The organism is Micromonospora sp. NBC_00821, from assembly GCF_036347035.1.
In the GTDB taxonomy this organism is placed as follows: domain Bacteria; phylum Actinomycetota; class Actinomycetes; order Mycobacteriales; family Micromonosporaceae; genus Micromonospora; species Micromonospora hortensis.
Genome location: NZ_CP108880.1, coordinates 7,138,832 through 7,195,164, shown reverse-complemented (window position 1 = coordinate 7,195,164; position 56,333 = coordinate 7,138,832). Strand labels below are relative to the sequence as shown.

The 56,333-nt window shown below is 71.1% G+C and carries 51 protein-coding genes, 2 tRNA genes and 1 other RNA gene (2 of these 54 running past the window's edge); 32 read left to right on the top strand and 22 right to left on the bottom strand.

The window, feature by feature from the left end:
* Positions 1 to 868 carry the 3' portion of an NAD(+) diphosphatase gene (nudC, locus tag OHB44_RS33035; RefSeq protein WP_266304183.1) on the top strand. The gene continues 50 nt to the left of window position 1, outside the view, so only the last 868 of its 918 coding nucleotides appear in the window; the start codon falls outside the window, past its left edge; its stop codon occupies positions 866 to 868.
* Here the strand turns inward: nudC and OHB44_RS33030 are convergent.
* Together OHB44_RS33030 and OHB44_RS33025 are read right to left on the bottom strand one after the other, a co-directional pair.
* Positions 765 to 2,105, bottom strand: a complete 1,341-nt coding sequence (locus tag OHB44_RS33030; protein ID WP_442932642.1) for a lipopolysaccharide biosynthesis protein — start codon at positions 2,103 to 2,105, stop codon at positions 765 to 767. The genes nudC and OHB44_RS33030 overlap by 104 nt on opposite strands.
* Positions 2,102 to 6,550, bottom strand: a complete 4,449-nt coding sequence (locus OHB44_RS33025; protein ID WP_330439272.1) for an alpha-(1->3)-arabinofuranosyltransferase — start codon at positions 6,548 to 6,550, stop codon at positions 2,102 to 2,104. The genes OHB44_RS33030 and OHB44_RS33025 overlap by 4 nt, the downstream gene beginning before the upstream one ends.
* Positions 6,551 to 6,717: 167 nt before the next feature.
* Here OHB44_RS33025 and OHB44_RS33020 point away from each other — a divergent pair, with 167 nt between their 5' ends.
* From OHB44_RS33020 to OHB44_RS33010, 3 genes are read left to right on the top strand one after another with little or no spacing between them, the layout of a single operon-like run.
* A complete protein-coding gene (locus OHB44_RS33020) occupies positions 6,718 to 8,598 on the top strand; it encodes a hypothetical protein (protein ID WP_372488337.1) in 1,881 nt (626 codons plus the stop codon).
* The gene (locus tag OHB44_RS33015) at positions 8,599 to 10,344 is read left to right on the top strand and encodes a DUF3367 domain-containing protein (protein WP_238684868.1); all 1,746 of its coding nucleotides are present in this window, start codon (positions 8,599 to 8,601) and stop codon (positions 10,342 to 10,344) included.
* Positions 10,345 to 10,379: 35 nt separating this feature from the next.
* The gene (locus OHB44_RS33010) at positions 10,380 to 10,574 is read left to right on the top strand and encodes a hypothetical protein (protein WP_112589285.1); all 195 of its coding nucleotides are present in this window, start codon (positions 10,380 to 10,382) and stop codon (positions 10,572 to 10,574) included.
* Here OHB44_RS33010 and OHB44_RS33005 read toward each other — a convergent pair.
* Both OHB44_RS33005 and OHB44_RS33000 read right to left on the bottom strand, forming a co-directional pair.
* Positions 10,559 to 11,737 carry a glycosyltransferase family 4 protein gene (locus tag OHB44_RS33005; RefSeq protein WP_330441308.1) on the bottom strand — a complete coding sequence of 393 codons (1,179 nt, stop codon included), beginning with the start codon at positions 11,735 to 11,737 and terminating at the stop codon, positions 10,559 to 10,561. The genes OHB44_RS33010 and OHB44_RS33005 overlap by 16 nt on opposite strands.
* Before the next feature lie 109 nt (positions 11,738 to 11,846).
* The gene (locus OHB44_RS33000; RefSeq protein WP_330439269.1) at positions 11,847 to 13,112 is read right to left on the bottom strand and encodes an acyltransferase family protein; all 1,266 of its coding nucleotides are present in this window, start codon (positions 13,110 to 13,112) and stop codon (positions 11,847 to 11,849) included.
* Between the two features lie 111 nt (positions 13,113 to 13,223).
* Between OHB44_RS33000 and OHB44_RS32995 the strand changes: the two genes are divergently transcribed.
* The 3 genes from OHB44_RS32995 to OHB44_RS32985 all read left to right on the top strand — a co-directional run bounded on the left by OHB44_RS32995 (position 13,224) and on the right by OHB44_RS32985 (position 17,013).
* Entirely contained in the window at positions 13,224 to 14,420 is a 1,197-nt protein-coding gene (locus OHB44_RS32995; protein WP_238684866.1) for a DUF3068 domain-containing protein, read from the top strand.
* A gap of 395 nt (positions 14,421 to 14,815) precedes the next feature.
* Positions 14,816 to 15,439 carry a DUF6230 family protein gene (locus OHB44_RS32990; RefSeq protein WP_330439267.1) on the top strand — a complete coding sequence of 208 codons (624 nt, stop codon included), beginning with the start codon at positions 14,816 to 14,818 and terminating at the stop codon, positions 15,437 to 15,439.
* A 92-nt stretch (positions 15,440 to 15,531) separates the two neighbouring features.
* Complete coding sequence (locus tag OHB44_RS32985) at positions 15,532 to 17,013, top strand: DUF6114 domain-containing protein (protein ID WP_330439265.1); 1,482 nt, start codon at positions 15,532 to 15,534, stop codon at positions 17,011 to 17,013.
* A gap of 120 nt (positions 17,014 to 17,133) precedes the next feature.
* On the opposite strand, the gene OHB44_RS32980 is transcribed toward OHB44_RS32985, so the two are convergent.
* Positions 17,134 to 18,804, bottom strand: coding sequence for a DUF885 domain-containing protein (locus OHB44_RS32980; RefSeq protein ID WP_330439263.1), 1,671 nt, complete (start codon positions 18,802 to 18,804; stop codon positions 17,134 to 17,136).
* 130 nt (positions 18,805 to 18,934) lie between these two features.
* Here OHB44_RS32980 and OHB44_RS32975 point away from each other — a divergent pair, with 130 nt between their 5' ends.
* Positions 18,935 to 19,915, top strand: a complete 981-nt coding sequence (locus OHB44_RS32975) for a DMT family transporter (RefSeq protein WP_330439260.1) — start codon at positions 18,935 to 18,937, stop codon at positions 19,913 to 19,915.
* A gap of 30 nt (positions 19,916 to 19,945) precedes the next feature.
* On the opposite strand, the gene OHB44_RS32970 is transcribed toward OHB44_RS32975, so the two are convergent.
* Positions 19,946 to 21,019: a PHP domain-containing protein gene (locus OHB44_RS32970; protein WP_330439259.1), complete on the bottom strand. Its 1,074-nt coding sequence runs from the start codon at positions 21,017 to 21,019 to the stop codon at positions 19,946 to 19,948.
* A 1-nt stretch (position 21,020) separates the two neighbouring features.
* On the bottom strand, positions 21,021 to 21,782 hold the full coding sequence (locus OHB44_RS32965; protein ID WP_330439258.1) for a M23 family metallopeptidase: 762 nt from the start codon (positions 21,780 to 21,782) through the stop codon (positions 21,021 to 21,023).
* 115 nt (positions 21,783 to 21,897) lie between these two features.
* Here OHB44_RS32965 and OHB44_RS32960 point away from each other — a divergent pair, with 115 nt between their 5' ends.
* From OHB44_RS32960 to OHB44_RS32945, 4 genes are all read left to right on the top strand, one after another.
* Positions 21,898 to 22,236, top strand: coding sequence for a hypothetical protein (locus OHB44_RS32960; protein WP_238684876.1), 339 nt, complete (start codon positions 21,898 to 21,900; stop codon positions 22,234 to 22,236).
* A gap of 111 nt (positions 22,237 to 22,347) precedes the next feature.
* Positions 22,348 to 22,515, top strand: a complete 168-nt coding sequence (locus tag OHB44_RS32955) for a hypothetical protein (RefSeq protein WP_167362451.1) — start codon at positions 22,348 to 22,350, stop codon at positions 22,513 to 22,515.
* Positions 22,516 to 22,632: 117 nt separating this feature from the next.
* Complete coding sequence (locus tag OHB44_RS32950; protein ID WP_238684860.1) at positions 22,633 to 23,160, top strand: tRNA adenosine deaminase-associated protein; 528 nt, start codon at positions 22,633 to 22,635, stop codon at positions 23,158 to 23,160.
* Positions 23,161 to 23,305: 145 nt separating this feature from the next.
* Entirely contained in the window at positions 23,306 to 23,752 is a 447-nt protein-coding gene (locus tag OHB44_RS32945) for a nucleoside deaminase (RefSeq protein ID WP_330441307.1), read from the top strand.
* A gap of 14 nt (positions 23,753 to 23,766) precedes the next feature.
* Here OHB44_RS32945 and OHB44_RS32940 read toward each other — a convergent pair whose 3' ends face one another.
* The gene (locus OHB44_RS32940; RefSeq protein WP_238684859.1) at positions 23,767 to 24,921 is read right to left on the bottom strand and encodes a sensor histidine kinase; all 1,155 of its coding nucleotides are present in this window, start codon (positions 24,919 to 24,921) and stop codon (positions 23,767 to 23,769) included.
* Positions 24,918 to 25,574, bottom strand: a complete 657-nt coding sequence (locus OHB44_RS32935; RefSeq protein WP_181518658.1) for a response regulator transcription factor — start codon at positions 25,572 to 25,574, stop codon at positions 24,918 to 24,920. The genes OHB44_RS32940 and OHB44_RS32935 overlap by 4 nt, the downstream gene beginning before the upstream one ends.
* Before the next feature lie 141 nt (positions 25,575 to 25,715).
* Here OHB44_RS32935 and OHB44_RS32930 point away from each other — a divergent pair, with 141 nt between their 5' ends.
* From OHB44_RS32930 to OHB44_RS32915, 4 genes are read left to right on the top strand one after another with little or no spacing between them, the layout of a single operon-like run.
* Complete coding sequence (locus OHB44_RS32930) at positions 25,716 to 26,228, top strand: hypothetical protein (protein ID WP_266304194.1); 513 nt, start codon at positions 25,716 to 25,718, stop codon at positions 26,226 to 26,228.
* Positions 26,225 to 27,316 (top strand): peptidoglycan-binding domain-containing protein, encoded by a 1,092-nt coding sequence (locus tag OHB44_RS32925; protein WP_266304195.1) that lies wholly within the window; start codon positions 26,225 to 26,227, stop codon positions 27,314 to 27,316. Before OHB44_RS32930 ends, OHB44_RS32925 begins: the two co-directional genes overlap by 4 nt.
* An 8-nt stretch (positions 27,317 to 27,324) precedes the next feature.
* A complete protein-coding gene (locus OHB44_RS32920; protein WP_211326764.1) occupies positions 27,325 to 28,008 on the top strand; it encodes an ABC transporter ATP-binding protein in 684 nt (227 codons plus the stop codon).
* Positions 28,008 to 29,207, top strand: a complete 1,200-nt coding sequence (locus OHB44_RS32915) for an ABC transporter permease (protein ID WP_330439256.1) — start codon at positions 28,008 to 28,010, stop codon at positions 29,205 to 29,207. Before OHB44_RS32920 ends, OHB44_RS32915 begins: the two co-directional genes overlap by 1 nt.
* Before the next feature lie 169 nt (positions 29,208 to 29,376).
* Here OHB44_RS32915 and deoD read toward each other — a convergent pair whose 3' ends face one another.
* Entirely contained in the window at positions 29,377 to 30,084 is a 708-nt protein-coding gene (gene deoD / locus OHB44_RS32910; RefSeq protein WP_074315244.1) for a purine-nucleoside phosphorylase, read from the bottom strand.
* A gap of 75 nt (positions 30,085 to 30,159) precedes the next feature.
* On the opposite strand from deoD, the gene OHB44_RS32905 reads away from it, so the two are divergent.
* A tRNA-Ser gene (locus OHB44_RS32905) sits at positions 30,160 to 30,246 on the top strand.
* Between the two features lie 57 nt (positions 30,247 to 30,303).
* Here OHB44_RS32905 and OHB44_RS32900 read toward each other — a convergent pair.
* Positions 30,304 to 31,053, bottom strand: a complete 750-nt coding sequence (locus OHB44_RS32900; RefSeq protein WP_238684853.1) for an SDR family oxidoreductase — start codon at positions 31,051 to 31,053, stop codon at positions 30,304 to 30,306.
* Between the two features lie 167 nt (positions 31,054 to 31,220).
* Here OHB44_RS32900 and OHB44_RS32895 point away from each other — a divergent pair, with 167 nt between their 5' ends.
* Complete coding sequence (locus tag OHB44_RS32895; RefSeq protein WP_330439251.1) at positions 31,221 to 31,853, top strand: TetR/AcrR family transcriptional regulator; 633 nt, start codon at positions 31,221 to 31,223, stop codon at positions 31,851 to 31,853.
* Positions 31,854 to 31,857: 4 nt separating this feature from the next.
* Here OHB44_RS32895 and OHB44_RS32890 read toward each other — a convergent pair whose 3' ends face one another.
* Positions 31,858 to 32,793: a TetR/AcrR family transcriptional regulator C-terminal domain-containing protein gene (locus tag OHB44_RS32890; protein WP_330439249.1), complete on the bottom strand. Its 936-nt coding sequence runs from the start codon at positions 32,791 to 32,793 to the stop codon at positions 31,858 to 31,860.
* Between the two features lie 172 nt (positions 32,794 to 32,965).
* Between OHB44_RS32890 and OHB44_RS32885 the strand changes: the two genes are divergently transcribed.
* The gene (locus tag OHB44_RS32885; protein ID WP_330439248.1) at positions 32,966 to 34,579 is read left to right on the top strand and encodes a carboxylesterase/lipase family protein; all 1,614 of its coding nucleotides are present in this window, start codon (positions 32,966 to 32,968) and stop codon (positions 34,577 to 34,579) included.
* Between the two features lie 79 nt (positions 34,580 to 34,658).
* Here the strand turns inward: OHB44_RS32885 and OHB44_RS32880 are convergent, their stop codons facing one another.
* Entirely contained in the window at positions 34,659 to 35,153 is a 495-nt protein-coding gene (locus tag OHB44_RS32880) for a hypothetical protein (protein WP_238684849.1), read from the bottom strand.
* Positions 35,154 to 35,245: 92 nt separating this feature from the next.
* Positions 35,246 to 35,800: a hypothetical protein gene (locus OHB44_RS32875; protein ID WP_238684848.1), complete on the bottom strand. Its 555-nt coding sequence runs from the start codon at positions 35,798 to 35,800 to the stop codon at positions 35,246 to 35,248.
* Positions 35,801 to 35,957: 157 nt separating this feature from the next.
* Between OHB44_RS32875 and OHB44_RS32870 the strand changes: the two genes are divergently transcribed.
* Entirely contained in the window at positions 35,958 to 36,605 is a 648-nt protein-coding gene (locus OHB44_RS32870) for a DUF1349 domain-containing protein (protein ID WP_330439245.1), read from the top strand.
* Between the two features lie 24 nt (positions 36,606 to 36,629).
* Here the strand turns inward: OHB44_RS32870 and OHB44_RS32865 are convergent, their stop codons facing one another.
* Entirely contained in the window at positions 36,630 to 36,821 is a 192-nt protein-coding gene (locus OHB44_RS32865) for a DUF397 domain-containing protein (RefSeq protein WP_238684846.1), read from the bottom strand.
* The gene (locus OHB44_RS32860; RefSeq protein ID WP_330439243.1) at positions 36,812 to 37,561 is read right to left on the bottom strand and encodes a helix-turn-helix domain-containing protein; all 750 of its coding nucleotides are present in this window, start codon (positions 37,559 to 37,561) and stop codon (positions 36,812 to 36,814) included. Before OHB44_RS32860 ends, OHB44_RS32865 begins: the two co-directional genes overlap by 10 nt.
* Before the next feature lie 217 nt (positions 37,562 to 37,778).
* On the opposite strand from OHB44_RS32860, the gene OHB44_RS32855 reads away from it, so the two are divergent.
* Positions 37,779 to 38,021 (top strand): flavin reductase, encoded by a 243-nt coding sequence (locus OHB44_RS32855; protein WP_238684844.1) that lies wholly within the window; start codon positions 37,779 to 37,781, stop codon positions 38,019 to 38,021.
* A 138-nt stretch (positions 38,022 to 38,159) separates the two neighbouring features.
* Here OHB44_RS32855 and OHB44_RS32850 read toward each other — a convergent pair.
* Positions 38,160 to 38,244, bottom strand: a tRNA-Ser gene (locus tag OHB44_RS32850).
* Between the two features lie 82 nt (positions 38,245 to 38,326).
* Between OHB44_RS32850 and ffs the strand changes: the two genes are divergently transcribed.
* Both ffs and OHB44_RS32840 read left to right on the top strand, forming a co-directional pair.
* Positions 38,327 to 38,416, top strand: an RNA gene (gene ffs / locus OHB44_RS32845) — signal recognition particle sRNA small type.
* A gap of 202 nt (positions 38,417 to 38,618) precedes the next feature.
* On the top strand, positions 38,619 to 41,870 hold the full coding sequence (locus OHB44_RS32840) for a DNA polymerase III subunit gamma and tau (protein ID WP_330439242.1): 3,252 nt from the start codon (positions 38,619 to 38,621) through the stop codon (positions 41,868 to 41,870).
* A 58-nt stretch (positions 41,871 to 41,928) separates the two neighbouring features.
* Here the strand turns inward: OHB44_RS32840 and OHB44_RS32835 are convergent, their stop codons facing one another.
* A complete protein-coding gene (locus tag OHB44_RS32835; RefSeq protein ID WP_330439241.1) occupies positions 41,929 to 42,600 on the bottom strand; it encodes a DUF998 domain-containing protein in 672 nt (223 codons plus the stop codon).
* Between the two features lie 201 nt (positions 42,601 to 42,801).
* On the opposite strand from OHB44_RS32835, the gene OHB44_RS32830 reads away from it, so the two are divergent.
* The 7 genes from OHB44_RS32830 (at position 42,802) to OHB44_RS32800 (ending at position 49,916) form a co-directional block, all read left to right on the top strand.
* Positions 42,802 to 43,110, top strand: coding sequence for a YbaB/EbfC family nucleoid-associated protein (locus OHB44_RS32830; RefSeq protein ID WP_007466279.1), 309 nt, complete (start codon positions 42,802 to 42,804; stop codon positions 43,108 to 43,110).
* An 8-nt stretch (positions 43,111 to 43,118) separates the two neighbouring features.
* Positions 43,119 to 43,712, top strand: coding sequence for a recombination mediator RecR (recR, locus tag OHB44_RS32825; RefSeq protein WP_238684841.1), 594 nt, complete (start codon positions 43,119 to 43,121; stop codon positions 43,710 to 43,712).
* Between the two features lie 313 nt (positions 43,713 to 44,025).
* The gene (locus OHB44_RS32820) at positions 44,026 to 45,687 is read left to right on the top strand and encodes an ABC transporter substrate-binding protein (protein WP_238684840.1); all 1,662 of its coding nucleotides are present in this window, start codon (positions 44,026 to 44,028) and stop codon (positions 45,685 to 45,687) included.
* A gap of 85 nt (positions 45,688 to 45,772) precedes the next feature.
* Entirely contained in the window at positions 45,773 to 46,777 is a 1,005-nt protein-coding gene (locus OHB44_RS32815) for an ABC transporter permease (protein ID WP_238684839.1), read from the top strand.
* Positions 46,774 to 47,736: an ABC transporter permease gene (locus tag OHB44_RS32810; protein ID WP_330439239.1), complete on the top strand. Its 963-nt coding sequence runs from the start codon at positions 46,774 to 46,776 to the stop codon at positions 47,734 to 47,736. Before OHB44_RS32815 ends, OHB44_RS32810 begins: the two co-directional genes overlap by 4 nt.
* 66 nt (positions 47,737 to 47,802) lie before the next feature.
* Positions 47,803 to 48,816, top strand: a complete 1,014-nt coding sequence (locus OHB44_RS32805; RefSeq protein ID WP_238684837.1) for an ABC transporter ATP-binding protein — start codon at positions 47,803 to 47,805, stop codon at positions 48,814 to 48,816.
* A complete protein-coding gene (locus OHB44_RS32800) occupies positions 48,813 to 49,916 on the top strand; it encodes an ABC transporter ATP-binding protein (protein WP_238684836.1) in 1,104 nt (367 codons plus the stop codon). The genes OHB44_RS32805 and OHB44_RS32800 overlap by 4 nt, the downstream gene beginning before the upstream one ends.
* Positions 49,917 to 49,940: 24 nt before the next feature.
* On the opposite strand, the gene OHB44_RS32795 is transcribed toward OHB44_RS32800, so the two are convergent.
* Positions 49,941 to 50,330 (bottom strand): hypothetical protein, encoded by a 390-nt coding sequence (locus tag OHB44_RS32795; RefSeq protein ID WP_238684874.1) that lies wholly within the window; start codon positions 50,328 to 50,330, stop codon positions 49,941 to 49,943.
* On the bottom strand, positions 50,306 to 50,962 hold the full coding sequence (locus OHB44_RS32790; protein ID WP_210780751.1) for an HNH endonuclease family protein: 657 nt from the start codon (positions 50,960 to 50,962) through the stop codon (positions 50,306 to 50,308). The genes OHB44_RS32795 and OHB44_RS32790 overlap by 25 nt, the downstream gene beginning before the upstream one ends.
* A gap of 107 nt (positions 50,963 to 51,069) precedes the next feature.
* Here OHB44_RS32790 and OHB44_RS32785 point away from each other — a divergent pair, with 107 nt between their 5' ends.
* Positions 51,070 to 52,563, top strand: a complete 1,494-nt coding sequence (locus OHB44_RS32785; RefSeq protein ID WP_330439238.1) for an MFS transporter — start codon at positions 51,070 to 51,072, stop codon at positions 52,561 to 52,563.
* 29 nt (positions 52,564 to 52,592) lie between these two features.
* Here OHB44_RS32785 and leuA read toward each other — a convergent pair whose 3' ends face one another.
* Positions 52,593 to 54,344, bottom strand: a complete 1,752-nt coding sequence (leuA, locus tag OHB44_RS32780; RefSeq protein ID WP_266304221.1) for a 2-isopropylmalate synthase — start codon at positions 54,342 to 54,344, stop codon at positions 52,593 to 52,595.
* 237 nt (positions 54,345 to 54,581) lie between these two features.
* Complete coding sequence (locus tag OHB44_RS32775) at positions 54,582 to 55,853, bottom strand: MFS transporter (protein WP_238684833.1); 1,272 nt, start codon at positions 55,851 to 55,853, stop codon at positions 54,582 to 54,584.
* Between the two features lie 77 nt (positions 55,854 to 55,930).
* On the opposite strand from OHB44_RS32775, the gene OHB44_RS32770 reads away from it, so the two are divergent.
* Positions 55,931 to 56,333: the 5' portion of an ArsR/SmtB family transcription factor gene (locus OHB44_RS32770; RefSeq protein WP_266304222.1), read on the top strand. The gene runs 584 nt beyond the window's last position; 403 of the gene's 987 nt are visible here — the first part of the coding sequence; it begins with the start codon at positions 55,931 to 55,933; its stop codon lies beyond the right edge, outside the window.

The following is a 56,333-nucleotide window of genomic DNA, read 5'->3' as shown; positions in this document are numbered from 1 at the left end:
GGCGGGACCGTTGCGCACCGATCCGACGCGGTTGGATGCGCTGCTCACCGAGTCGACCACAGTGCTGTTGCCGCTGTGGCGTGACCGTTGTCTCGTCGACGGACACGGGCCGATCCGGCTCAGCGCGGAGCGCGCGGCGCTGGTCCGGTCCGCCGTCGGCGAGACAGTCTTCCTGGGGCTCGACGGGGAAGCCGCCGTGTTCGCGGCTGACCTCTCCGCGCTCCCCGAGCGGTCCGCCGTCGAGATGGCCGGTGCGGTGCGGTCCGTCGACGTGCGGGCACTGGTCGGGCGGATCGAGCCCGGGGACGCGTCAGTCCTGGCGTACGCCAGGGGTTTGTTGCACTGGCACCGGCAGCAGCGATTCTGCGGGACGTGCGGCGCGCCGGCGGTCGCCGGCGGCGGCGGGCACCTGCGGACGTGTGCCGGCACCGAATGCGGACGTCTGCTGTTCCCCCGGATCGAGCCGGCCATCATCGTGTTGGTCGAGGCACCCGGTCGGCCGGGGCGCTGTCTGCTGGCCCGGCACGCGGGTGCGGCCGAGGACGCGTACTCGACGCTGGCCGGCTTCGTCGAGATCGGCGAGAGCCTGGAGGACGCGGTCCGTCGTGAGATGGGCGAGGAGGCGGGCGTGACAGTCACCGACGTGACCTACCAGGGGTCACAGGCATGGCCGTTCCCCGCCGGCCTGATGGTGGGCTTCCGGGCCACCGCCACCTCCGACGAGGTACGCGTGGACGGCGAGGAGTTGTTGGAGGCGCGCTGGTTCACCCGGGCGGAGCTGCGGGACCGGGTGGCCTCGGGTCGTCCGCTCGGTCGGGTGGACTCGATCGACCACCGACTGCTGACGGACTGGCTTGAAGAGGACTAGTCGGCTCGGTCGCCGGAACCGGCGCGGGCCGACGGGCTGTCACCGCCATCAGCGCTGTGGTGACGATGGCAGTGCCCAGTGCCGCGAGGAGGAGACCGGGGACGGTGTGCGGCCGAAGGGTCGCGGTGACGGCCACCAGGCCGGCCACCCCCACCCACAGTGGTGCCGCCGCCCAGCGTGCGCCGGCCGCGAGGCGGTCGTTGAGCAGCACGAACGTCACCGCGTAGAGCGCACCGACCGCCGCGAAGACTGGTGCGTACCGGCCCAGGTGGTCGTAGTCGGGCCCACCGGCGAGGCGGAACGCGAGTCCTCCGGCGAGCGTCGAGGCGAGGACCAGAATCACGCCACACCCGCCTGTCACAGCGAGCGCAACCGTTCGGCTGCGCCGGTCGCCGCGGGCCAGCCGCGGTAGGGCGAGGACGGCGGCGACCTGCGGTGCCCAGAGCGCGCCCTTGCTCAGGACGGTGCCGACCGAGTACGCCCCGGAATCCGACGGGGACAGCAGTTGCCGGGACAGCAGCAGGTCGGCGTAGGAGACGACGAGCATCGCCAGGGTCGCGCCGCCGCCGGCAACGACCTGAGCGACGGTCAACCGTGGGGCGGTGGACGACCGTCGGGGCTCGCGGGCGAGTCGGGCCAGCACCGCTGGGGTGAGGGCGGCGGTCAACGCGCCGACCGCCAGCGCGCCGGTCGGTCCCGCGTCGAGCAGCAACCCGGCGATCACGCCGCCGTAGCGGCCGGCGGCGAGCAGCGCCATCCCGATGGCGAGTCGTACGAAGCGTTGGCCACCCTGCAACTCTCCGAGCGATCGGGAGGAGAGCACTATCGCCGCGGTGGTGACCGCGAGCAGCGCGGGCATCTCGACCGGGAGATCCAGGGCGGTGACCAGCAGTGGTGTCGCCGCGACGAGGGTTACCGCGCACACTGCGGCGGTGACGGCGGTGAGCCGCCGAGTGTCGGAGGCGCCGTGCCGGGCGCGGTGCACGGCGACGGCCAGTTGCAGGCCGAGCCCTGGCACACCGACGATCGCCACCAGACCCAGGGCGGTGGCGAGCGCGCTGAGGTCGGCCGGGTCGAGCCGCCGGGCGGCCAGGACCGGCACCAGGTAGGCCAGGCCGTTGACCAGGACCCCGGCCAGTGTGACGCTGAGTCCGGCAGCGCCGAGGCCCGTGCTCCATCCGCGTGCCAGCTCCGTCTGGGCCGTCTTCTGCCGACGGACGGGTCGTCGGGGGCTCACGTGATCTCGGAGAAGGTCGGAAGCTGCCCGTCGGCCGGCCCGGCCGCCGGGCCGGGTCTCGCCGGCTCGGTCGGGTCGTGATCGGCCGGGTCGTGATCGGCCGCGTCCGGCTCGCTGGTGTCCTGCTCAGCCACAACAGGCGCGGTGGCGTCGGGCTCGGTCGTCTCCCGCGTCGGTCCCGCCATGACCGCCGCAACGGCTGCGGTCGCGGCGGTCGGCCTGGCCCGGCGTACGGGCCGCCGTCGGGCGGCGGTGGAGAGCCAGAGGGCGCCCAGGGCGACGACGATGGTGAGTTGCACGAGCGCGTCGGTGTTCCGCCGCGTCGAGTCGAGGTAGAGCAACCCGGCGAGCAGGACGAGCGCGCCGGGCAGCCAGGTCTCGACGGCCCGGCTGATCGTCCTGGCCCGGCGTGGGTCGGCCGGCCAGGGCAGGCGGCGTGAGCCGGGTACCGCCAGCATGAATCCCGCCGCGACCAGCAGGCCGCCGATGAGGCCACTCCACAGCACCAGCGCGGCGGCCCCGACGGCCAGCAGCGGCAGCGAGCGGGTGACCCGACGTCGGCCGCGCGGTGGGACGGTCGCCGGGGTTCGCCCGGTGGGCTGTCGGGCGGGCACCACAGCGAGCAGGATCACCACCGCGAGCAGGATGCCGCCGAGGAGAAGCCCCGCCCGGTACGGCGTGTCCGGTGCGAAACGCAACAGCACCTCTCCGGAGGTGCCGGCGGGAAGGATCCAGCCCTGCTGCCAACCGTCCACCACCAGTGGTTTCAGCGTCCGCCCGCCGAGGGTGGCCTGCCAGCCGGTGTTGGTGTTCTCCCGTACGGCGAGCACCCGGTCGACGGGGTGACTGGCCACCCGTACCCGTCGCTCGGTGGCCGCCCAGGACTCGATCTCGGTGACGCTGGCGCTGGCGTTGGCGGTCGCCGGGGCGGGAGTGGTCGTCTTCGGTACCAGGGCGACCCTCGTGGGCCAGGCCAGCTTGCCCGGGGTGGTGACGATGCGGTGCTCCCCGCGGCCCAGGTCAAGCTGCCGGGGCGTGTCCCGGCCGCACGGCGTCACCGGCATCTCGCGCATCTCCAGCAGGTCGCGGAGCGTGCCGCGCAGCGTGGTGGTGACCCGTGCCGCGCCGATCTGGAGCGTCGGCCCCGATCCGCAGGCCAGCGTCAGGGGTGCGTCGGGGCGCGGTCCGACGGTGGGCGCTCCGGGTAGCACCGTCACCTCGCCGACCGCGACGGGCAACCGCTCCGGCAACCGCAGCTTGTACGGGTCGGTGCTGGTGGCGGACGGCTTGTCGAGGAACTGGATGGTGATCTCGTCGGTCCGCATCGGCGGGTCCAGGCGGAGCAGCCCGTCGTCGCCGAGCAGGCTGCTGCGGAAGCCGTCGTCGCCGACCACCCGCACACTGCCGAGACGGGTGGCGGGTGTCTTGTCGTCGACCGAGAAGCGGAGACCGGTGATGGTCTGCGGCTTGAGCCACTTGAGTCGCAGGATCGGTGCCTCGTCGTCGATCGCCGGTGACCAGCTGGTGGCCGGGTCTCCGTCGAGTGCCGCCCCGGCCCGGCCGGTCGGGTCGGGCACCGCCGTCGAGGAGGCGCTGATCTGCGCCGCGAGGCGCAACGGCTGCGCGTCGGTCACCAGCTTGTCGAGGGCGTTGTCCAGGTCAGGGCCGGCTGTGGGTCGTGCCCACAGCTTGGCGTCGTACGCGCCGGCCGCCGGCAGGGTCACTGTCCGGTCGATGGTGGACCCGTCCTCGGAACCACGGATGGCGTCGGTGGAGCAGCGCGGGTAGCCGTCGACGGAGAAGCAGGCCGGTGTCGTGGGTGCCGCGGACACGACGACGGCCGCCGGCCGGTCGGTGACCGGTGCGGTGGGCAGGACCAGGGTGCGGCTGGTCTGGATGCCCGGGATCTTGATCTCGGCGACACCGACCGAGCCGTTTCCGAACGGGCGCAGGTCGTACGCGCTGTCTACCGAGACCCGGACCTCGCGGGTGGCGTGGACGCCGGGCAGTTCGAACACCATGTGGTCGCTGAACTGTTCGACGGTGCTGCTCTCGTACCCGGCGCTGACGGTCACCGTCGTGGGCAGGGCATCGGCCTTCAGGTCGAACCACACCTCGACCCGGGTGACAGTCGTCGGGTCGGCGAGGCTCACCTCGATCCACTGTTGGTCGCTGGGCGAGTACGGCGCGGACTGCCAGGAGGTCGCCGGGTTGCCGTCCATCGCCGCGTACGGCTGGTGCTCGGGGCGGGCACCGCCGGGGGAGCCCACCTGCGAACGGGCGGTGGAGGTGCGGATCGCGTCGATGCCCTCGAAGCGGGCGACGGTGGAGTGCTCCGCGCCCCACTCGGGCAGGTAGTCGTGGGCGGGCGCGGTGACCTCGAAGGTGTCGTCGGCGGTCAACGTCTGGGAGGTGTTGTCACGCAGCCCGCCGAACGACACGTCCCGCCTGCGCAGACCATCGGTGATCGCCACCGGTCCGGCGACGTCGGCTGTCGACGCGTCGCCGGCCAGGACGGTGGGCGCCGAGCCGAGTTGCCCCGCCGCGGCGAGGTCGAGCAGTGATTCCGGGCCACCGACCACTGTGGTCACGTCGGACCTGTCGTAGGCGACGACCGGCTCGACGGGCCGGTCGACCCGGTAGACCTCCAGCGCCCGGACGGGCACGTCGAGCCCGTGGTCGCGGAACTCGTCGGGGGACGAGGGCCCGCCGCGCAGGGGGCCGAAGGACGTGACGCGGGTCAAGCCGGGTGAGCGCTCCAGCGCCTGCCGGACCACCGCTGGGCGCGCCGTGTCGGAGCGGCCATGGTCGAGGTCGGCGCGGAACAGGACGTGACTGATTCCGGATCGGGCCAGCAGATCCGCCAGGCCGGTCGACCCGGCGCCGGTGGCGAGCGTCGACTCGATCACGTCCAGCAGTCGGATCGTGGTCGGTGGGGTGAAGGGAATGGCGTTGCGTACTGCCCACCGGCTGTTGAGCAGCGGCTGAGTGATCTCGTCCGTGGTGTTGCCCCAGTCGTACGACGGGAAACGCGCTCCGGGTACGACGAGCACCCGCCCGCGTCCCGTGTTCGCGTCGAGCCAGTCGGTGGCGTCGTGCCAGTAGCCGGGCACCTCCTTGACGGCGCCCGGGGTGGCGAGACCACCTGCGAGGGCGGGCGTGGCGACCGCCGTGACGGCGACGATCGCGGCACCGGCGGTCAGCCAGGCGCGTGCGACGGTTCGCGGACGGTGCCGCGCGGGCGCGGTGCGCGCAGCCCGGACGGCCAGCCCGATCAGGTGCGCCATGCCCAGGCACAGGGGCAGGCGGAGCAGGACGTCGAACTTGTGCACGTTGCGCAGGGGTGCGCCGACACCGTCGAGGAACTCCCGTTGCGGCCCGGCGAGGATGTTCGGCAGGTCGCCGACGTGCCCGAGACCGACGAGCGCGACGCCGAGCACCAGACCGGTGATGAGGAACCGGCGGTGCGGCATCCCCCGTCGGGACAGCCCGAGGACACCGAGGGCGGCGACCGCCAGGGTGGCGGCGACCAGCACCGCCTCGTTGGCGAGTCGCGCACCGGACGGGATGGTCGGTCCGAACGGGGAGGCCAGGTAGGCGACCCAGTAGGAGGCGCCGCGCAGTGTGGTCACCCCGTCGGTGACGCTGGTGGTGTTTCGGGCGGTCTCGATGTAGTCCAGGAAGGGTGGGCTGTATCGCCCGAGGACCAGCAGCGGAACCAACCACCACGCGGTGGCCAGGGCCACCGCGCCACACCAGGCGGCGATGGCGGTGACCCGCCGGCGTACGGGCTGGACGGTGGCGAGCCAGAGCACTGCCAGTGGCACCACGGCGAACACGGCGGTGGCGTTGACCCCACCGGCGCAGGCGACGGCGATGGCCGACGCGGCGACGGCACGTCGCAGTCGCGTGCCCGCGGCGAGACCGACCAGTGGAATGAGCACCCAGGGGGCGACGGCGCTGGGCCAGGCTTCCACCGAGGACCAGCCGAGCTGGGTGAGGATGCGCGGTGACAGCGCGAAGGCGACGCCGGCGATCATGCGCCCGGCGGGCGTTCCGATGGTGAGCCGACCCGCCAGGCGTACGGCCCCCAGGTAGGCGACACAGAAGAGCAGCGCCCACCACAGCCGCTGCACCACCCACGGCGCGAGGCCGGACTCCGACCCGAGCAGGAAGAACGGGCCCATCGGCCAGAGATAGCCGTACGCCTGGTTCTGTAGTTGACCGAACGTGCCGGTGGGGTCCCACAGGTGCAGTGAGCGGAGCAGCCACCCGGCCGGGTTGACGTTCAGGTCGACCTTGGTGTCCGGGACGACCTGGCCCGGGGCCTGCTGGAAGGCGAGGGCGGTGAGAGCGATGCAGATGACCAGGTGCCGGAACCGTCGGGCCGTGTGCCGGCTCCGGCTGGACCCCGGAGCGGCGCCACTGGCCACCTCTGCACGCATTTCGGCTCCTGTCTTCACCGGCCGGACGCGCACCTGCAGCCGACGACTGTCGCGCGACGTTATCCGGACCGGGCACGGACGGGCGACCAGGGGCGCTGCGGTGGCGTTATCGGGAGAACGGCCGTCCCCACGGCGTGTAAGCGTGTGGCAGGCTGCCGACCATGTCAATGCCAGAAGCTGAGGCCGAGACGCATCCGGAACGCGTCGCGTCCGACGGCGACGGGCCCGGGCCGATCGGCCGATGGCTCCGCGCCGACCCCGTCCGCGCCGTGGCGATCGCCCTCATCGCGGTGTCCGTCGCCTGGCGCGCCGGCCTCGCCACCCGTGGCTGGTTCTCGCAGGACGAGTTCGTCATCGCCGCCCAGGTTCTCGACACCGGACTGGACGCGGACTATCTCCTACGTACGTTCAACAACCACCTCATGCCCGGCGGCCTGTTGGTGGCGTGGGCGATGGTGCGGGCGGCGGGCTTCGCCACCTGGCCGTGGGTGTTGCTGCTGGCGGTTGGCCAGGCGGCGACCGGGATCGCCGTCTACCGGCTGTTGCGGGATCTGCTCCGGCCAAGCTGGGGCCTGCTCATTCCGTTGTGCCTGTTCGTGTTCAGCCCGCTGACGCTTGAGGTCTCCTCGCTGTGGTTGGTCGGGCTGCTCGTGTTGCCGATGCAGTTGGCACTGGTCATGGCGGTGGCAGCCCAGGTCCGGTACGTGCGGACCGGTCGCCTGCGGCACCTCGTGGCGGTCGCGCTCTGGCTGGTGTTCGGCCTGCTCTTCGACACCAAGTCCCTGCTGATCGTGCCGCTGCTGTTCCTGCTGACGGTCTTCCTCTTCACCTCCGGTGGCGTATGGCGCAGCCTCGCGGCGGCGATCCGCCGGCACTGGCCGGCCTGGCTGATGCTCAGCGCGCTGTCGGGGGGATACCTGGCGTTCTACCTGACCCGGCCCGCCGCCCGCGAGCTGGACGAGCCCTCGTCCGTCGGCCCGATCCTCAACTTCCTCGGTGACCTGGTCGGCGAGACAGTGGTGCCGGGTCTGCTCGGAGGTCCCTGGCGCTGGAGCTACGCCGGTGACGGTCCCCCGCTCGTCGATCCGTACGACATCGCCAAGTGGTTGTCGTGGGCGGCGCTGGCGACGCTGGTAGTGGTCACCGTCCGACGGCGTCCGTCGGCCGGCCGGGCCTGGTTGCTGCTCACCTCCTACCTCGGCCTGGTCGCCGCGCTCTTCGCCATCACCCGGCTGGGTGGGCCGCTCGGCCCACTGGTCGGCGTCGTCCCCCGGTACGTCGCCGACGTGGTGCTGGTCGCGGCGATCTGTGTGGGCGCGGCCCTGCTGGGGATCAAGGACACCGACGAGGACGAGGTGTCGGCGTGGCCGGTGCCGACGGTCCTGCGGGAGCCGGGCGCGTTCGCTGTCGGCCTGGTCTCGATGATCGTCGTCCTGGCGACCATCGGCGTGGGCACCCTGTGGAGCACTGCCCGTTTCGGGGACAACTGGAGTACGAAGTACGGGCGGGACTATCTCGCGACGACGCAGGCCGAGCTCGCCGCGGCGCCGCCGGGCACCGTCTTCTTCGACACCGCCGTCCCGGACCGGGTGATCGCCGGTTACTTCTGGCCTGACAATCTCCAGTCGCACTTCTTCCGCCCGGCCGAGCGTCGACCCACCTTCGTGACGGAGGCCGCGCGACCGTCGACGTTCGATGATCTCGGCCGGATCCGCCCGGTAGTGGTTCAGGGACGGAAGATCGTGCCCGGCCCGGTGGACGGTTGCGGGCACCTGGCCCAGGGCGGGCAACCCACTCGGATCCCGTTGGACGGGTACCTGGTGGAGTGGCCGTACGTGGTGCACTTCGGCTACCTCAGCTCGGGTGACTCGACAGCGCTGTTCCGGCTCGGGGACGCCACACGTGAGATCACCCTGCGACGCGGGTTGAACGACCTGTTCTTCCTGCTGGAAGGTGCGGGGGACGCCGTCGAGGTCACCGTGCGGACGCCAGGGGTCGGAGTGTGCACCGAGTTGATCACCGTCGGCCGGGCGGTGCCGGCGTCGTGAATGGTTGAGCCGACCGACGGCGTCGAGGCCGCACCGGTTCGGCGGGCGCGGGACACACTGTCGCTGTACGCGGTAGCGGCGGCGGTCACCGTTGTGGTGCTGGCCCCGCTGGCGGCACCCGGCTACGCGTTGCTGTACGACATGGTGTTCGTACCCCGGCAGCCGTTGACCTGGGATCTCGTCGCCCCGGCGCAGAGTCTGCCCCGGGCGGTGCCGATGGACGCGCTGGTCTCGCTGGTCACCCAGCTCGTGCCGGGCTGGGTGGTGCAGCGGCTCGCGCTCGCCGGGGCGGTCTTCCTCGCGGCGGTCGGCGCCGGCCGGTTGGTGCCGACCGAACGGCGGGCGGTCCGGCTGTTCGCCGCAGTGGCGTACGCGTGGACGCCGTACCTCGCCGAGCGGTTGCTGATCGGGCAGTGGGGGCTGCTGCTCGCGTACGCCGCGCTGCCCTGGCTGGTGCGGGCGGCGCTGGACCTGCGGGCCGGGCGAGACGGCGCGCTCGCCCGGGTGGTGCTCGCCGCCGCTCCCGCCGCCATCACTCCGACCGGCGGTCTGATCGCGCTGGGCACCGTGCTGGTGCTGACGTCGGACCGGATGCTCGCGCCCCGGTCGCTGCTGGTGTCGCAGCGGATGCATCCGCACCGGTCCCGGCAAGCGTTGGCCGCGGTCGGAGTGCTCAACGCCCCCTGGGTGGTCGCGGCGCTGGTCACCGGTGCCGGGGGTTCCTCGGACCCGGCGGGGGTGGCGGCGTTCGCGGCGCGTTCGGAGAACTGGGCCGGCCCACTGGTGGCGCTGGCCGGTACCGGTGGCATCTGGAGCGCGCAGGCCACCCCCTCCAGTCGCGCGGCACCACTGGTGCCGGTGGCGGCCCTCGTGCTGCTGATCCTGGCCGGTGTCGGTGCGGGCCTGCTGCGACGCCGGCTGCCCCCGGGTGGGGCGGCGAGACTGGCGGTGCTCGCCGGGACCGGATTTCTGCTCGCCGCCTTCGGGCTGCTCCCCGGCGGGGATGCCGCGCTGCGCTGGGCGGTGGTGCACCTGCCCGGCGCGGGGCTGCTGCGAGATGGGCAGAAGTTCCTGGCGCCGTACGCCCTGCTGCTGGTGGTGTGCGCGGCGTTGGGCGCCGAGCGGCTGGTGGCCCGGATCGACCGGGAGGTGGCCGGGGTGGTCCTGGTCGGGCTGCTGTTCCTGCCGGTGGCGGTCCTGCCGGACCTCGCGTTCGGCGGTGCCGGTCGGCTTCGGCCGGTGAGCTATCCGACGGAGTGGCAGCGGGTGGCCGAGCACATCGAGGAGGAGCCGGGGGAGATCCTCGCGTTGCCGCTGAGCGCCTACCGGGCGTACCAGTGGAACCCTGGTCGGGTCGTCCTGGACCCGGCACCCCGCTATCTGCCGGGGACGGTCCTGACCGATGACACGCTCCGGGTCGGCGACGTCGCCGTGGCTGGCGAGAACCCGCGCGTCCGTGAGATGCGCCGGGCGCTGGCCGAGGGGCGGCCGGTCTGGACCACCGGGGTGCGCTGGGTCCTGGTGCAGCGCGAGGTCTCCGGCGAGGTCGACTCTCAGGTGCTCGGCGGCCTGGAACGCGTCCACGACGGACCGTTCCTGACGCTGTACCGCAACCCGGCCACAGTGCGGGAATCGGGCGGGTCCGGGCCCGCCCGACTGGCGGTGGTAGCGGCCCTCAGCGCTGCCCTTCTGGTGGTCATCGCTGCCGCCGTTTCGGCACTACACCGGCGAGCTACCGCGTGGTAACGTCCGCTCGCACGTCTCGCCATTGGAGGATTGGCATGCGTAGAGCTCTGACCCTGGTCGTGTCTGGCCTGGTGGCGGCGTTGCTGGGGATCCTGGCTCTCGGCGGGATCTCGGCCGCCGCGACCGCCACCGACGAGGAGGCCGCGAGTGAGGCCAAGCTCGTCTCGGAGGCGGCCAAGCGCGCCGGTAAGAAAGACCCGTACGCCCCAGCGGTTTACGGCGACAGGTAGGACGGCTCGCCCCGCTGCTGCACTGGGCGGGGCGACTCCACACCCTTGAGGATCGCCTCGAAGCGCCCACCCGCGGCCTGCCAGGTGAAACTCGCCGCGTGCTCCCGGGCCTGGGCGCCCATCTCCCGCCGCAGCTCATCCCGGCGCAGAAGCGTGCGCACCTTCATCAGGTAGTCGTCGATGTCGTCGGCCAGCAGGCCGGTACGCCCGTCGACTACCGCTTCGGCGACTCCGCCCGCTCCCCGGAACGCCACAGTCGGGGTGCCCGCCGACCCCGCCTCCACGATCGTGAGCCCCCAGCCCTCCTTGAGGGACGGGGTCAGGGCCACCCAGGCCGAGGCGAGCAGGGCGGCCTTCTCCTCCTCGGTCACGAAGCCCCGGAAGTCCACCCGCTCGGTGATGTCCAGCTCCGCGGCGAGTTCACGCAGATGCGACTCCCACCAGCCCTGGCCGGCGACGACCAGACGTAGTTGGGGCAGCTCGTCGGCGAGGGCCGCGACGGCTCGCAGCGCCACCTCCACCCGCTTGTGGGGCACCAGCCGGTTCAGCGTCACGAGCAGCGGGAACGTCGCCCGTTCGGCGTCGGTGTGGGGCAGCGTCGGGGTGCCGTTGTGCACCACGGAGACCTGCTCCGTCGGCACGCCCAGCACAGACAGCTCTCGGCGGGTCGCCTCGGAGACGGTGACGTACCGGCACCGCTGGTAGACGCGTATGGCGAGCGACGACTCGATCCACCAGCCGAACCGGGCAGCCCACTTCGGAAGCACCACCGGCCACTGCTCGCGGTGCACGTGGTGGATCAGCTTGACCACCGGGCGTCGTGACCACAGCGGGGCGAGGAACGGCAACCCGTTGCAGACGTCGACCAGGACGTCGGGCCGGCCGCCGCGGCGGGCCGCCAGTGGGCCGATGCCCAGCGCGCCGACGACGTAACAGAGTGCCGCCCAGAGGTAGACGCTGTGCCGGCCGCCGCGCCGCACCAGCCGTACGCCGGCTTCGTTGACCTCGTCGGCGGGTGCCTGACTGTGGGCGGCGCAGAAGAGAGTGGCGCGGAATCCGCGCGCCACCAGCTCGGCGGCGATCCGTTCGACGTAGACCTCGGAACCGCCGCCCTCGGGGTTGCGGGTGTCTCGCCAGTTGAGGAACAACACGTGTCCGGGCATGCCGAAGCGACGCTCCACGCGAACCCTACTCTCAAGTAATTTAGCGACCCGCGTCACATTAGGGGCTGGTGTGCCGGCCGGCAATGCCCCGATGGGCCAGCGCTGGGCGCTACCCGCCGACCGTTGGCACCGGAGTGCCGGCCGCGACGGTCGGCGGCGTGGTGGCCGGTACGGCCACGTCGGTGGCGGGGGGCCCGGACGTCCGCCCACGCCCGGTGGGTCGGCGCCGACCCTGCGACCCGAGCAGTTGCAGGGGCCGCTCGACGCCGTAGTAGCTGACCGCGGCGTACACCAGACCGAAGGCCATGGTGAGGGCGAAGGTGTTGAGCAGCCCGCCGGTGAACAGCTGTCGGTCGTCGACCAGATAGATGAGTTCGATGACCATGGGGTGCCACAGGAACAGCCCGTACGAGACCGTGCCGAGCCACCGGGCGGACGAGCTGCCGAAGATCTCCTTGGCCCGGCTCGGCCCGCCGAAGGCCACCGGGATCAGGATCAGCGCCGCGATCACGAGGTAGAGGGCCAGCTTGACGCCGAACTCGGCGGCCGTCGGCTCGGTGAGGTCGCGGGGACCGGCGACGGGTGTCGTCGCGATCGCCATCAGGCCGACGGCGGCGGCCCAGCAGGTGACCGGCGCCGAGGCCAGGTCGTCCAGGACCCGGAAGGCCGCGGGCGCGGTCCCGGTGCGTAGGGCGACGTGCGCCGCCGCCAGTGCCATGCCGGTGCCGAACCAGGCGGCGTACGAGGGGAACCACATGGTGTGCAGGGCGGCGTCGAGCCAGCCGAGCCCCATCAGGGTGAGCCATCCCGCTGTCAGCAGCGCGCTTCCGCTGACGATCAGGATGGTCCGGACCGGACGCCAGGACCGGCCGACGGCGAGCACGGCGACCAACGGCAGGATCAGGTAGAACACGACCTCGGTGGCGAGACTCCAGGTCTGGCTGAGCCCGGCGCGCAACTGCCCGGGTTGGTAGATCTGGCTGAAGGTGAGGTGCCGGATCCAGTCGCCGACGGACGCCTGCCCGTTCTGCGGCAGGACGACCAGGCAGACCGCGACCGCCAACCAGTAGGCGGGCAGGATGCGCAGGGCCCGCCGCCACAGGTAGCGCTTGGCGCGGGGTCGAGCCCGGCCCGTCGCGGCGTTGAGCGCCCACGGCCTGAACAGCAGGAACCCGGACAGTACGAAGAAGATGGCGACGCCGACGTCCAGTCGAGCCAGCCAGCCGCCCCAGGTGGTGTTCATGGTGACGGCGGTCTGGAACCCGACGTGGTGACCGACGACCGCCACCGCGCCGATTGCTCGCAGCGCGTCGAGGGCGGGAAGTCGGCCGGTTACCGAAGGCTCCGAAACTGTTGGCGCGGCGGCTGTGGACATCTGGACATCCAGGGGGTCGCTTTGAAGGTGACCGGGGAGTAACCTCCCGCCATGTTAAGGATCGGGTGCCCCGGACAACAGGTCGTAGGGCGGCAGGTTACAGGAGGATGAGTGAAGCTTCGCGTGGGCGCCGCGCTCTTCGGGCTTGGCGTCTTATTGCTGGTCTTCGCGGCCGGGCTGCCGTTTTATGTGGCCCCCGCCGTGACCAAGCTCCCCTACGATCTTGAGCCAACGACGTCCGTCGCCGAGGCGAAGAACGCCAGGTTCCTGAAGATCACGGCCACCGGCAGCTCGGTGAGCATCGAGGTTCCGCAGGGCGATCTGGTGTCCAACGTGGAGGTCATCCCACAGCCCGACGACACCAAGGATCGCCTGCCCGAGGACCTCAAGGGCGACGCGGTGATCTGGGACGTCTACCAGACGGTCCGGCGCACCGACAACCAGGACGTGGTCAGCCAGTACAGCACCGAACTCGCTCTCTACCGGATCTCCGGTGCGGCCGCCTCGTGGAAGGACCAGTGGCTCAACGAGACCGGGGCGGACGGGACTCCGGTCGGCAACGTGAAGTACACCGGCCAGATCTACAAGTTCCCGTTCGGCACCGCCAAGCGCGACTACCAGGTCTTCGACCGTGACCTGAAGCGGGCCGTCCCGGCCAAGTTCGTCGGCACCGAGAAGATCAAGGGCATCGAGGCGTACCGCTTCGAGCAGCGGATCGAGAACGAGGTGCTGGCCACCCCGGAGAGCAGCCTCCAGACGCTGGTCGGCAAGTTCGCACCGGGCGCCACCAGCGGCCAGGTCGTCTACAGCAACATCCGTACGCTCTGGGTGGACCCGGTCACCGGCTCCTACGTGAACGTGCGGGAGCAGCAGCACAAGGAGTTGCGCCCCAACACCGGCACCCCCACTGTGCTGTTGGACGCGGACTTCAACTACACCGACGACACTGTCAGCCGCAGTGTCGAGACGGTGAAGGAAAACCGCTTCAAGATCGGCCTGATCAGTTTCTGGGGCCCGATCGTCGCTGGTGTCCTCGGTCTGATCGCTGTCGTCTTCGGTGTGTGGCTGGTGACCCGACCCGAGGGCGGGACGGCCCGGCACCGCGCCGAGCCGGCGGTCGACGACCCGACGCCGACCCGGGTGGACCAGGAGCCGGTGCGCGACACGGACACCGTCGAGCAGCCCAGGCCGCAGCCGGTCGGCGGGCCACTGTCCGACGAGATTCCGCCGGCTTCGACCAACTGGAAGTCGGAGGACCCGACCGTGCCGACCCAGCGGCCGGCTCCGGGCGAGGTGGAGCAGCGCTGACGCGCGTACGACCGGACGTACGACCGAGGGGTGGGCCGCGACGCGGTCCGCCCCTCGGTCATGTGGCAACCCGTACGACCTGCGTACTTTACATTTGTTATTCGATTGTAATTAGTCAATGTGGAGTCACGTTGTGTTGATCAAACCACCGCCGTGCGCCCGGCTTGTGGACATAGATGGGGATTGCCGGGACGAATTCGTTCACTTTTCGTGATGCCTTGCCTCCGCGTGGTCGCCCGACTGTTACCGCCCGGTAATCAGGGGGTTGTGACCTGCGCCGCAACGGGTGCACCATCAAGCCCGATGGTTACCAGCCGGTAACAGAACGCGGGCTCCCAGTGCCGACCGCCCGCTCAACACCGGCCACTCGCGCGCATCGACCCGAGGAGGAGCCCGTGCAGGATCGGTTGGACAGTCAGGGTCGTACCCGATGGTGGCGCTTCGCCGCCATGATGGTGCCCGCCACGGCGGCTGCCGGCGCCATCCTCTTCGGAATGTCGACAGGCGCGATCGCGTCCGACATCACGGTCTCCGGGCAGACGTTCAAGATCGGCGCCGACCGCCTGGAGGGCGACGGCTTCAAGCAGTACGGGGGCATCGTCCGCGAGAAGGGCAAGGACGGGAAGTCCGGTCAGGTCCACCCGATCGCCCTCTCCGAGATCAGCAGCGCCGAGTTGTACAGCCTCTGCCAGTCCGTCCGCGCCGACCTGCCGGGCCTGCCGGTGGTGCTCACCATCAACGCCGGCGAGGGCAAGGAACCCGCCCGCGCCAAGGACCTGCTGATCGCGATGGACTCCTTGAACGGCAACGCGACCTTCACCAACATCAGGATCGGTCGGGATGCCACCGACCTGAACCCGACTGCCCAGGCCGGCTCGTTCGGCCAGAACTCCGAGCACGTCACCATCACCAACCTGCAACAGGTGTCCCGCTACACCACGGCGGCCACGTTCAACCTGGTCGGCCTCCGACTCAAGGTCAACGTGGGTGACGACGCCAAGGGCAAGGAGTGCTTCTGAGCTGAGCCCAGGCCCGCGGTGGTCAGCACCGCGGGCCGGGCCCAGGCCCCCATCCCCGCTCGGTCCCGTCCCCGCTCGGCCAGGAGGAGTACGTGACAACCGCGAACCCGTCCCACGCCCGGCCCGGTGGTCCGGCTCAGGCGTGGCGGCTCTTCCGCCGCTGGCAGCGCAGCCGGCCGTTCTGGGGCGGACTGCTCATCGCCCTGGCCGGGCTGGAGATGTTCGCCTCCACCCGGATGACCCTCAACGGTCTCAGCTTCCACAGCGGCGCGACCGGTCTGCTCTCGCTGCTCATCCCGATCATCCTGGTGACCTGTGGCCTGCTGCTCTGGATCACCCCGGCGCAGCGGCTGTTCTACTCGGTCGTCGCGGCGGTCACCGCCGTGTACTCGCTGATCGGGCTCAACCTGGGCGGCTTCTTCGTCGGTCTGCTGCTCGGCATCGTCGGCAGCGCGCTCGCCTTCGCCTGGACCCCGATCCACCCCACACCACCCACCCCGCAACAGGCCGAGATCGAGCAGAACGGCGACGACCAGGGCGGCGCCGGCCTGGCCGGCGTCGGCCTGGCTGATGGTGACGCCGACGGATCCGACAGTGGCGGCGCCGAGCAGGACGGTGCCGTGCGGGCCGATCATCCGGGGGGCGGAGCGTCCGACGAGGGTGCGCCGCCCGAGTGGCCGGGACGTTCCGCTGATCCGCGAGCCTTCGCCATCGCTCTCGTGGTCCTCGGCCTGGCGGCCGTCGGCCTGGGCAGCCAGCCCCGAGCGGTGCAGGCAGCACCGAACCGACCGGCCTCGACCGGCTGCCCCACCCCGCCCCGGGCCGTCACCCCGTCGCCCAGTCGCAGCGCGCCGATGCCGACGCCCACCCCGAGCCCGGCGCGGGGCGGCAACGTGATCACCGACATCCTGGACGGGATCGGCGATCTGCTCGGCATTGGAGACCGAGCGGACCCCGCGCCCTCGGTACGTCCCACCGCCACGCCGACAGCCCGGCCGACCAGCACGGCGACGCCCCGCCCCGGCCCCACCGACTGCCCGTCGCAGCCCCCGGGCAAGCCGACCCCGGGTAAACCCGGCACACCGGCACCCGGGAGGCCGGACACGGTGCAGCCGGGCAGGCTCCTGCCGCGGATCGCCGCCGATCCGGGCCTGCCGACGGTGGCCCAGACGCCGTCGAAGCTCAGCGGGTCGTCGGTGCGGATGACCGGGCTGCGGTTCGACGGGGTCACGGACCTGCACACCGTGAAGGGCGACCTCAAGGTGCTGAAGTTCAGCATGCGGGAGGCGGTGACCGCCGACTTCCTGCTGCGGGCCGACGGCCCCGCAGGGCGCAACCAGAGGTACGCGACCAGCCAGTTGACAGTGCGGGGAGACGTGGCCTTCTACGCGACCCGGTTCGTCGGCCGACTGCTCGGCATCAAGATCACGCTGACCCCGGATCTGCCGCTACCGGACGGCCTTCCGATCACCTCGCCCATCCCGATCACGTTCACCGACCCCGCCATCGACCTGGCGTACGTCACCAGCGACACGCTGACCGCCCGCCCGGCGTTGGCACTCACCCTCGGCTGAGCGCACAGCCGCAGAGCGGCCTCGGGGTGCGGCGTTCGTGGCGCGAGCAGCCTCGGCGCGGGCGTGGCCGCGCGCGGCGACGGACTCGTCGTACCGTCGGCGCGCGCAGCCACCGCGCGGTCAGAGTCGGGCCAGCGCCCGGCGCAGCGGGTCGAGACCCAGCGCACCCAGGTCCAACGCCTGCCTGTGGAACTCCCGCAGGTCGAAATCGGCGCCCTTGCGGGCCTTCGCGTCCTCGCGGGCCTGCAGCCAGATCCGCTCACCCACCTTGTACGACGGCGCCTGCCCCGGCCAACCCAGGTAGCGGTTCAGCTCGAAGCGCAGGTTCTCGTCCGGGACCCGGCAGTGCGCCCGCATGAACTCCCAGCCCAGTTCGGGCGTCCACCGTTCGCCCGGGTGGAAACCGAACGGATTGTCCTTCGGGATCTCCAGCTCCAGGTGCATGCCGATGTCCACGATCACCCGGGCCGCGCGCATCGCCTGGCCGTCGAGCATGCCCAGCTTGTCGCCCGGATCCTCCAGGTAGCCCAGCTCGTCCATCAGCCGCTCCGAGTAGAGCGCCCAGCCCTCACCGTGCCCGGAGACCCAGCAGAGCAGCCGCTGCCAACGGTTGAGCAGGTCGGCCCGGACGGCGGTCTGCGCCACCTGGAGATGGTGACCCGGCACGCCCTCGTGGTAGACCGTTGTCACCTCTCGCCAGGTGGAGAAGTCGCTGATGCCCTGCGGCACCGCCCACCACATGCGACCAGGGCGGGAGAAATCCTCACTCGGGCCGGTGTAATAGATGGCCCCGTCGCTGGTCGGCGCGAGGCAGCACTCGATACGGCGGACCTGCTCCGGGATGTCGAAGTGGGTGCCGTGCAGCTCGGTGATCGCCTTGTCGGCCAGCGCCTGCATCCAGTCCCGGAATGCCTCCTTGCCCTGGATGGTCCGGGCCGGGTCGGCGTCCAGCTTGGTCACGGCCTCGTCGACTGTGGCACCGGAGCCGGCGATGCGCCCCGCCACGACCCGCATCTCCTCCTCCAGGCGGGCCAGCTCCGCGAAGCCCCAGGCGTACGTCTCGTCCAGGTCGACCTTGGCACCGAGGAAGTACTGCGAGGCGAGTTCGTAGCGCTCCCGGCCGGCGGCCTGCTTGTCCCGCCCGTGCGGGGCCAGCTCGGTACGCAGGAACTGGCCGAACTCGGCGGTCGCCGCGGTCGCCGCCGCCGCACCCCTACGCAGTTCCGAGCCGAGCGTGCCATCCGCCCCGAGCCGCTCGACCAGCCCGTGGAAGAAGTTGTCACCGGTCGGGTCGACCCAGATGTCGCACTGCTTGGCCACCTCGACCAGTTGCACCTTCGAGCTGACCTCACCGGCGGCGAGCGCCTCACGCAGCGTGGTCTTGTAGCCCTCCAGGGCGGCGCCGAAGCCGTTGAGCCGGGCGGCGATGTTGGCCTGGTCGTCGCTGGTGGCGGTGGGCATCAGGTCGAACACCATGCGGATCTCGTGCAGCCCGCTGGTGATCACGCTGACCTCGCTGGTCACCTCGCCGGCGTCGTACCGGGCGAGGTCCAAGCCGAGTCGTTCCTGCATGGCCTCCTTGGCGGTCCGTTCCGATTCGGTCTCCGGCTCCGTCACCTCCAGTTCGGCGAGGGTCCGGCGGGTGAGGTCCGCGCGCGCCCCGTAGCCGTCGGGCGAGAGGTCGTCGAGCTGGTCGTCATGGCCGGCGATGCCGACGAAGGTGGCGCCGGTGGGGCTCAACGGCGCCCACTCGGCCACGTAGCGGTTGGCGAGTTCATCAATTCGTCCCACGCTGCGACCCTACGTGACCACCCCACCCCCGTGTCGCCGACGTTTGTCGTGTTGGAGCTGCGGTTTCGGGTGCGGCGTGACGGCCGAAAGGCGCGCGACTTTGTCGCACGGTTGCGGCAGAGTGTCAGGGGTGACCACCGATACCACTCCTGACAAAGCACCGGTCCGCGCCTGGCTGCCCGGCTTTGTCGCCCTCGCCGCGATCTGGGGTTCCAGCTTCCTCTTCATCAAGGTCGGGGTGGCCGAGCTGCACCCGGTCCAACTCACCCTCTACCGGGTCGTCGCCGGCGCGTTGACACTTCTGGTGGTTCTTGCCGTGCTGCGCGACCGGCTGCCCCGCGAGCCCCGGGTCTGGGCGCACCTGACGGTCGTCGCCGCCTTCGGTGTGGCAGTGCCGTTCACCCTCTTCGGCTACGGCGAGCAGCGGGTCGAGTCGATGCTGGCCGGCATCTGGAACGCCACCACGCCGTTGGTCGTGCTGCCGCTGGCGGTGCTGGTCTTCCGCACCGAGCGGCTCACAGTGCGCCGCGCGGTCGGGCTCGGGCTGGGCTTCGTCGGGGTGCTGGTGGTGCTCGGAGTCTGGGAGGGCATCGGCGGGGCGCACTTCATCGGGCAGCTCATGTGCTTCGGTGCGGCGGCCTGCTACGGCGTGTCCATTCCGTACCAGAAGCGGTTCGTCGCCGGCAGCGCGTACTCGGGTCTGTCGCTCTCCACAGCGCAACTGCTGCTCGCCGCCGCGCAGCTGGCCATCGTCTCCCCCTTCGTCGCCGGCCTGCCGCCGCTGCCCAGCGAACTGTCGGCGGGGGTAGTGGCAAGTGTGCTGGCCCTCGGCGCGCTCGGCACCGGGCTCGCGTTCGTGATCAACATGCGCAACATCCGGCTGGCCGGCGCGAGCACCGCGTCCACGGTCACGTACGTGATTCCGATCTTCGCGGTGCTGATCGGTGCTCTGGCGCTCGACGAACGCCTCAACTGGCACCAACCGGTCGGCGCGCTGATCGTGTTGCTCGGGGTCGCGGTCTCGCAGGGGATGTTCGGTCGCCGCCGGAGCAGCCCGGTCGTCGGTGTCGGCGCTTCGGCCACACTCGCCGCCGAACTCGCCCGCCGCTGACAGATCGCCGCTCGATCAGCGCCGGGCTGGTCACGTGCGGTTGTGCGTCCAGGCCACCAGTTGCTCTGCCGACCAGGTGTTGATCACGCGGTCGGCGGGGACGCCGCAGAGGGCGGCGCGTTCACAGCCGAATCGTTGCCAGTCGAGCTGGCCGGGCGCGTGCGCGTCGGTGTTGATCGCGAAACGGCAGCCAGCCTCCAGGGCGCGGCGGATCAGGCGCTTCGGCGGGTCCTGCCGCTCCGGCCGAGAGTTGATCTCGACGGCGGTGTCGTGCTCGGCGCAGGCGGCGAAGACGGCGTCCGCGTCGAAGTCGCTCTCCGCCCGGGTACGCGCGCGGTGCCCCCGATCGCCCGGACCGGTCACCCCGGCCGGGCGGGACGACACCATCCGGCCGGTGACGTGACCGAGGATGTCCAGGTGCGGGTTGGCGACCGCCTTCAGCATGCGCCGGGTCATCTTCGACCGCTCGTCCTTCAGGCCGCTGTGCACCGACCCGACCACCACGTCGAGCCGCGCCAACAGGTCGTCGTCCTGGTCCAGGGAACCGTCGGCGAGGATGTCCACCTCGATCCCGGTGAGGATTCGGAAACCCTCGGGCAGCGCCGCGTTGACCTGCGCCACGTGGTCGAGCTGCCGGCGCAGCCGCTCCGCGGTCAGCCCTCGGGCCACCGTCAGCCGAGGCGAGTGGTCGGTCAGCACCAGGTACTCGTGGCCCAACTCCACAGCGGCCAGCGCCATCTCCTCGATGGGTGAGCCGCCGTCGGACCAGTCCGAGTGGGTGTGACAGTCGCCGCGCAGGGCGGCGCGGAGCGCCGTGGCCTCGGCATCCAGGTCGCTGCCCTCGGTCGCCACCAGCCGGCGGAGGTAGACCGGTTCCTCACCGGCGAGGGACTCCGCCACGCAGCGGGCCGTGACGTCACCGACACCGGCGAGTTCGGTGAGCGTGCCGTTGCCGGCCCGTTCGGCCAGCTCGGCCGCAGGCAGGCCGGCCAGCGCCTTCGCCGCCGACCGGAACGCGCGCACCCGGTAGGTGGCCTCGTTCGCCCGTTCCAACAGGAACGCGATCCGGCGTAGGTCGGCGATGGGATCTCTCGCGTGAGTCATGTCAGGGCGCCTTCGGGCAGCCGTGCCTGCGTTGCCACGCGGTGACCTCGGCGGCTGGCTCCCGGTTGCCGCCGCGCCGCCAGGAGTCCAGGTAACGCGCCGGCCAGATCACCCCACGCCGGATCCACCAGCCGTCCTTGCCCGCGCACGCCGGCGAAATGCCGAAGTGCACATGACACACGTTGTTCGCGTTGCCGGTGCGGCCCACCTTGCCGAGCTGCTGCCCGGCGCGGACCCGCACCCCGACGTCGACTCCGCTGGTCACCACACTCAGGTGCGAGCCGTAGTAGCGCACCCCGTCGTCGCCGAGCAGTGCTACCGACAGGCCGCCGTTGTTCGGGCCCTGCGGTCCACGCTTGCGGTACCGGTCCACGCGGCTCACCTCCAACACCGTCCCGTCGGTGACCGCCACGAACGGCTCGCCGCAGTCGGCGAAAAGATCCGTCCCCGGGTACGCCCCGTGCGTCGGGTGGTAGTCGACGTTGTCGGCGCGTACCGGAAAGACGTGCTTCAGCCCGGTGCGGGGTGCCGTCGCCGACGGCCTGGCCGACGACGGCGCCGGAGGGCTCGGGTCGGTCGCCGTCGGAGTGGGAGGCTGCGACGCCGGCTGGTCGGCGGTCGCCCAGACCGACGGTGGCGTCGGCGCGGCGCCGTCGGGCACCCCCGGCCGGGTGGTCGCACAGCCGGCGGCCAGCACCGGGGCGAGCAGCAGCAGGATCGGGTACACCGGACGAGCGCGGCGGCTGATCGTCGGCGAGGACATCCGGTCATCCTGGCAGAGCCGGTACCGTGGGCACGAGCGGCACGCGTGAAGGAGGGCAGCGACGGTGACCATTGCCCGACCCGACAGTGGCCCGGATTTCGGTGCCGTCCGCCCGATGCCGCGTACCCCGTCGGGTCTCTTCCCCTCCGGGCCGCCGACGCGGCCCACCTACCGCGAGCCGCACCCGGTCACCGGCGGTGGTGTCGCCACCGGTGGCGGCGCGGCGGCCGGTTGGCTGCTGCTGTTCGGCCTGCTCGGCACCGACGTGGCCAGCTACGCGCGGTGGACGGTGTTCGCCGGCCTGCTGGCCTGGGCCACCGCCCTGGTGCTGGTCCGCTTTGGCGACCGAGGGGTGGCCACCGGGGTCGCCATCGTCACGGCGGGTGGGTGGAGCATCGCCGCCGCCGTGGTGGCGGTCCGCTGGGCCACCAGTGGTGACTGGCCGCTGTGGTGACCGGCACGGACGGGCCCCGAAACGGCGCTCGGTGACTGCACCGTGTGCCCGGTTGGCTGCGTAGCGAACGTCGTCTTGACGTGGCCGCCGAGACTCGGCACGCTCGGGACCATGGCCTGGACCACTCCCCGGCAGGATCCCGATCGCAATCGCCGTCGACTGCAGTTGCTGGCCGAGTTGGCGGGCGCCCGGGCGGTCCGCCAGCGCAGCCGACCGCAGCGGCAGCGCACCGAGCGTCTACGCCAGCTCATCGCCACCCGCCGTCGAGTCGTCGGCTGATCCGACTTTGTCAGGAATGACCCGCCCTTCGGGGCGTTGACGGGTCGCCTGCCGACCCGACCGGCTAACGTGCACGCGTAACGAGTCGACGCTGTGTCGAGGGCTATTGGGGGGACCGTGTCGTACTTCGCTGCGGCCGTGGTGCGCGACGACAGTGGCTGGACCGCCGCCGAGGTCAGCCTGCGTGGCGCCACCGACATCGACGAGGTTGCCGACCGGCTGCGTGACGTCGACCAGGAGGCCGACGTGTCGCTGCTCTTCGTCGAGGCCGATGACGCGTACCTGGTGATCCTGCGCCTCGACGAGGGCGAGGACCTGCGGGTGTTCGGTTCGGACTCCGCGTACGCCGAGGAGTCGCAGCTCGGGTCGCTGCTGGTCGGTGACCTGAAGACCTCGGTCACCGGGCTCGACGGTGACGACGAGCCACGCCCGGTGAGCACCGGCGACGAGGAGAGCGAGCAGCCCGTCGTCGACCCGGAGGCAGACCCGGTCGGTGACGCCGACCTGCTGGCCAACCTGGGCATCTCCGCGCAGAAGCTGCTGACCCTCTGCACCCACGAGGGGATGATGCCGGCGGACGTCACAGTCGAGATCTGCCAGGTGCTCGGCTGCGCCGACGAGGTCGAGGAGCTGCGTGAGGTCTGAGCCGGCCGACGCCACCGATCCGTCGCTGGAGTCGATCCGACCAGGCCAGCCGACCCCCGGAGCTGTGGGCCGCGCCGGGCCCGGCGCCCACGAGGGCCTGGCCGACCTGGGCGAGGTCGGCCGACGACAGCGGCACGAGCTGTGGATGCGCCGCGCCCTGGAGGTTGCCGTCACCGGCCCGTCCGTCGACGACGCGGTCAGCACCGATGTCGACGACGTGCCGGTGGGTGCGGTGCTCTACGGGCCGGACGGCACCGAGTTGGCCACCGGACGCAACGAGCGGGAGCTGACCGGCGACCCCACCGCCCACGCCGAGGTGCTGGCCCTGCGCCGAGGTGCCGAGCGCACCGGCCGGTGGCGACTGGACGGCTGCACCCTGGTGGTCACCCTCGAACCGTGCACGATGTGCGCCGGGGCGCTGGTGCTGGCCCGGGTCTCCACAGTCGTGTTCGGCGCGTGGGAGCCCAAGACCGGCGCGGCCGGATCGCTCTGGGACGTGCTGCGGGACCGTCGGCTCAACCACCGCCCCGAGGTCTACGGCGGGGTGCTGGAGGCCGAGACCGCCACCGTCCTGCGCGCGTTCTTCCGCTGAGACCGGGCGGCCGGTCAGGCCGGCGGCACTGTGACGGTGACGATCAGACCGCCGTCCGGGCGGGGCTGCGCCTCGGCGGTGCCGCCGTGGGCCCGGGCCACCGCGCGGACGATGGACAACCCCAGCCCGAAGCCCCGCGCGCCGACGACCCGCTCCCGCGACAGCCGTCGGAAGGGCTGGAACATCGTCTCGACGTCGTAGCCGGGGATGACCGGGCCGGTGTTTGTCACGGTGAGGGTGGGCCGGCCGTCGACCAGCCCGGTGCGCACCTCCACCCAACCGTCGGCGGGCAGGTTGTGGCGCAACGCGTTCTCCACCAGGTTGAACGTGAGCCGCTCCAACAGCACCGGGTCGCCGCTGGTCGGCGCCGGAGCCAGGGCCCGCCGAACCCGCACGTCGGGCGCCTGCTTCCCGGCCTGGTCGGTCGTGTGCGCGCAGACTTCGGCCAGGTCGACAGGCGTACGCTCGGTCAGCTCGTTCTCCGAGTCGGCCAGGGTCAGCAGACCGTCGATCAGCCGCTCGTGGCGTTCGTTCACCGCCAGAAGCGACTCGCCCAGTCGCCGGGTCTCCTCCGAAGCGTCCGGGCGGGTGATCGCCAGCTCCACCAGGGCGCGGTTGAGCGCCAGCGGCGTACGCAGCTCGTGCGAGGCGTTCGCCACGAACCGGCGCTGCCCGTCGAAGGAACGGTCCAGCCGTTCCAGCATCTCGTCGAAGGTGTCGGCGAGTTCGCGTACCTCGTCGGGAGGGCCGGTGAGCGCGATCCGCTCGTGCAGACCACGACCGGCGGTGTCCGCGCCGGCGATCCGGCGGGCCGTGCCGGTGATCTGGAGCAGTGGCTGCAACGCCCGACCGGCGAGCAACCAGCCGAACGCGATCGCCACCGTCGACACCACGATCAACGCGATGCCGCCCTGGGTGAGCAGCGACTCCAACGCGTTGCGCTTCGCCTCGTCCTGCACCTCCTGCAACAGGGCGCGCAGGTTGTCGACGTTCTGCCCGCTGGGCGTCGTGGGAGCGGTCTTCGGCAGGTCGCGTAGTTTCACCCCGAACGGCTGCGCCATCCGCTGATCCACCAGCACGTACGTGACGGCGAGCAGGACCACGCCGGCCAACAGGAAGAGCCCACCGTAGATGAGGGTGAGCCGGGCGCGGATCGTGAGGCGTTTCATCGGATCTGGTACCCCGCACCGGGGACCGTCTCGATCACCGGTGGGTCGCCGAGTTTGCGGCGCAGCTTCATGACCGTCACCCGGACCACGTTGGTGAACGGGTCGATGTGCTCGTCCCAGGCGCGTTCCAGCAGGTCCTCGGCGGAGACCACAGCGCCGTCGGCGCGCAACAGCTCGGCCAGCACCGCGAACTCCTTGCGGGACAGCGCCACGTGCCGGTCGTCCCGGCGTACCTCGTGTCGGGCCGGGTCGAGCTGGATGCCGGCGCGACGCAGCGTCGGAGGCGCCGCCGGACGGGACCGGCGGGTCAGCGCGTGCACCCGGGCCGACAGCTCGACCAGCGCGAACGGCTTGGTCAGGTAGTCGTCGGCGCCGAGCGCCAACCCCGCCACCCGCTCCCGGACCGCCGCCGACGCTGTCAACATCAGCACCCGGGTCTCCCCGCCCGCGTCCACGATCGCCCGGCACACGTCGTCGCCGTGCACCACCGGCAGGTCCCGGTCCAGGACCACCACCGCGTACTCGTTGACGCCGAGCCGTTCCAACGCGGCGTCCCCGTCGTACGCCACGTCGACGGCGAACGACTCCCGGCGCAGCCACTCGGCGATGGCGTCCGCCAGCACGTTCTCGTCCTCGACCACCAGCACTCTCACCCCTCCATGGTGCTCGGGGTGCGGTAACGCCGGCATAACCGCCGACGGTAACGCCGGGGATACGTCCGCTGCCGTGCACTGGGTGTCACGTTCGGCGAACCGCGCCGGACCTGAGCGGAAGCGGACACCATGCGACGACAGATGCTTGCGATCCCCGTCCTGCTCGCCCTGGCGCTGTCCGGGTGCGGCGCGGGAGGCGACGACGGCGGCGGGGTCGCGACCGCCGGTGGGGCGAAGGCCGAGGCCACGGCGAGCGGCACGCCGGTCAGCGACTCGGAGCGGCAACTCGCCTTCGCCCGGTGCATGCGGGAGAACGGGGTGGACATGCCCGACCCGGAGCCGGGTGGCCGTCCCGGCTTCCGGTTCGGTGCGGACGTGGATCAGCAGAAGGTCCAGGCGGCCATGGAGAAGTGCCAGGACAAGCTGCCCAACGGCGGGCAGGGACCGCAGCTCGACCCCGAGCAGGCCGAGCAGATGCGCACGCTGGCCAAGTGCATGCGGGAGAACGGGGTGCCGGACTTCCCGGACCCGGACGCCGACGGGCGGGTCCGGATCGGGACGGGCGGCAACGCGATCAACATCGGCGACCCGGCCATGAAGGCCGCGCTGGAGAAGTGCCGGCAGCACGCGCCGCAGTTCGGGGCTGGCCGGTGACCGGCACCATCCGACGCTCGCGGCTGCGCGCCGCCGTCACCGGCGGCGTCGTCCTGCTTGTCGCCGCCGTGGGCGTGGTCGCCGCTGTGGGCTTCGGCGGCGGCGCCGACGGGGGCCGCGCCCAGGCCGGCAGCGCACCACCCGCCACCGCCACTGTCACCCGGCAGACCCTCGCCGACTCGGAGACCGCGGACGGCGAGCTGGGGTACGGCGCGACGCGTACCGCCACGGCGAAGCTCAACGGCACCGTCACCGCGCTGACGGCCACCGGTTCGACGGTACGGCGGGGCAAGGCGCTCTACCTGGTCGACAACGAGGAGGTGGTGCTGCTCTACGGCGGGTTGCCCGCGTACCGGACCCTCGCCCCCGGGGTGGAGGGGCCGGACGTCGCGCAGTTCGAGCGGAACCTCGAGGCGCTGGGCTACACCGGCTTCACTGTCGACGACGAGTACACCGGCGCGACAGCGGACGCCGTGCGGGACTGGCAGGAGGACCTGGGCCTGACCGAGACCGGTCGGGTCGAGCCGGGGCGGGTCGTGTACGCCGACCGGGAGGTCCGGGTGGAGGGCCACCAGGTCGACGTCGGCGATCTCACGCAGCCTGGGCAGGCCGTGCTGACGTACACCGGCACCAGCCGGGTCGTCACCGTCGAGTTGGACGTGGACGACCAGCGGTTGGCCAAGCGCGACGCGAAGGTCACCGTGCGGTTGCCGGACGGCCGGTCGGTGGCGGGCACGATCAGCGCTGTCGAGACTGTCGTCCAGGCCGGTGCGACCGGAGCCAACGGGCAGGCCGGCGACGCCGAGACGAAGATCGAGGTGACAGTCGCGGTGACCGACCCGAAGGCCCTGACCGGCTTCGACAAGGCCAGCGCGGACGTCACGTTCACCGTCTCGGAGCGCCGCGACGTGCTCACCGTGCCGGTGGCGGCCCTGTTGGCGCTGGCCGAGGGCGGCTACGGCGTCCAGGTCGCCGAGGGCGACGCGAGCCGAGTCCTCGCGGTGACCACCGGGTTGTTCGCCGACGGTCGGGTGGAGGTCACCGGTACGGGCCTCACCGAGGGCACGACGGTGGTGGTGCCGACGTGAGCGGCGAGGTGATCGTGCTCGACCGGGTCAGCAAGCGGTACGCCGGCGGCGTCGTCGCGTTGGACGACGTGTCGCTGCGGATCGGTCACGGCGAGTTGGTCGCTATCGTCGGCCCGTCCGGATCGGGTAAGTCGACGATGCTGCACCTGATCGGCACCCTGGACCGGCCGTCGTCGGGCAGCGTGCTCATCGACGGGTACGACGCGGCGAAGCTGACCGACCGGGAGCTGTCCGCGCTGCGGGCCACCCGGATCGGTTTCGTCTTCCAGCAGTTCCACCTCGCTCCGGGCGTCCCGGTAGTGGACAACGTGGCCGACGGCTTGCTCTACTCCGGCGTACCGCTGCGGCGGCGACGCGAACGGGCGGAGGCCGCGTTGGTCCGGGTCGGCCTGGGCCACCGGTTGGGGCACCGGCCGCACGAGCTGTCCGGCGGGGAACGGCAGCGGGTGGCCGTGGCCCGCGCGGTGGTCGGCGAGCCGGCGGTGCTGCTCGCCGACGAGCCGACCGGCAACCTGGACTCGCACTCCGGTGCCGGGGTGTTGGAGTTGCTGCACGATCTGCACCGGGCCGGAACCACCGTCGTGGTGATCACCCATGACCGGGAGATCGCGGGAAGCCTGCCCCGGCAGGTGCGGATGCGCGACGGCGCGGTGCGGCACGACTCGGCCCTCGCGTCGGGCGGGGTCGGCTGATGGCGACGCTGACCCCGGCCCGACTGCGGCCGGCGGACGTCGTACGCGTCGGTGGGGTGGGGCTGCGGACCCGTCCGCTGCGGGCGTTCCTCTCCGCGTTGGGCATCGCGATCGGCATCGCCGCGATGATCGCGGTGGTCGGCATCTCGTCGTCGTCCCGGGCCGAGCTGGACCGGGCGCTCGACGCGCTCGGCACCAACCTGCTCACCGTCGCGCCGGGCAGCACCCTGTTCGGTGCGGACGCGCAACTGCCCGAGGAGTCGATCGCGATGATCGGGCGGATCGGCCCGGTGACCGAGGTGTCCGCGACCGGGCAGGTCTCCGACGCCAAGGTGTACCGCTCGGACCGGATCCCGGCGGCGGAGACCGGTGGCATCGCCACTCGGGCGGCCCGGCTGGACCTGCTCGGCACCGTGGGGGCGGAGGTGGCCACCGGCACCTGGCTCAACGAGGCGACCGCTCGCTACCCGGCGGTCGTGCTCGGCGCCACCGCCGCGCAGCGGCTCGGGATCACCTCGGCGAACCCGCAGGTGCAGGTGTGGTTGGGTGGGCGGCCGTTCACCGTGGTCGGCACCCTCGCCGCGGCACCGCTCGCCCCGGAGTTGGACACGTCGGCGCTTGTCGGTTGGGTGGCGGCGGCCGAATACCTGGGCTTCGACGGTCACCCGACCACCGTCTACACCCGGGCACAGGAGTCGCAGGTCGAGGCGGTCCGGTCGGTGTTGGGCGCGACCACCAACCCGGAGGCGCCGAACGAGGTCGAGGTGTCCCGGCCCTCGGACGCGCTGGCCGCCGCCGAGGCCACCGACGACGCCTTCACCGGGCTGTTGCTGGGCCTGGGCGCGGTCGCCCTGCTGGTCGGTGGTGTCGGCGTGGCGAACACCATGGTGATCTCGGTGCTGGAACGCCGAGCCGAGATCGGTCTGCGCCGTTCGCTTGGCGCCACCCGCGGTCAGGTACGGGCCCAGTTCCTCACCGAGTCGCTGCTGCTCTCCGCGCTCGGCGGGATCGGTGGGGTGGTGTTGGGAATCCTGGTCACAGCGGGCTACGCGCTGTCGCAGGACTGGCCGACAGTGGTGCCGGCCTGGGCGATGCTCGGCGGGGTGGGCGCGACGCTGGTCATCGGCGGCTTCGCCGGCCTCTACCCGGCGGTGCGCGCCGCCCGACTCGCGCCGACGGAGGCACTGGCCGCCGTGTGACCGGCGTGGCGCGGGGGGCCGGTCGGCGTGGCCCGGTTGGGTTGGCGCGGCTCGGTTGGGTTGGCGTGGCTCGGTTGGGGACGGCGTGATGCGAAAGAGCGTGATGACTGTGCGGCATATTGATGTCTCACAGTCATCACGCTCGTCGCGGTGACGCCGCCCGGACGGGTCAGGCGATGATCGTGTCGAGGGCGATCTCGACCATCTGGCTGAAGGTCTGCTCGCGCTCCTCCGAGGTGGTCTTCTCACCGGTCTTGATGTGGTCGCTGACTGTCAACACGGTCAGCGCGCGGGCCTTGAACCGGGCGGCGATCGTGTAGAGCGCCGCCGACTCCATCTCCACCGCCAGCACGCCATAGTCGGCGAGGGTGTCGTACAGGTCCGGCCGGTCGGTGTAGAAGGCGTCCGCCGCCAGGATCGGCCCGACGTGCATGGTGATGCCGCGTCGCTCGGCCACCTCGACCGACGTACGCAGCAGCCCGAAGTCGGCCACCGGGGCGTAGTCGATCAGCCCGTCGAAACGCATCCGGTTCATGTTCGAGTCGGTGGACGACCCGATCGCGGCCACCACGTCCCGCAGTTGCAGGTCGGTGCTGAGGGCGCCACAGGAGCCGACCCGAATCAGCGTCTTCACGCCGTACTCGTTGATCAACTCGTGGGCGTAGATGGAGGCCGACGGCATGCCCATGCCGGAGCCCTGGACGGAAACCTCGACGCCGTTCCAGCGGCCGGTGAAGCCCAGCATGCCCCGAACCGTCGAGTAGCAGGTGGCGCCCTCGAGGTAGGTCTCCGCGATCCACTTGGCCCGCAGGGGGTCACCCGGCATCAGGACCCGCTCGGCGATCTCGCCCGGCTTCGCGCCGATGTGCGTACTCATGGCAAAGATCCTGCCAGGCCGGCCCGGGCGATACCGGTTCGGCGTCGGAACCGGCGGTCCTGTACCCTCGTCGGCGGTGGCGTGTCCGAGCGGCCTAAGGAGCACGCCTCGAAAGCGTGTGAGGGTTAACGCCCTCCGAGGGTTCAAATCCCTCCGCCACCGCTCATGAAATGCAGAAACGCCCGGTCGATCCGCGAGGATCGACCGGGCGTTTTAGCGTCAGAGCTGCTGCTCGCCGCCGTCGACGAACAACTCGCCGCCGGTCATGAAGCTGCTCTGGTCGGAGGCGAGGAAGAGCGCGGCGTTGGCGATCTCGTCCGGGTGTGCCATGCGCTGCATGGGCACGCCCGAGGCGATGGTCTTCAGCAACCCGGGTGCTTCGGCGGCGCTGGGCGCGAGGCCGGCGAGCCCGGGGGTCTCGGTCGAGCCGGGGACCAGGGTGTTGACCCGGATCTTCCGGCCGATCAGCTCGGCGGCCCAGGTGCGGCCGAACGAGCGGATGGCGGCCTTGGACGCGGCGTAGACGCTGAACGCCGGGGTGCCGTTGCTGGCGGCTGTCGAGCCGGTGAGCACGATCGACGCGCCCTCGTTGAGCAGGGGCAGGGCCTTCTGCACTGTGAAGATGGTGCCGTAGATGTTGGTGTCGAAGGTGTTGGCCACGTGCTCGACCGTGATCGAGTCGAGCGAACGGAACTCGCCACCGCCGGCGTTGGCGAACACCACGTCCAGCCCAGCGCCCCGCTCCTCGATCGCCCGCATCACCCGGTCCAGGTCGTCGAGCTTGCTGACATCGCTGGCGATGCCTGTGACGTTCGCGCCGATGCTGGCGACGGCCTCGTCCACCGGGCCCTTGCGGCGGCCGGTGACGAAGACGTACGCGCCTTCGGCGGCGAAGCGGCGGGCGGCGGCCAGGCCGATGCCCGTGGTGCCCCCGGTGACGAGGGCGGTCTTGCCGTCGAGCTGTCCCACGATGGATCTCCTCTGTCGGGGTGGTCGTGTGCGGCCGGCCGGGCCTCAAGCAGGTTCTGTACCGAGCGGTACGTATCCGACCGTAGCAACCGCCGGTCGGGTCCGCAAATTTCTGTACCGATCGGTTTTCGCTGTCGGTAGGATGGGCGGAGAAGGGGTGATGGGCTGTGCCGCAGCGAGGTCGACCACGGGGCTTCGACGCCGACGAGGCGCTGGAGCGCGCTGTGGAGGTGTTCTGGCGTCAGGGGTACGAAGGCGCCTCGGTGAACGACCTCGCCGAGGCCATGGGGATCAACAAGCCCAGCCTCTACGCCGCCTTCGGCGGCAAGGAGGAGTTGTTCCGCAAGGCCGTGGCCCGCTACGCCGAAAAGGACATGGAGTACGCAAGGGACGCCTTCGCCCAACCCACCGCGTACGAGGTGGTCGCCACCCTGCTGCGCGAGAACACGATCGCCGTGACCCGCGCCGACCGACCGGCCGGTTGCCTGTCGATCCAGGGCGGCACCAGTTGCTCCACCGAGAACGCGTCCATCGCCGGGTTCCTCGCCACCAGCCGCCTGGGCGGTGAGGGTGCCCTCGCCGACCGGCTCGCCAGTGCCGTCGCCGAAGGCGACCTACCCGCGCACGCCGATCCGGTAGCGCTCGCCCGCTTCGTCATGATCGTTACTGAGGGGCAGGCGGTGCATGCCGCCGCCGGAGTCAGCCGGGAAGACCTGCGACAGGCCGCGGAGATCGCGCTCGCCGGTTTCGTGGCCGCGTCCGGGGCGCGCCTGCCCGAGCAGGCCACCGAGCCGGTCTGAGCGGTCACCGTTCGAGCAGTACCGCCATCCCGTCGAGCAGTCGTTGCAGGCCGAAGTCGAAGAGGCTCTCGGCGTCGAGGTCGACCGCTGTCCGGCTGAGTCGGGCCAGATGGGGAAACTCGCCCGCCGCGAGCAATCCACCGAACACGTCGGCCTGGGCCTCCATCCACTCGTCGTCGGTCAGGCCGGTGTCCTGCTCCGCTTCAACTCCTCGCTCCAGGTTGATGGCGGTGCCTCGAACGTGGTTGGCCAGTGCGGCCACCAGATGGAGCTGGGTGTGCTGGTCCAGGCCCTGTCGGGCGAGGGCGCGCAGCGCCCACTCGGTGTGCGCGACGGCGTTCGGTGCCATCAGCGGGCGGGTCAGCGAGACGACCTGGGCCAGCCAGGGATGCCGCCGGTAGATCGACCACTGAAGTCGGCTGAGCAACTCCAGTTGGGCTCGCCAACCGGGCGGGAACGTGCGCGGCAGCCGATTCGCGGCGAAGGCCGCGTCCGCCATCAGCACGAGAAGCTGCTCCTTGCCCCGAACCTGCCGGTACAGCGACATGGTGGGGACGTCCAACTCCGTCGCGATGCGCCGCATGCTCAGCGCCGGTAACCCCTCGGCGTCGGCGATCGTCATCGCGGTCCGCACCACCTGGTCGCGGGTCAACCCCTGGACGGGCAGCCGCCGACCTGCGGACGGGGCACCCCGGCTCGGCGTGGTCGGCGCCGCGCCGGTCACCACCATGCCCACGCCCGGCACCGCCCGGACCAGGTTCTCCTGGCGAAGCGCGGTGAGCGCCCGGCTGGCGGTGGCCATGGCGACGCCCCACTCCCGGACGATCTGCCGGGTCGACGGCACCCGGTCGCCGGGGCCCAACTCGCCTGCCGCGATGCGCCGTCGCAACTCCCCGACGATGCGCAGATAAGGGGGAGCGGTCTCGTCGAACTCCGTCACGGTCGCCTCCCGCCGGCCTCGCGGTGACCGTAGCGCACTAGAGCACCGGCAGGCGTCCCCGTCCTTGTGCCACTGCCGTACTAGAGCTCCCTGGCCCCGACGGTCGCCAGCTCGACATGCTCGGCGCAGCCCGGTGCGTACGCCGTACCGGCGTCGACTGAATGGGGAGAGCATGAGACGAGTTTCGTACCCCCGATGGGCCGTCATGGTGGGCGCTGTCGTCCTCGTCGGCCCGGCGATGGCCGTCGGTCCGGCCGCGGCCAACGACGAGCGCCGGAGCGCGGCCGTCGTCCGGACCGACCAGGGTGCGGTGCGGGGGACCGTCGCGGCAGACCACCGCTCGTTCCAGGGCATTCCGTACGCGAGCCCGCCGCTGGGCGCGCTGCGCTGGGCCCCGCCGCAGCCCGGTCCGACCTGGACCGGAGTACGCGACGCGAGCCGGCCCGGTGCCGCCTGCGCGCAACTGCAAGGGCTGCCGATGGACACACCCTCCGAGTCCGAGGACTGCCTCTACCTGAATGTCACCACCCCGCGTTCGGCCGCACGGACGCCTCGACCGGTGATGGTCTGGTTGCACGGCGGGGACTTCCGGTTCGGCAGCGGCGACGGGTACGGCGGGCAGCGGCTGGCCGCCGGAGGTGACGTCGTCGTCGTCACTGTGAACTACCGGCTCGGCGCGCTCGGCTTCCTGGCGCATCCGGCGCTGGCCGGTCGGGACGGGAGCATCGGCAACTTCGGGTTGCGGGACCAGCAGGCCGCACTGCGCTGGGTGCGGCGCAACGCGGCGGCCTTCGGCGGCGACCCGGGCAACGTCACGGTGTTCGGCCAGTCCGCCGGGGCGACCAGCGTCTGCGCGCAGCTCGCCGCGCCGGGCTCCGCTGGTCTGTTCCACCGGGCGATCATGCAGAGCAACTCGTGCGCCAACCCGGTCCAGACCCGGGCCGAGGCGGTCGGGGCGGCCCAGGAGTTCGCGCGGAGGATCGGCTGCGCCGACCCGGCTGTGGTCGCCGCCTGCCTGCGCGGACGTTCCCCCGCCCGGCTGGTCGAGACGGTCGGCTATCCCGGCGCGGGTGTCGACCTGGGCCCGGTCGTCGACGGCCGCACGCTACCGGTGGACCCGGCGGACGCGCTGACCACCGGGAGGCTGCATCCGGTGCCGGTGTTGACCGGAATGAACCGGGACGAGTCCCGGCTCGTGGTGTGGGGGATGGAACGGTTGGGACTCAACTGCCCGGAGCCGCCGAAGCCGGACCAGGAGCCGGAGTCGTGCCCGCTCACCGACGACCAGTACCGCGATCAGGTGCGCGCCATGTTCGGTGACCACGCGGGGGAGGTGCTGGCCCGCTATCCGCGCGACCCCGCACAACCCGCCAGCGCGACGTTGGGCGCCGTGCTGACCGATCACGACTACGCCGAGCCGATCTACTCCGCCGCGTTGGCATTCGCGCGGCGGGTGCCGACGTTCGCGTACGAGTTCGCCGACGAGGACGCGCCGTTCTTCACCGAGGGACCCGAACCGACGTTCGCCATCGGCGCGTACCACTGCGCCGAGCTGCCGTACCTGTTCGCTGTCGACTACGCCGAGGCGCTCACGCCGACCCAGCGGCGGCTCTCCGACGAGATGGTCAGCGCGTGGAGCGACTTCGCCCGGACGGGTCGGGCGGGCTGGCCTCGACTGCGCCCTGAGGCTCCGTACGTGCGGATGTTCGCCGGTGGCGGCGGATCGGGCAGGACGGACTTCGCGGTGGCCCACTCGTACGACTTCTGGCTGTCGCTTCGCCGCTGAACGACGACTGACCCGTCGGGCCGGGCCGATCCATCGTGGAGCGAACCGGGCCCGACAGGTCAGTCGGTACGTTGTCGGGTCAGCACGGGCCCGCACCCTCGTCGAAGAGGCGGCGGGCCCAGTCCGCGTACCCGGCGATGGTTTTTCGGACAGTGCGCCCGTCGTGCAGGAACAGGTACGCGCGGTCGCCGCTGCGGGCGAGCAACCCGTCGAGCCGGTGTGTCCCCTGTGGAGCCCGTAGCCGGCTGACCTCCGGGTAGCGGTCCCAGACCTCGCCGACGGGCGAGCCCGCCGTTATGCCCTCAGGTGTCCGCATCGGGTCGCCTACCCAGAGCAGCACGAGTTTGTCCTCCACGAAGACCGGGCTGACCGTGTCGTGGCCGGCGAGCATCGGCCCGCAGGCGTCCAGGCTGGTACGCAGGATGCCGCGTCGGGTCAGCTCGTCCTCGGTGGCACCGAACTCGATGTTGCGCAGGCCGTTCAGGTCGATGATCTCCACGTTGCCGGCGGGCCGGCCGTTCGGAATCGACCCGGTAGGCGGTACGCCGCTGCCCGCGATCGAGGCAGCCGTCATCAGCGTGGCGATAAACGCAAATTGTCGCAATTTCATGGAATCCCCCAGTCCCCAACGGAACGGGAGCGTTCAGGTTGCTGCCGCACGCCGGATTACTGGTTTTCCCACTGTTCGACCAGCTCGTCCCAGTAGTCGGCGCTGAGTCGACGCCGGCCGTGCGCCAGCCAACCCTCGGTGTTCCGCTCCAGGTGCAACCCCACTTCGGCGAACCTGTCGATCCAGGTGCCGGGCTCCACGCCGAGCTGACTCAGCGCACAGTTGATCGGCCACTGCTCGCGCGGCGCGTCGAACTCGTCGTCGAAGCACGGCCCCCAGGACAGCGCCCCGCCCAACCACACCGCTGCCGACTGGTGGCCGACGCCACCACCGAACTCCGCCTCCACATAGGCCACCGGCCCCGACTGTGACCAGCGGGTCAGCACCTCGACCAGCGCCGTCGACAACACCAGGCCGAACGGGCGCGCGGCACTCCGGTCGTCAGTGGCGAAATCCGGCAACGACCCGGTCAGCTCGATCACCAACTGCGGGGTGACCGGCAGCAAGGCGAAGTCCTGGCGCAGCTCGCCGAGGACCGCGTGATCCAGCTCGGCGGTCTGCTCGCGGAGCAGTTCGACGTCCGCGACCACCGCGCTGAGCTGGTAAGCCATCGAGCCCTCCGCCGTCCACAGCCTGTGGATAGAACATGTGTACGACGGATTCCCCGCCTTTCGTGCCTGCGACGGTACCGGCCGACGGGTGGACGTGCCGGGCCCTGCTCGATGAGTGGGCATCGGCGGGCGGGGCGACGGTTGTACGGTCCTGGCCATGGCCAATCAACTGAGCGTTCCCGGTGTGCCGTTCCCGCTCGCGCCCTCGTCCGCCGAGCTGTGGCGGGTCGACGAGGCGGCCGGCACCGTGGTGGTCGAGGCGCAGCCGCACACTGACATCTTCATCGACCCCAGCACCGGCTCCGCCGAGGCGGCCGGGACCACCACTGTCAGTGCCGGGTCGACGCTCAACGCGGCGACGCTGCTCGGGGACCTGCCGACGGGGGACTTCCAGTTCAGCGCCCGGGTCACGGTGGGCTTCGCCGCCACCTTCGACGCCGGGGTGCTCCTGCTGTGGCTCGACGAGCGGCGCTGGGCCAAGCTGTGCTTCGAGTTCTCCCCGGCAGGCGACCCGATGATCGTGTCGGTCATCTGCCGAGGTGTCGCCGACGACGCGAACGCCTTCGTCGTACCCGACCGGTCGGTGTGGTTGCGGGTCTCACGGGTCGACGGGGTCTACGCCTACCACGCCTCGGTCGACGGTGAGACCTGGCAGTTGATCCGCGTCTTCCTCCTCGACCCCGACACGTCTCGCGACCGGATCGGCTTCGCGGGCCAGTCCCCGACCGGTGCGGGGTGCGGTGTGACGTTCGACGAGATCACGTTCCGGGCGGAACGTCTGGGCGATCTCCGCGACGGCTCCTGACCTGCCGGTGTGACCGGGCGCCGGTCAGGTGCGCCGGGAGAGCTGGGTGACGAACGCGCGCCAGGCCGTGGGCGCGAAGGCGAGCGCCGGGCCGGTCGGGTCCTTTGAATCCCGTACGCCGATGACGCCGGGCAGGTTGTCGGCGACCTCGACGCAGGCGCCACCGTTGCCGCTGCTGCGGCTGCTCTTGCGCCACCGGGCGCCGTTCAGCTCCATGACTCCGCCACTTCCTGGATGAGTGCGACCGACTGCCAGTGGGACAACGCCTCGCCGCGCACGTTCTCCCATGCCGCCATCATGGCCGCGATGTCCTCGGGGTCGCTAGCCACTTGTCCCTGAAGTTGGTTGTCGAGGTAGCCGGCGACCCGGTGGTCGTGGCTGTGCGCGATCACGAAAGGTCCGTTGAGGCCGGCATAGGCGCCGACCGCGCTGGGCACGACGTGCACCCGGATGTGCGGCTCGACGCACGCCGCCGCCACGGCCAGCAGTTGCTCGCGCATCGTCGACCGGCCGCCCACCGGACGGCGGATGACCGCCTCGTCCACGACCGCCGTGAACTGCGGTGGGTCGTCCCGCTTGAGGATGCCCTGCCGGCCGAGTCGGACCGTGAGATGCCGCTCGATCTCACCCCGGGGGATCAGGCCCGCGTCGCCCAGCACCGCGCGGGCGTACGCCTCGGTCTGGAGCAACCCCGGCAGAACTGTCGACTCGAACCAGCGAAGCGACACCGCCTCGCGCTCGATCTCCTGCCACGGACGAAACCAAATGGGGTCACGACGTCTTGAAGTGTCCGGCCAGATGTCCGACACGTCCTTGTGTAGCGCCTCCGCTGCCGCCAGCCGGTGGCGCGGATGCGGGATGCGGTCCTCCGTCAACCAGCGCCCCACGGTCTTCGGGTCGACGCCGACGGTCTCGGCGAGGGATTCGGTCGTGTGCCCGGTGTCGCTGAGCGCCACCCGGAAGCGCGTCGTTCACGGCTCCTCCATCGGATGTCCTAGATATCTGAGAACCATATAGCTACGCGGTGTATCTGTCTCGTAACTCTCCCGAGGGTGGTCCACAGGAGACGGCGTGGCCGGTGGAGGCGCAGGAGCCCGGCGGTCGGCGTCAGTCCGGGGTCGCCCCCGACGGGGAGGCGGGGCGGCCCCCGCCCACCGCGAAGGAGATCCGCCCATGCCCCGCCGCCGCTACCGGAACCACCTGCCGACCCGACCGACCTGGCGCTGCGCCGCGTGCGGCATCGCCTGGCCCTGCTCGGCGGCGAAGCTGCGGCTGCTCGGCGAATACCGGCACGACCGGCTCGCGTTGACCGTCTACCTGGCGACGCTGCAAACAGAGGCCGGCGAGCACCTCACCGACGTCGACCCGGCCCGGCTGACCGACCGCTTCCTCTCCTGGGCCCGCGTCCGCGCCTGACCAGCCTCGATTCGAGGGGGGCCAACCTGACCAACGCCGAGTTGCAGCACGTCCAGGTGGTGGGCTGACGCCGCCGTACAGACGACTCAGGGCCGGTCCCCGTGGGGCCGGCCCTGTCGTTGGTGCTGCTCAGGTGAGCGGAGGATACGAGATTCGAACTCGTGAGGGTGTAAACCCAACACGCTTTCCAAGCGTGCGCCCTAGGCCTCTAGGCGAATCCTCCGCGAGCCAGGATACAGGCCCGTCCCGGCCGGGCCACCCCACCACCCCCTGAAGATCGACCGGCGGTCGGGTAGGCTGGGCGGCACCTCCCGTGCGGCGGTATCTCGTGAACCTCCCCAGGGCCGGAAGGCAGCAAGGATAAGCGAGCTCTGCCGGGTGCACGGGAGGCCTTTTTGTCTGTGGGCCGGTTGATCCACTCGGCATCCCTGATGTCGCGGTGTCCCGGTCATGCGGACACCGCGGTTTCCAGGAAGCCGAGTCGATCAAGCCTGGCGGCGCGGTGGATCAAGCACGGCATCCGCGGTGCCCGGGGTGGTGGGTGGTCACCCGCGCCCGACCGGCGCAGAATGGCTCGGTCGAGAGGAGGCGGGACGAGTGACGCTGGCGCTCTACCGCAAGTACCGGCCGCGTACCTTCGCTGAGGTCATCGGCCAGGAGCACGTGACCGAACCGCTGTCGCAGGCGCTGCGCAGCGGACGGCTCAACCACGCCTACCTCTTCTCCGGCCCCCGTGGCTGCGGCAAGACCACCAGCGCCCGGATCATGGCCCGCTCGCTCAACTGTGAGCAGGGCCCCACTCCCGAGCCGTGCGGCAAGTGTGACTCCTGCCGCTCGCTGGCCGCCGACGGCGCCGGCTCGATCGACGTGATCGAGATCGACGCGGCCAGCCACGGCGGTGTCGACGACGCCCGCGAGCTGCGCGAGCGCGCCTTCTTCGCGCCGGCCAGCAGCCGCTTCAAGATCTACATCATCGACGAGGCGCACATGGTCTCGACCCAGGGCTTCAACGCCCTGCTCAAGCTGGTCGAGGAGCCTCCGGAGTACGTCAAGTTCATCTTCGCCACCACCGAGCCGGAAAAGGTCCTCGGCACGATCCGCTCGCGGACCCACCACTACCCGTTCCGGCTGTTCCCGCCAAAGGTGGTCCGCCCGTACCTGGAGCAGCTCACCCAGGCCGAGGGCGTCGCCGTCGAGCCGGCGGTCTTTCCGCTGGTGGTCCGCGCCGGTGGCGGCAGCATGCGGGACAGCCTCTCGGTGCTCGACCAGCTCATCGCCGGCGCCGGCGCGGAAGGGGTCAGCTACGCGCGGGCCGTCGCGCTGCTCGGGGTCACCGACTCGGCGCTGATCGACGAAATGTGCGACGCGCTCGCCGCCGGTGACGGCGCGGCCGCGTACGCCACCGTCGACCGGGTCGCCGAGGCCGGGCACGACATGCGCCGGTTCGCCTCCGACCTGCTGGAACGGCTACGCGACCTGATCGTCATCCAGCAGGTGCCGGACGCCGCCGCGAAGGGCCTGATCGACGCCCCGGCCGACCAGATCGAGCGGATGGCAGCCCAGGCTTCGCAGCTCGGCTCGGCAACGCTGTCCCGCTGCGCCGACATCGTGCACGACGGCCTGGTGGAGATGCGCGGCACCACAGCGCCCCGCCTGCTGCTGGAGCTGATCTGCGCCCGGATGCTGCTGCCCGGCGTGGACGACTCCACCGGCGGCCTGCTCCAGCGCCTGGAGCGGATGGAACGCCGGCTCACAGTGGGCGGCACCGACGCGCCGTCGGCCGCCGCCGGCTCCGCGCCAACCAACCACCAAGGGGTACGCCCACAGCAAGCCACCCCGGTCCCGGCTGCCGCCACCCCGACACCAGTGAACGCCCCGACCTCCGCACCGCCGTGGGCTGTCGACCCGGCGGCGTCCCCGGCCCAGGGCGCTCCCGCCCCGGCTGCTTCGGTCACCGGGGCACCCGCTCCGACCTCCGGTGCGCCAGCCTCGTACGCCTCGGCGGCCGACTCGCCGATCCCGGCCTCCCCCGGCGCGTCGACCGGGTCGGCAACCGCTGACCAGGCCGTACCCGTCTCGCCCGCCGGGCCGGCCCCCCGTCGCGTGGTGCCACCGTCGGCGGTGCTTCCCGACCCGGCCACGCCCGCGCCGCCCCGACCCGGAGCACCGGCCGCCGCACTGGACGCGGTGGCGGTCCGCCGCGTCTGGCCCGACGTGATCGGCAAGGTCAACCGGACCAACAAGCGGATCGCCGCCCTGATGCGCGACGCGGTCGTCCGCGAACTCGACGGCGACATGCTGGTGCTGACTGTGAAGTCCACGGTGCTGGCCAAGATGATGGCCGACCATGCGGCCGTGCTCACCGACGCGCTCTACGAGGAGTTGGGCGGGCGCTGGCAGATCCGGTGCGAGGTGGCCGGCGAACGCGGTGGCGTGTCGCTGTCCGGCGCACCGCGCGCGCAGCAGACCGCACCGGCCCGACCCGCCGCCCCGCCAGTCACGTCGGACACGCCCGCCGCCGCGACGAACGCCGCGACCCCGACTGCCGCCGCCCCGACGACCGCACCGCCAGCCGGGCCAAGCACGAACCCCGTGTCTGGCTCGAGCGCCGTGTCTGGCTCGAGCGCCGTGTCTGGTTCGAGCGCCGCGCCTGGCTCGAACGCCGCGTCTGGCTCGAACGCCGCGCCTGGCTCGAATGCCGCGCCTGGCTCGAACGCGGCGGCTGGCCCGAACGCCGCGCCTGGCTCGAACCCCGAGCCTGGTTCGAACGGTGCGCCTGGCTCGAACGCCGCGCCTGGCTCGAACGCTGCGCCTGGCTCGAACCTCGCGCCCGGCTCGAACTCGGCGTCTGGCACGAACCCCGCGGCTGGCTCGAACCCCGCCCAGGGGCCGAACGGCGGGCCTGGCTCCAACCCCGCGCAGGGCTCGAACGGTGCGCCCGGTTCGAACGCGCCTGGCTCGAACGCTGCGCCACGTGCGAACTCCGCCGGGCCGGGGACTATGGGACCCAACGCCCCGGCCGCCGCCGGTCCGACGAACGCCTCGCCGACCGCCGGGAACCTGAGCGGCGCTGCCGGCTCGGCTTTGCGCGGCGGTGCCGGTGCGGTTTCCGCTGGTCACGGTGCTGGTGGGCAGGGCGCAGCGCCGTCCGCCCCAGCGGCGGACGACGACGGCGACTGGCCGGAGGCGGCCCGCCCCGGCGGCGGCGCCCTCGCCGCCGAGGCTACGGATGACGAGGACTGGCCGGAGGCCGCCCGACCTGGCGGCGCGTCGGCCGGAAACGAGTCGAGCCCTTACTCCACCCCGGCGTCGACAGGCCCGAACGGCGGCACCGGGAACGGGAACGCCGGGAACGGCAGCGGCACCAACGGCAGCGGCACCAACGGCAGCGGCACCAACGGTGGTGGCGCGAACGGCACCGGGCCAGGGGGTTCGGGAGGTCCCGGGTCAGCGGCCGGTGGCGGTAAGCCAGGCGGGCGGGGTAACCCGACACCGGCGGCCCGGCAGCCGGCGGCAGCCGGTGGTGCGCCGGTGAGCAGCGCCATCGCCGCGGCTCGCGCGGCGGCGGCGGGGCGCGGTGCGCGTACCGGAGCGGCAGCCCGGCCCGTCGCGGACGCCGAATGGGCGGGTGAGCCGCCCTACGACCCGGACTTCGACGGCCCGGCGCGGGCCGGCCGACCCGGCGGCGCGGCGCCGGCCCCGGCCCTTGAGGGGTTCGACCCGGGCGACGAGCCGTTGGACGAGATCATCGACGAGAAGACCGCACGGGAGTCCAGCGAGGAGCAGGCGGTACGGCTGCTCCGGGAAACCTTCGGCGCCGAGAAGATCAACGAGGTCGACGCCCGCTAACAAGCCCTCCGGCCCGGCGATCTTGCAGTTTCGGTCGTCGTCTTGCGCCAAATGCCCCTTATGTCGCAGCAGGAAGTGCAAGATCGCGCAGGGGTGGGGTCTCGGCTAGGAGGACAGCCAGGGCGCAGGCCCAGAGGGGGAACGGTAGGACTGCTACTCGTTCCATGCCGCCCACCCCGATGGCGAGGCCCTGTTGGGCGGCGAACAGTGTCGTTCCGGCCAGCGCGATCAGCCCGGCCGTGAGGGTGAGTCGTCGCCACCGGCCGAGCGTCGTGGTGCGTGGGGCGAAGCCGGCCAGGAGCAGGCCGATGTTGCCCATCCCCATGATCAGGACTGCGCCGAGGACGTGCAGGTTCTCGTCGATGTCGGCCGGGTAGAGGGCCGCGAGGGCGTAACCGCCGGTGGCCAGAAGCAGGAGTGTCTGGGCGGTGCGCACCACCGGGCCGCGGCCGAGGATTCGCCAGGTCAGCAGGAGCCCGGCGGCGAGCAGGACCGCGGTGGTCAGTGTCGCGGTGTTCATCAGTGGGTGCCACGGTGAGCAGACGTAGCGGGGGCGGGTGGTGTCCCAGACGCCGCAGTGGGCGTTGCCGAGGTCGCTGATGTTGTGGGTGGCCCAACTGTAGGCCGGCTCACGCCACCGCAGCCCGGTGATCAGGCTGGCGACGAGGAAGATGGGCGAGGCCGCGAGCCAGCACAGTGCGCCGACCCGGCTGGTGCGGTTGAGGTTCATGCCACGAGCAGACCAGTTTGACGGCTATGGGCGCACTACCAGCAGATGGCCGGTTCGGGGTAGGGGTGGCCGTACCCGAAGGCTCGGCGTGGGCGGACGCACCGGGCGGGGCGAGGTCGGTCCCAGCGGATAGGCTGAGCGGCGGTCGAGCAGACGAGTGCGAGAAGGAGCCATCCCGTGCGCCCAGGTGGACAGCCGAACATGCAGCAGATGCTGAAGCAGGCGCAGAAGATGCAGCAGCAGATCGCCGCCGCCCAGGCCGAGCTGGCCGAGGCCGAGCTGACCGGCACCGCCGGCGGCGGGCTGGTCACCGCTACCGTCTCCGGTTCCGGTGAGCTCAAGGCCATCAAGATCGACCCGAAGGCCGTCGACCCGGACGACGTGGAGACGCTGGAGGATCTGGTCGTCGCGGCAGTGCACAACGCCGCCGAGGCGGCCCGGGAGCTGACCGAGCGCAAGATGGGCCCGGTCGCCGGCGGCATGGGCGGCCTCGGCCTGCCCGGTTTCTGAGCCGGCAGATGTACGAAGGTGCCATCCAGGATCTGATCGACGAGCTGGGTCGGCTGCCGGGCGTGGGTCCGAAGAGCGCTCAGCGGATCGCGTTCCACGTCCTCTCGGCGGATCCGGCCGACGTCAACCGGCTGGCCGGCGCGCTGCGCAAGGTCAAGGAGCTGGTGCGGTTCTGCACTACCTGCTACAACGTGGCCGAGTCCGAGCAGTGCCGGATCTGCCGCGACCAGCGTCGCACCGACGAGGTGCTGTGCGTGGTCGAGGAGCCCAAGGACGTGGTGGCCGTCGAGCGGACGGGTGAGTTCCGCGGTCGCTACCACGTGCTGGGTGGCGCGATCAATCCGCTGGAGGGGATCGGTCCGGACAATCTCCGCATCCGGGAGCTGATGATCCGGCTCGGTGGCGGCGGGGTGCGGGAGTTGATCCTCGCCACGGATCCGAACACCGAGGGCGAGGCGACCGCCACCTACCTGGCGTTGATGGTGAAGCCGATGGGCATCTCGGTGACCCGGCTGGCCAGCGGGCTGCCGGTCGGCGGCGATCTGGAGTACGCCGACGAGATCACTCTTGGTCGGGCCTTCGAGGGGCGCCGCGCGGTCTGATCCCCTGACGTACGGCCGGTGGCCGGCACCCGTGTGGGTGCCGGCCACCGCTGCGTCTCTGCCCGGAAATGATCTGACACCTGTGCCCTCATCGGGGCTGTTCGACGTAACAGTTTGGCATCGCGGGTGCTGATTGATCGGTTTTTCCCGCTGTTTGCCTAAGAATCGAATGTCAAGCGGCGGTTGAGGCACGATCCGATACCAACCGTCCACTCAGCGGTTTCCGGGTGGACGCATCGGGAGCTATGGTCACCGCCATCGGTGACCCCTGTCACCACGTTGTCCGTACCCCCAAGGACGAGGTGAAGCACACATGCGTGCACCCAGGCCGAAGGCCGCGATCGCGGCCATCGCGGTCGCGGCCCTCGCGGTAGCAGGCTGCGCCGAGAGCAACCGCGACGACAAATCCGGCGGTAGCAAGAAGGACACCCTCGTCTTCGGCGTCGCCGGAGACCCGAAGGTGCTCGACCCGAGCTTCGCCAGCGACGGTGAGTCGCTGCGCGTGGCGCGTCAGGTCTTCGAGACCCTGGTCCGACCGGAGGAGGGTGGCACGAAGGTCACCCCCGGCCTGGCCGAGTCCTGGACCCCGGACGCCGCCGGCACCACCTGGACCTTCAAGCTCCGCTCGGGCGTGAAGTTCCACGACGGCACCGACTTCAACGCCGAGGCCGTCTGCGTCAACTTCAACCGCTGGTACAACGCCAAGGGCCTCATGCAGAGCCCGGACGTGACCGCGTACTGGCAGGACGTCATGGGCGGCTTCGCCAAGAACGAGAACGCGGATCTCCCGCCGAGTCTCTTCAAGTCCTGCACCGCCAAGGACGCCACCACTGTGGACCTGGCCTTCACCCGGGTCTCCAGCAAGGTCCCGGCCGCGCTGATGCTCCCCTCGTTCTCCATCCACAGCCCGAAGGCGCTGCAGGAGTTCGACGCGAGCAACGTCGCGGGCACCGCCGAGGACATCAAGTACCCGTCGTACGCGACGGAGCACCCGACCGGCACCGGCCCGTTCAAGTTCAAGACCTGGGACGTGGCGAACAAGACGCTGACCCTGGAGCGCAACGAGGACTACTCGGGCGCCAAGGCCAAGCTGAAGACCCTCATCTTCAAGACGATCTCGGATGAGAACGCCCGCAAGCAGGCGCTGCGCTCCGGCGACATCCAGGGCTACGACCTGGTTGGCCCGGCCGACGTCGAGCCGCTGAAGAGCGAGGGCTTCAACATGCTCACGCGCCCGGCGTTCAACGTGCTCTACCTGGCGATGAACCAGAAGGGCAACCCGAAGCTCGCCGACATCCGCGTCCGGCAGGCCATCGCGTACGCCCTGAACCGTCAGCAGCTGGTCACCTCCAAGCTGCCGCCGGGTGCCAAGGTCGCCGACAACTTCATGCCGGACACCGTCGAGGGCTGGAACGGTGACGTCACCAAGTACACCTACGACCCGGCCAAGGCGAAGGCGCTGCTGGCCGAGGCCGGCGCGTCGAACCTGACGCTGAAGTTCCACTACCCGACCGAGGTCACCCGGCCGTACATGCCGAACCCGAAGGACATCTTCGAGTTGCTCTCGGCGGACCTGAAGGCCGTTGGCATCACCGTCGAGGCGATCCCGCTGAAGTGGAGCCCGGACTACCTGAACGCCACCACCTCGGGTAGCAAGCACGACATCCACTTCCTGGGCTGGACCGGCGACTACGGCGACGCCTACAACTTCATCGGTACCTTCTTCGACCGGCCGAAGGACGAGTGGGGCTTCAACAACAAGGCCCTGTTCGACCAGTTCAAGGACGCGGACGGCACCGCCGACATCGCGGCCCGGACCGAGAAGTACAAGGCCCTGAACAAGTCCGTGATGGAGTTCCTGCCCGGTGTGCCGATCTCGCACTCGCCGCCGGCGATCGTGTTCGGCAAGGACGTGACCGGCGTCAAGGCGAGCCCGCTCACCGACGAGCGGTACGCGACCGCCGAGTTCAAGTAAGTCCTGATCTGACGCAGCAAGGAACGCGGGCGGGCGCTGTCGCACAGCGCCCGCCCGCAACCCTCCGCACCCCTTCGAGGCCGCCGTGTTCCGGTTCATCGTCAGGCGCCTGCTTCAGCTGATACCCACGCTGTTCGGGCTCTCCCTCCTGCTCTTCATCTGGCTCCGCCGACTCCCCGGCGGCCCCGAGACCGCCATCCTCGGCGAGCGCGGCACCCCCGAGATGCGGGCCGCGATCCGCCGCAACATGGGGCTCGACGAGCCCATCCTGGTGCAGTACGGCCGTTTCGTACGGCGGATGATCAAGCTCGACCTGGGCACCTCGACCTCCACCAAGCGGGCGGTCACCACGGAGTTCATCGAGCGCTTCCCCGGCACCGTCGAGCTGACCGTCACCGCGATGATCATCGCGATCGGCGTCGGCATCCCGCTGGGCTACCTGGCCGCCCGTCGTCGCGGCCGTTTCCTGGACCACGCGTCAGTGGGCGGCTCGCTGATCGGCATCTGCATCCCGGTCTTCTTCCTGGGCTACGTGCTCAAAGCGATCTTCTCGGAGAACCTGCACTGGTTCCCGTCCAGCGGCCGGCAGGACCCGACACTCGGGGCGACCCGGGTCACCAACTTCTTCGTCCTCGACGGGTTGATGACCCGTGAGTGGGACGCCGCCGCCGACGCCCTCTGGCATCTGGTGTTGCCCAGCATCGCGTTGGCCAGCATCCCGCTGGCGATCATCGTCCGGATCACCCGGGCGAGCGTGCTGGAGGTGCTGAACGAGGACTTCGTACGGACCGCCGAGGCGAAGGGCCTGACCGAGCAGACGGTTCGTCGTCGGCACGTCCTGCGCAACGCCATGCTGCCGGTCGCCACCTCGATCGGTCTGCTCGCGGGCGGTCTGCTTTCCGGCGCGGTGCTGACCGAGACCGTCTTCGCCTTCAGCGGCATCGGAGCGTTCGTCGCCGAGGCCATCGGCCAACGCGACTATCCGGTGCTGATGGGCTTCATCCTGATCATCGCGGTGGTGTACGTGCTGGTGAACCTCCTGGTCGATCTCTCCTACAGCTTCATCGACCCGAGGGTGAGGGTGCGATGACACTCAGCCCAGGCAAGAAGCGCGAAAAGATCGACAGGCTCTCCGAGTTGGCGGCCCGTGACGACGAGCGGGGCGTCAGCCTCTGGCAGGAGACGTTCCGCCGGCTGCGCGGTAACCCCGCCGCGATCGTCGGCGCGGTCATCCTGGCGCTCTTCGTGCTGGTCGCTGTGGTCGGCCCGTTCCTCGTGCCGTACGCGGCGACGGACACGATCGGCATCCGGGAGGGGCTGATCAAGCCGGGTGTCATTCCCGGCCCGACCAGCGAGCACTGGTTCGGTTACGACCACCAGGGCCGCGACGAGTTCAGCCGGATGATCGTGGGCGCCCGCCAGACCCTGCTGGTCGGCGTGGTCTCCACCCTGATCGGTCTGGCGGTCGGCGCGCTGATCGGTGGCGTCTCCGGTGCTGCGGCCGGCCTCGGTGGCCGGTGGGGGCGGTGGATCGACACCACCCTGATGCGCTTCATCGACATGCTGCTGGCGATGCCGAGCCTGCTGCTGGCGGTGAGCATCGCCGCTCTGCTCGGGGCCAGCCTGACCACTGTGATGATCGCGGTCGGCGTGGTCTCGGTGCCGGTGTTCGCCCGGCTGCTGCGCGGCTCGATGATCTCCCAGGCCAACAGCGACTACGTGCTGGCGGCGACCTCGCTCGGCGTCAAGAAGTCGAAGATCGCGCTGACCCACGTGGTGCCGAACTCCCTCGCCCCGGTGATCGTGCAGGCCACCCTGACCCTGGCCACCGCGATCATCGAGGCCGCGGCGCTCTCCTTCCTCGGCCTCGGCAACCCGGACACCGCCGTACCGGAGTGGGGGGTCATGCTCGCCGACGCGCAGCAGTACCTCGGCATCCGGCCGTCACTGGCGATCTACCCGGCCGTCGCGATCATCATCACCGCGCTCGGCTTCACCCTGCTGGGTGAGGCGATGCGTGAGGCCCTCGACCCGAAGCTGCGGAAGTAGGCCCGGCATGTGTGAAGCGCGAGGAGTGAGCTTGCGAGCCCCGCAGGCGCGAACGGAGGGCCAGTAATGGCACTGCTCGAAGTTGAAGATCTCTCCGTCACGTTCGCCCGCCGCGGTCAACGGGCCGTGCACGCTGTCGACGGGGTGTCCTTCTCGGTCGACGCCGGTGAGGTGGTCGGCCTGGTCGGTGAGTCCGGCTGTGGCAAGAGCGTCACCTCGCTGGCGATCATGGGCCTGTTGCCCAAGCAGCCCGGCCTGCGGGTCGGCGGCAAGGCCGTCTTCGACGGCACCGACCTGCTCCAGCTCGACGACAGGTCGCGGCGGGACATCCGGGGCCGGGACATCGCGATGATCTTCCAGGACCCGCTCTCCTCGTTGAACCCGGTGATTCCGATCGGCTTGCAGGTGACCGAGGTGCTCACCCGGCACCGGGGGATGAAGGGCGAGGCCGCGGCGAAGGAGGCGGCGGCGCTGCTGGACCGGGTCGGCATCCCCGACCCGAAGCGGCGGCTCAAGGAGTACCCGCACCAGCTCTCCGGTGGGATGCGCCAGCGTGCGCTCATCGCGATGGCGGTGGCCTGCCAGCCTCGGCTGCTGATCGCCGACGAGCCGACCACAGCGCTGGACGTCACCATCCAGGCCCAGATCCTCGAGCTGCTCAAGGAACTGGTCCGGGACTCCGGCACCGCACTGTTGATGATCACGCACGATCTGGGCGTGGTGGCCGGCATGTGCGACACCGTCAACGTGCTCTACGGCGGCCGGGTGGTGGAGACGGCCCGCCGTCGTCCGCTGTTCCGCCAGCCGCGTCACCCGTACACGGTGGGTCTGCTCGGCTCGGTGCCGCGCCTGGACGCCGGGCGGGGCGAGAAGCTCAACCCGATTCCCGGTTCGGTCCGCGACCTGCTGCCCTGGCCGGACGGATGCGCCTTCGCCCCGCGCTGCGCCCGCCGGATCGACGAGTGTGTGGGCGAGCCGCCGGAGCTGGTGCACGCGCACGACGGACGGAGCTACCGGTGCGTCAACCCGGAGCCGCTGCCGGGCATGGTGCCCGCCCCGCGCGAGGAGGAACCAGCGTGAGTGAGAACGACATCCTCGTCGAGGTGCGTGACCTGAAGGTGCACTTCCCGATCAAACGGGGGGTGCTCTTCGACCGAGTGGTCGGCCAGGTGAAGGCCGTCGACGGGGTCGACCTGAGCATCGCGCGCGGCAAGACGTACGGCCTGGTGGGTGAGTCCGGCTGCGGCAAGTCCACGTTGGGCCGGGCGCTGCTCCAACTCACCCCGCCGACCGCCGGTGAGGTCAGCTTCGACGGTGTCGAGCTGACGACGCTGCCGTCCGGCAAGCTGCGCAGCATGCGTCGCCGGATGCAGATGATCTTCCAGGACCCGATGTCCAGCCTCGACCCCCGGCAGAACGTCGAGTCGATCCTGACCGAGGGCCTCCAGACCCACGGCATCGGCGCCGACCGCACCGACCGTCGACGGATCATCGGCGAGACCCTGGACGCGGTCGGGCTGCCGCGCTGGGCGCTGTCCCGCTACCCGCACGAGTTCTCCGGCGGGCAGCGGCAGCGCATCGGCATCGCCCGCGCGCTGGTGCTCGGGCCGGAGCTGATCGTCGCCGACGAGCCGGTCTCGGCGCTCGACGTGTCGATCCAGGCCCAGGTGGTCAACCTGCTGGACGAACTCCAGGACAGCCTGGGGCTGACCTACCTGGTGATCGCGCACGACCTCGCTGTGGTCCGGCACATCTCCGACACTGTCGGCGTCATGTACCTGGGCGCGCTGGTCGAGGAGGCGCCGAGCGACCGGCTCTACACCGAGCCGCTGCACCCGTACACCCGGGCGCTGATGTCGGCGGTGCCGGTGCCGGACCCGGACGTGGAGGACCGCCGGGAGCGGATCCTGCTCGCCGGTGACCTGCCGTCGCCGGCCAACCCGCCGTCCGGCTGCCGCTTCCACACCCGCTGCCCGTGGGCGCAGCCCACCCGCTGCGCCGACGAGCGACCGGTGCTGCGCGACATCGGCGCCAGCCGGGTGGCCTGCCACTGGGCCGAACAGATCGCCAGCGGCGAACTGCGCCCGCACGGGGTCAGCGCGCAGATCGTCCGACCCGAGGGTGAGGGGGACGCGCCGGGCGTCGTCTCCGCGCCCACCGAGCCGGGCTCGTACGTCTGAGACTGGACGCGGTGCCGGCGCTCGTCAGCCCTCGGGGCGGTTCAGCAGCCCCACGGCGACGCCGTGCACCGCGTCCAGCCCGGCCGGGTCGGCCAGCGTGACCGACGTGCCGGTCACCACGTACCACTCGTCGGCGTCCTTGTACTGCACCCGCACCGTGACAGTGCCGTCCGCGTACTCGGTGCGCAGCGTCAGGTCTCCGGTGACGACGCCGACCTCGTCGGTCATGACGCCGCCGGGGCCGGGCACGATGTCGGTGGTGCGGGCCTGCGGGCCGGCCGCCCCGCCCGAATCCGCGACCATGCCGGCACCCGGCACGGCGGCGGGAGTCTCGGCGGTGCCGTCCGCGGTCATGCCGGCGGCGGACGGGCCGCTCTCCCCGGCGGCGGTCACGAATCGCTCCCCACTGAACAGCCCTCCAGCATGTCGGTCAGGGCGGCCTTCTCGGCGCTGGTCACCGTCAGCTTCCAGTAGTGCTTGACAGTCACCCAGTCCTGGGCGTATTTGCACCAGTAGGACCGGCTTGCCGGTTTCCACTGGGACGGGTCCTGGTCACCCTTTGCCCGGTTCGACGAGGCGGAAACCGCGAAAAGCTGCGGACGGGTGGTGTCGTTCGCGAAATCGCCGCGCTTCGCGTTGTCCCACTCGTCGGCACCCGAGCGCCACGCGTTCGCCAACGGCACCATGTGGTCGATGTCCACGTCGGAGGGATCCGAGAAGCTGCGACCGTCGTACACGCTCTCCCAGCGCCCACCGACCACGTTGCAGCCGGAGAGCTTCACGTCCTTGCCGTCGCGCTGGAGGATGCTGTCCCGGACATCGCAGTTCTTGCCGGTGTCCCGCCAGTGCGGGAAACGCTCCCGGCTGTAGCCCTTCATCGAGCCGGCGGTGGCGACGGTGAGCTGGCTCAACTGCTCCGCGGCGTTGCCGCCGTCGCTCGACGGCGGTGTGGTCGGCTCATCCTGCGGGACGCAACCGGCCACGCCGAGCGCCAGCGCCGCGGTGAGCGCGGCCACCGCCGCTCGCGGTCCTGATCTGGTACGCACAGACGACACCTCTCCAGCTTGGGGGCTCCCGGCGATTGCGCACAGTACCCGGGCACGGTTTCGGCGTTTCGTGGCGTCTCCCACATGATGCAAGGCAGATTGGTGGGATGACCGCACCTGTACCGGCGACCGCCCTCCGAATGGGCACCACCGCCGGCCGGGGCACGCTGCTCGCCGCCGTACTCGCCTCTGGAATGGTCTTCCTCGACAGCACCGTCGTCAACGTGGCGCTGCCGAAGCTCGGGCAGGATCTCGGCGCGAACGTGGCCGATCTCCAGTGGACCATCAACGGCTATCTGCTGATGCTGGCGGCGTTCGTGCTGCTCGGCGGCGCGCTCGGCGACCGCTTCGGCCGGCGTCGCATCTTCCTCATCGGCGTGGTCTGGTTCACCGCCGCCTCCGTGCTCTGCGGGCTGGCCCAGGACACCGGCATGCTGATCGCGGCCCGGTTCCTCCAGGGCGCCGGTGGCGCGCTGCTCACGCCCGGGTCGCTGTCGGTGCTCCAGGCGAGCTTCCATCCCGACGACCGGGGCCGGGCGATCGGTGCCTGGGCCGGGCTGTCCGGGGTGTCCACAGCGCTGGGGCCGTTCATCGGAGGCTGGCTGATCGACGCGCTCTCCTGGCGCTGGATCTTCTTCCTCAACCTGCCGATCGCCGTGCTGGTGCTGCTGGCCGCCCTGCGCTGGGTGCCGGAGAGCCGGGACGAGAGCGCCTCCCGCACCGAGGGACGGGGTCTGGCCCGACGGCGGTTCGACGTCGCCGGAGCCCTGCTCGGAGCGCTCGCGCTCGCCGGCGTCACCTACGCCCTGATCGACGCGCCGGCCCGCGGGTTCGACTCCGCCGAGGTGCTGATCGCCGCAGTGGTCGGGGTGCTCTCCGCGGTGGCCTTCGTCCTGCTGGAACGACGGCGTGGTGACGCCGCGATGCTGCCCACCGGGCTGTTCAGCAGCCGACTCTTCTCGGTGCTGAACATCTTCACAGTCGTCGTCTACGCGGCGCTCGGCGGCTTCACCTTCTTCTTCGCCGTCTACCTGCAGAACGTGGTCGGCTGGTCGGCCTTCCGCACGGGCATCGCGTTGCTGCCGATGACCCTGCTGCTGTTGGTCGGCTCCGCGCGCGCCGGTGCGCTGTCCGCCCGGATCGGCCCACGGCTGCCGCTGGCCATCGGACCGGTGGTCGCCGCGGTCGGCCTGCTGCTGCTGCGTGGCGTGGGACCGGGCGCGTCGTACTGGCGGGACGTGCTGCCCGGGGTGCTGCTCTTCGGCATCGGGTTGACCCTGGTGGTGGCACCGCTGACCGCGTCGGTGCTGGCCGCCGTGCAGGACCGGTTCTCCGGGGTGGCCAGCGGGTTCAACAACGCCGCGTCCCGGGCCGGCGGCCTGCTCGCGGTGGCGGCGCTGCCGCTGCTGGTCGGGCTCTCCGGCGGCGGGTACGAGCAGAAGGCCGAGCTGACCGAGGCGTTCCGGGGCGCGATGGAGTGGTGTGCCGGGCTACTCGTCGCCGGCGCGCTGCTGGCCCTCGTGCTGGTCCACCGACCGCCCCGGGAAGCCCCGCCGTCCCAGCCCTGCCACTCACTGCCCGCCGCGACACCCCCGAAGTAGGAAGCCACCTCGGGGGTGTCGCGCCCAGGTCAGCGGCGGGCGCGGTTGACGGCGCTGGTGACCGCCTTGATCGACGCGGTGACGATGTTGGCGTCGGTGCCGACACCCCAGACCGTCCTGCCGTCCACCTCACACTCCACGTACGCGGCGGCCTGCGCGTCACCACCGGAGGAGAGCGCGTGCTCGTGGTAGTCGAGCACCCGTACGCCCACCCCGACCGACTGGAGCGCGTTGACGTACGCGTCGATCGGGCCGTTGCCGACCGCGGCGAGCGAGCGCTGCTCGCCGCCCACACCGACCTGGGCCTCGATCTCGACCTTGCCGTCCACAGTGCCGATCGTGTAGCCGGCCAGCCGGACCGTCGGGTCGGGCTGGTGGTCGAGCAGGTAGTGCGTCGCGAAGATCTCCCACATGGCGGCCGGGTCGACTTCGCCGCCGTCGTGATCGGTGACCTGCTGCACCACACCGGAGAACTCGATCTGGAGCCGGCGCGGCAGGTCCAGTTGGTGCTCGCTCTTCATGATGTACGCGACGCCGCCCTTGCCGGACTGCGAGTTGACCCGGATGACCGCCTCGTAGGTGCGGCCCAGGTCCTTCGGGTCGATCGGCAGGTACGGCACCGCCCAGGTGTGCTCGTCCATCGGTACGCCGGCCGCCTTCGCGTCGGCGGCGAGGGCGTCGAAGCCCTTCTTGATCGCGTCCTGGTGGGAGCCGGAGAAGGCGGTGTAGACCAGGTCGCCCGCGTACGGGTGGCGCTCGTGCACAGGCAGCTGGTTGCAGTACTCGACGGCTCGCCGGATCTCGTCGATGTTCGAGAAGTCGATCATCGGGTCGATGCCCTGGGAGAAGATGTTGAGCCCCAGGGTCACCAGGTCGACGTTGCCGGTGCGCTCGCCATTGCCGAACAGGCAGCCCTCGATGCGGTCCGCGCCGGCGAGCAGGCCCAGCTCGGCGGCGGCCACGCCGGTGCCCCGGTCGTTGTGCGGGTGCAGGCTCAGCACCACGCTGTCCCGGCGCGGCAGGTGCCTGTGCATCCACTCGATCGAGTCGGCGTACACGTTGGGGGTGGCCATCTCGACGGTGGCCGGCAGGTTGATGATCAGCGGACGGTCCGGGGTCGGGTCGATCACGTCGATCACCCGGGAGCAGACCTCCAGCGCGTACTCCAGCTCGGTGCCCGTGTACGACTCCGGCGAGTACTCGTAGAAGATCTCCGTGTCCGGGGTGTGGATCTCGGCGTACTTCTGGCAGAGCCGCGCCCCGGTGGTGGCGATGTCGGCGATGCCGTCCCGATCCAGGCCGAAGACCACCCGCCGCTGGAGGGTGGAGGTCGAGTTGTAGAAGTGCACGATGGCCCGCTTCGCGCCGCGCAGCGACTCGAACGTCCGGTCGATCAGGTGCTCCCGGCACTGCGTGAGCACCTGGATGGTGACGTCGTCCGGGATCATGTCGTCGTCGATGAGCTGCCGGACGAAGTCGAAGTCGGTCTGGCTGGCCGACGGGAAGCCGACCTCGATCTCCTTGTAGCCCATCTGGACCAGCAGCTGGAACATCCGGCGCTTGCGCTCGGGCGACATCGGGTCGATCAGGGCCTGGTTGCCGTCGCGGAGATCCACGGCACACCAGCGGGGGGCGGCCTCGACGGTGCGGGTGGGCCAGGTGCGGTCGGGCAGTTCGACCCGGAACTGCTCCCGGTACGGCTGGTAGCGGTGGTACGGCATCCGGCTCGGGCGTTGCCGGGCGATCGGATCGGTTTCGGCGTCGGTGACAGGTTGAGCCATCTCAGAGTGCTCCCTGGAACATGTGGCGTCAGCAGATCGGAAGGTGTCGGCGAGATGCCGGGCGACGGTGCGCGGCGGTGCCGAGAAGAAACTCGGATGTGCTGGACGGCGCGATGCGACTCCGCGACGAGGTGCCGGCCGGTCAGGCCTCGTCGCGGCGGCTAAGGAGGAGCAGCGCCTGCCACATGACCAGGTCACCCTACGTGATGGAACCGGGGGTGGAAAGACAGGTCCGGACTATGGGACCGGGGTCATGGCCGGCTTCGCGGCCTCGGCACCCAGCCTCGGCGTCCGTTGCGCCCAGGCCACAGCGGGCACGATCGCCACCGCTACCAGCACGAAGATCGCTGCCGTCGGTAACCAACCCCACCCCCCGGTGGTCACCCCGAGCGCGGTCAGCCCCGCCGGCGCGATCAGGTACTGGACCTGCACGCCGAGTCCAAGCGCCCCCACGTACGCACCGCGCTGGTCGGCCGGCGGGAGGGTGGCGGTGAGCCCCCAACTGCCCGCCGACTCGATCAGCTCGGCCAGGATCAGCAGCAACGCGGCGGCTACCAGCACCACCACTGTGAGCGCGCCCCGAGTGACGCCGGAAATCGGCAGGACCAGACAGAACAGGGCGATCAGCAGTCCACCCCGACGGGAGGCCCGGGCCGCTCCCGCCGCGGTGTCCGCGCCCCGGCTGACACGTACCTGGAGCAGCACGATCAGGATCGTGTTGAGCAGCACCAGCCCGGCGATCACCGTCTTCGGGGCGTCGGTGTGGGTGAGGATCCACAGCGGCAGGACCGTCAGGTAGAGCACCCCGTGCGCGGTGAGCAACCCGGACAGCACTGACACCGCCATGAACGGCCGGTCCCGGAGCACGGCGAGCCGACTCATCGGCTCCGCCGGTCGGGCCACCTGCGGCAGCCGGGGCAGTCGCCGCACGAAGAGGGCCGTCACGAGGAAGACCGTCGAGATGAACCAGACCATCCCCCGGTACGCCGTGATCGTGTCCACCGCCAGCACCAGGCCGCTGATCACCGCGCCGAGCCCGAAGCCGACGTTCAGCGACGAGCGCTGGTACGCCATCGCCGTGACCCGTTCGGCAGGCGGAAGCGCGTTGATCGAGTAGACCTGCCGGGCCACGCCGACAGCGGCGTCCACTGCGGCCAGCGCCACCACGACGGCGAGGAACCCCGCGAAGCCACCAACGAACGGGTAGGTCGCGAACAGCGCCGCGTTCAGCACCAGCCCCACCACCCAGACCCGCTGCGGCCCGTACCGGTCGGTGAGCCCACCCAGCGGCACCGTGCCCAGCAGCGACACCCCTGCCGCGACGGACAGCCCCAACCCGACCTGCGCGGCGCTGAGCCCGAGCGCCCGGGTGAAGAAGACGGCGCTGCCGGCGTGGAACAGGCCGCTGCCGACGGCGTAGACCATGGCCTGCACGGCCAGGGCGCGGGTCAGCCCGGCCGGCGGTACGACGTCTCGAACGGCGGTGCGGATGGTTTCTCTGGTCCCCATGTTCGGGGAGTGAATCGGTTCCCCATGACCCCGGTCGAGTCTTTTAGGCTGGATCGAATCCTGCTCCAGGGGGGCGTGTGTCCGAGTTGCGGTTCAGCCTGGCCGACGTGGCGGGAGTGCGTCTCGCCGTGTCACCGGCCAACGAGACGGTCATGAGCATGTGGGCGCTGGCCAACCCGGTGCGCTACGCGGTGCACCTGCCCTGGATCGACCGGGCCCGGGTGACGTTGCGTCGTCCCGAGGTGGCCGACCGGGTTCGACCTCTGGTGGGGTTGGTCGTGCCGGGTCGCTGGCTGCCCGACTTCCTGACCCCGGCGGCCCGACCGAACGTGGAGATGGCCGAGCAGCTCGACCAGATCGCCGCGACACCGCCGGCCGTCGTGGTCCAGGACCTGCTGGCGACCACCTGGCAAAAACCGTTGAGCCCGTTCGGGCGGGCGCTGCTCGCCGACCCCGGCGGGCTGCTGCCGCAGGTCGTCG

Bases quoted from the DNA above. Each gene is read 5' to 3' on its own strand.
- leuA (WP_266304221.1), bottom strand. From the start codon at position 54,344: ATGGCTCAACCTGTCACCGACGCCGAAACCGATCCGATCGCCCGGCAA.
- OHB44_RS32970 (WP_330439259.1), bottom strand. From the start codon at position 21,019: ATGACTCACGCGAGAGATCCCATCGCCGACCTACGCCGGATCGCGTTC.
- deoD (WP_074315244.1), bottom strand. From the start codon at position 30,084: ATGAGTACGCACATCGGCGCGAAGCCGGGCGAGATCGCCGAGCGGGTC.
- OHB44_RS32820 (WP_238684840.1), top strand. From the start codon at position 44,026: ATGCGTGCACCCAGGCCGAAGGCCGCGATCGCGGCCATCGCGGTCGCG.
- OHB44_RS32810 (WP_330439239.1), top strand. From the start codon at position 46,774: ATGACACTCAGCCCAGGCAAGAAGCGCGAAAAGATCGACAGGCTCTCC.
- OHB44_RS32960 (WP_238684876.1), top strand. From the start codon at position 21,898: ATGCCGCGTACCCCGTCGGGTCTCTTCCCCTCCGGGCCGCCGACGCGG.
- OHB44_RS32965 (WP_330439258.1), bottom strand. From the start codon at position 21,782: ATGTCCTCGCCGACGATCAGCCGCCGCGCTCGTCCGGTGTACCCGATC.
- OHB44_RS32955 (WP_167362451.1), top strand. From the start codon at position 22,348: ATGGCCTGGACCACTCCCCGGCAGGATCCCGATCGCAATCGCCGTCGA.
- OHB44_RS32865 (WP_238684846.1), bottom strand. From the start codon at position 36,821: ATGGAGCTGAACGGCGCCCGGTGGCGCAAGAGCAGCCGCAGCAGCGGC.
- OHB44_RS32805 (WP_238684837.1), top strand. From the start codon at position 47,803: ATGGCACTGCTCGAAGTTGAAGATCTCTCCGTCACGTTCGCCCGCCGC.
- OHB44_RS33020 (WP_372488337.1), top strand. From the start codon at position 6,718: ATGCCAGAAGCTGAGGCCGAGACGCATCCGGAACGCGTCGCGTCCGAC.
- OHB44_RS32885 (WP_330439248.1), top strand. From the start codon at position 32,966: ATGAGACGAGTTTCGTACCCCCGATGGGCCGTCATGGTGGGCGCTGTC.
- OHB44_RS32880 (WP_238684849.1), bottom strand. From the start codon at position 35,153: ATGACGGCTGCCTCGATCGCGGGCAGCGGCGTACCGCCTACCGGGTCG.
- recR (WP_238684841.1), top strand. From the start codon at position 43,119: ATGTACGAAGGTGCCATCCAGGATCTGATCGACGAGCTGGGTCGGCTG.
- OHB44_RS33005 (WP_330441308.1), bottom strand. From the start codon at position 11,737: ATGCCCGGACACGTGTTGTTCCTCAACTGGCGAGACACCCGCAACCCC.
- OHB44_RS32785 (WP_330439238.1), top strand. From the start codon at position 51,070: ATGACCGCACCTGTACCGGCGACCGCCCTCCGAATGGGCACCACCGCC.
- OHB44_RS32830 (WP_007466279.1), top strand. From the start codon at position 42,802: ATGCAGCAGATGCTGAAGCAGGCGCAGAAGATGCAGCAGCAGATCGCC.
- OHB44_RS32775 (WP_238684833.1), bottom strand. From the start codon at position 55,853: ATGGGGACCAGAGAAACCATCCGCACCGCCGTTCGAGACGTCGTACCG.
- OHB44_RS33010 (WP_112589285.1), top strand. From the start codon at position 10,380: ATGCGTAGAGCTCTGACCCTGGTCGTGTCTGGCCTGGTGGCGGCGTTG.
- OHB44_RS32945 (WP_330441307.1), top strand. From the start codon at position 23,306: ATGCGCCGCGCCCTGGAGGTTGCCGTCACCGGCCCGTCCGTCGACGAC.
- OHB44_RS33015 (WP_238684868.1), top strand. From the start codon at position 8,599: ATGGTTGAGCCGACCGACGGCGTCGAGGCCGCACCGGTTCGGCGGGCG.
- OHB44_RS32835 (WP_330439241.1), bottom strand. From the start codon at position 42,600: ATGAACCTCAACCGCACCAGCCGGGTCGGCGCACTGTGCTGGCTCGCG.
- OHB44_RS32940 (WP_238684859.1), bottom strand. From the start codon at position 24,921: ATGAAACGCCTCACGATCCGCGCCCGGCTCACCCTCATCTACGGTGGG.
- OHB44_RS32915 (WP_330439256.1), top strand. From the start codon at position 28,008: ATGGCGACGCTGACCCCGGCCCGACTGCGGCCGGCGGACGTCGTACGC.
- OHB44_RS32875 (WP_238684848.1), bottom strand. From the start codon at position 35,800: ATGGCTTACCAGCTCAGCGCGGTGGTCGCGGACGTCGAACTGCTCCGC.
- OHB44_RS32870 (WP_330439245.1), top strand. From the start codon at position 35,958: ATGGCCAATCAACTGAGCGTTCCCGGTGTGCCGTTCCCGCTCGCGCCC.
- OHB44_RS33000 (WP_330439269.1), bottom strand. From the start codon at position 13,112: ATGTCCACAGCCGCCGCGCCAACAGTTTCGGAGCCTTCGGTAACCGGC.
- OHB44_RS32930 (WP_266304194.1), top strand. From the start codon at position 25,716: ATGCTTGCGATCCCCGTCCTGCTCGCCCTGGCGCTGTCCGGGTGCGGC.
- OHB44_RS33025 (WP_330439272.1), bottom strand. From the start codon at position 6,550: ATGCGTGCAGAGGTGGCCAGTGGCGCCGCTCCGGGGTCCAGCCGGAGC.
- OHB44_RS32855 (WP_238684844.1), top strand. From the start codon at position 37,779: ATGCCCCGCCGCCGCTACCGGAACCACCTGCCGACCCGACCGACCTGG.